Origin of the sequence: Rathayibacter sp. AY2B3 (genome assembly GCF_002931755.1) — a bacterium.
Taxonomy (GTDB): domain Bacteria; phylum Actinomycetota; class Actinomycetes; order Actinomycetales; family Microbacteriaceae; genus Rathayibacter.
Genome location: NZ_PSUG01000024.1, coordinates 1 through 55,828, shown reverse-complemented (window position 1 = coordinate 55,828; position 55,828 = coordinate 1). Strand labels below are relative to the sequence as shown.

The window sequence follows — 55,828 nt, the reverse complement described above, 5'->3', positions numbered from 1 at the left end:
CGACCTCCTCCGCTCGCTCGGCGCGGAGCCGCACGACTACCGCGCGCTCGATCTGGGCGTGCTGGGCGGCCGCTTCGACGTGGTCGTCGACGTCTCCGGCCACCTGCCGGTCGACGACGCGGCGATCCTCCTGGCCGACGGCGGGCGCATCGCGACGCTGGTGCCGAGCGGTCCGGCGCTGGTCTCGCAGGCGTCGGGGCTCGTCCGCCGGGACCGCCCGCGGGTGCGCAACCTGATCGTGGTGGCGACGGCGGAGCGGATCGGGCGCGCGGTCTCGCTGGCCGCCTCCGGCGAGCTGCGGCCCCGGCCGGGTGCCGTGCATCCGCTGGGCGACGTCGTCGACGTCCTGTCGCGCCGTGCGACGGGCGCCGACCGCACGATCGGCAAGATCGTCTTCACCGCCGACGACTCGGCTCCGCTGAGCTGACCGCGGCCGACTCCTCCTCGGCGGGGCGGCCGAGCGAGAGCGTGGCCAGGAAGCCGACGGCGAGGAACCCGGCGGCGGCGAAGGCCGCGTAGCGGGTGCCGTCCGAGAACGCCTCCCCCGCCGCCCGGGCCGCGTCGGCGGTGGCCGGCGAGGCGGCCAGACCCGCGATCGCGGCGCCGGAGGAGTCGACCACCGCGTCGACGGTGCTCGCCACCTGCTCCGCGGGGAGGCCCTGATGCTCGAGCGAGGTCGTCAGGACTCCCGCGGTCGAGGTGTAGAGGATCGTCCCGAGCACGGCGATGCCGAGGGCCGAGCCGATCTGCCGGGCGGTCGACTGCGTGCCCGAGCCCTGCCCGCTGAGCTCGACGGGCACGTCCCGGAGCACGACCCCGGTCAGCTGCGCCGTCGCGAGACCGACGCCGAAGCCGTAGACGGCGAGGAACGGCACGAGAGCCCACCACGGAGTGGAGTCGGAGACGACCAGGCCGATGCCCGCGACTCCGACGATCTCGGCCGCGAGGCCCACCCGCACGATGAGGACCGGCGCGACCCGGTTGCCGAAGGCGCCGGCGAAGCCCGAGGCGACGAAGGAGCCGAGCGCGAGCGCGAGGAGCACCAGGCCGGTCTGCACGGCCGTGTAGCCGAGGACGCTCTGGAGCCAGATCGGCAGCGCCAGGATGATCCCGAACTCGCCGAGCGAGACGATCATCGCGGCGAGGTTGCCGTTGCGGAACGAGGCGAGGCGGAAGAGCCCGATCGCGAGCATCGCCGAGCGCCCGGCGCGCTCGCGGGCCCGCGCCCAGAGGACGAAGGCGACCCCGGCGAGCACCGCGACGGCGAACGCGATCGGGACCGGCGAGAGGCCCAGCGGCCAGCTCCAGCCGCCGATGCTCAGCCGTTCGTCGACCCCCCACCAGCCGAGCGTGCGCCCCTCGATCAGCGCGAACACCAGGGAGGCGGAGGCGATGATCGAGAGCGCGGCGCCGACGAGGTCGACCCGCCGCCCGTCGGGCTGCCGCGACTCGTCGACGAACAGCAGCGCTCCGACCACGATGATCACGCCCAGCGGGATGTTGATGCCGAACGCCCAGCGCCAGGAGAAGTCGGTGGTGAGCCAGCCGCCGAGCAGCGGGCCGACCGCGGTCATGCCGCCGATGGTCGAGCCCCAGACGGCGAAGGCGATGGCGCGCTCGCGACCGCGGAAGGTGGCGTTGATCAGCGAGAGGGTCGTCGGCAGCACCATCGCTCCTCCGACGCCCTGCACGACCCGGGAGAGGATCAGCAGGTCGCCGGTCGGAGCGAGCGCGGCCGCGACGGAGGAGAGCGCGAAGAGCGAGACGCCGACGATCAGCATCCGGCGCCGGCCCCAGCGGTCGGCGAGGGTCCCGAAGACCAGCAGGAGCGCGGCGAACACGAGCGTGTACGACTCCTGCACCCACTGCACCTGGGTCGAGGTGATCCCGAGATCGGCGACGATCGACGGGATGGCGACGTTGACGATGGTCGAGTCGACGATGATCGTCGCCACTCCGAGGCTGATGACGACCAGCCCGATCCACTTGCGGTTGCGCACGACGCTCTCCTCCGACGATTTAGTAAGCCAGCTGACTATATGCCCGCGGAGGGCGCCGTGTCGAAGGGAGGGCCTGGAAGATTAGCGGGAGGCGGGCGCGGCGACAAGGGCGCGAAGCTCCCGGAGGCGCCCGGTCAGGATGGACGCATGCCCGCATCCCCCCGTTCCTTCCCGTATCCCCTCGGCGTCTCCCTCCGCGGCGACGCCGGCGCCAACGTCGCCGTCTACTCCGAGACCGCGGACAGCGTCGAGGTCTGCCTCTTCGACGAGTCCGGAGCAGAGACCCGCGTCGCCCTCGCCGAGCGGACCGGCCACGTCTTCCACGGCCTCGTCCCCGAGATGGGCATCGGCACCCGCTACGGCCTCCGCGTCGACGGCCCCTGGGACCCCGCCAACGGCCTCCGCCACAACGCCGCCAAGCTCCTCCTCGACCCGCACGCCACCGCGATCGAGGGCTCCTACACCTGGTCCGAGGACGTCTTCGGCCAGTTCTACGAGGACGCCGACTCCCGCAACGACGCCGACTCCGCTCACGCGGTCCCGCGCTGCGTGGTCACCGACCCCGACTCCTTCGACTGGAGCGGCGACACCGCGCCGCGCATCCCGCTCGAGGAGACCGTCGTCTACGAGGTGCACGTGAAGGGCTTCACGAAGCTGCACCCCGACGTGCCCGAGGACATCCGCGGCACCTACCGCGGCCTCGCGCACCCCGCCGCGATCAAGCACTTCACCGACCTGGGCGTGACCTCGGTCGAGCTGCTCCCCGTCCACCAGTTCGTGCAGGACTCGCACCTCGAGGAGAAGGGCTTGCGCAACTACTGGGGCTACAACTCCCTCGGCTTCTTCGCGCCGCACAACGAGTACTCGCACGCCGGCGACGACGGCTCGCAGGTCGACGAGTTCAAGGCCATGGTCAAGGCGTTCCACGAGGCCGGCCTCGAGGTCATCCTCGACGTGGTCTACAACCACACCGCCGAGGGCAACGACAAGGGCCCGACCCTCTCGTTCAAGGGCATCGACAACGGCTCCTACTACCGCCTGGTGGAGGAGGACCGCGCGAACTACTTCGACACCACCGGCACCGGCAACAGCCTCAACGTCGCGCACCCCGCCGCGCTGGGCCTGATCATGGACTCGCTGCGCTACTGGGTGACCGAGATGCACATCGACGGCTTCCGCTTCGACCTCGCCACCACCCTCACGCGCCAGACCGGCGAAGCCGAGGTGCACAGCGCCTTCCTCGACCTGATCGCGCAGGACCCGGTGCTCGCGCCCGTCAAGATGATCGCCGAGCCGTGGGACACCGCCGGCTACCAGGTCGGCGGCTTCCCCGCGGACTGGTCGGAGTGGAACGGGAAGTTCCGCGACGACGTGCGCGACTTCTGGAACGGCGCCGACTCGGTGCTCGGCACGACCGCGCAGCGCGTCCTCGGCTCCCCCGACGTGTACGAGGCCGACCGCCGCTCGCCGGTCTCCAGCATCAACTTCGTCACCGCGCACGACGGCTTCACCCTCGCCGACCTCACCGCCTACTCGCGCAAGCACAACGCGGCGAACGGCGAGGACAACAACGACGGCGAGAGCGACAACCGCTCCTCCAACAACGGCGCCGAGGGCCCGACGGAGAGCGAGGCGGTGAACGAGCGCCGCGGCCGCATGCGCCGCAACTTCCTCGCGACGCTGCTGCTCTCGGCCGGCGTGCCGATGATCCTGGGTGGCGACGAGATCGCCCGCACCCAGGGCGGCAACAACAACGCCTACTGCCAGGACGACGAGATCTCGTGGTTCGACTGGGAGAACGCGGACCGCGAGCTGCTCGCCTTCACCCGCGAGCTGATCGCCCTCCGCGCCGCGGAGCCGGCGCTGCGCCCCAAGTGGTTCCGCCGCGCTCCCGGCGACGGCGGCCCCGACACGGTCGACATCCTCCGCTCCGACGCGCAGGGCTTCGCCGACGAGGACTGGGACAACCCCGACGCCCGCTCGATCACGTTCGTGTTCGAGCACGAGGGCAGCGCGAGCTTCGCCCTGCTGCTGAACGCGGCGGAGAACGGCGTCGAGTTCACCGTCCCCGAGGCGCCCGGCGCCGAGTGGACGCTGGCCGCCTCGAGCGACCCGGAGCAGGTCGTCGAGGGCGAGGTCACCACGCTGATCGTCCGCGACGGCTCGTTCACGCTCCTGCGCTCGGCCTCCTGATGACCGGCCGGACCCCGCGGCTCCTCCGCTTCGGCGGGCGCATCGCGGGGTTCGGCACGGCCTCGGGGACGAGGATCGTGCTGGGCCTCTGGGAGGACACTCCCTTCGGGCCGTTCGCCGACGCGATGATCGAGGACGGCGACGGCCACCGCCTCCTGATCGCACCGACCCGGGAGGTCGCGGACTTCATCGGATCGACGTACGCGTTCGACGAGGTGCGGATCGCGCCGGTGTCGTGGCGGAGGATCGCGGGCGGCCTGTCCGTCTCGTCCGGACCGCTCGCGGTGCGCCTGGAGCTCGGCGGTCTCACTCCGCTCGGCCGGCTGCTGCGGATCGTGCCGCGGCCGCTCGCCGAGCACCCTGCGTGGCTGACCGCGATCTCGCCGGTCGCCTCCCTCCTCGTGCGCGGTGTCAGCACGGCCGGGTCGGCCGGGCACGGACGCCGCGAGTACTACGGCGTTCGGGCGATCCGCCGCGTCGTGGGCGTCCACGCCGTGCTGGCGGAGGAGGACCTCGGCCCGCTGCGCCCGCTCTCGCCGCCCGTGCGGTTCGGCTTCTCGTCGGCGCCCGCCGCTCCGGCGATCGTCGACGTCACCACCACCATCGCGCTCCCGCGCGAGGGGACCACCGCGCTCCGGCGCGACCGAGAGAGAGGAGCCGCCTCGTGAAGAAGGGCGACAAGATCAGCTGGAACACCTCGCAGGGCGAGACCCACGGCGAGCTGGTCGAGAAGAAGACGAAGGAGTTCCAGTTCGAGGGGCAGAAGTTCAACGCCTCGGACGACGAGCCCTACTGGATCGTGCAGAGCGACAAGACCGACGCGAAGGCCGCGCACAAGGAGTCGTCGCTGACGAAGAAGTGAGCGGGGAACGGCGGAGCGCCGGCAGGACCGGCACTCCGCCGTACTACGCGATGCGGATGAGCTTCTTGTTCACGAACTCCTCGAGGGCGGGGCGGCCCATCTCGCGGCCGGTGCCCGAGCGCTTCACGCCGCCGAAGGGCAGCTCGGCAGCATCGCCGAGGACGAGGTTGACCCACACCATCCCCGCGTCGATCCGGTCCGCCAGGCGCAGTGCCTGCTCCTGGTCGGTCGTGTAGAGGTAGGAGCCGAGGCCGTAGGGGGTGTCGTTCGCGAGGGCGATCGCCTCGTCCTCGTCGCGGACGCGGTAGAGCGCGGCGACGGGGCCGAAGAACTCCTCGCGGTAGGCGTCCATCTCGGGGGTGACCCCCTCGAGCACGGCGGGCGGGAAGAAGTTGCCGGTCACCTCGCCGCTGGCGCGGACGACGGCCCCCTGCTCGCGCGCGGCGGCCAGCTGCGCCTCGAGGCGCTCGGTCGCGGCGGCGGAGGAGAGCGGGCCGAGGAGGGTGCCCTCCGCGAACGGGTCGGCCGGCTGGGCGCGGGTGAACGCCTCCGTGAACTTCTCGGCGAACGCGTCGTACAGCTCGTCGATCACGATGAAGCGCTTGGCGGCGTTGCAGGACTGGCCGTTGTTGTCCAGGCGCGCGGCGACCGCGTCCTCGACGGCCTTGTCGAGGTCGTCGGTCGACAGGAGCACGAACGGGTCGGACCCGCCGAGCTCGAGCACGACCTTCTTGAGGTGGCGGCCCGCGAGCTCCGCGACGGCCGCGCCGGCCCGCTCGGAGCCGGTGACGGAGACGCCCTGGACCCGGGGATCGGCGATGACGGTCGCGGCCTGCTCGTTCGTGGCGTAGAGGTTGACGTAGACGCCGGCGGGGGCGCCCAGCTCCTCGGCAGCGGTGCGGAACACGTCGGCGATGGCGGCGGCCGACTCCGGGCACTGCGGCGCGTGCTTGAGCAGGATCGTGTTGCCCGCGACCACGTTCGGGCCGGCGAAGCGGGCCACCTGGTAGTAGGGGAAGTTCCACGGCATGATGCCCAGCAGCACGCCCAGCCCGGCGCGGCGGATCAGCGCGGAGCCGGTGCCCGCGGCGAGCTCGATCGGCTCGTCGGCCAGGAAGGCCTCGCCGTTCTCGGCGTAGTAGCGGTAGATGTCGGCGGCGAAGCCGACCTCGCCCTGCGCCTGGTCGAGCGGCTTGCCCATCTCGCGGACGATGATCGCCGCGAGCTCGTCGGCGCGCTCGACGTGTAGGTCGGCCACGCGGGCGATCAGCGCCGCGCGGGTCGCGACGGGCACGGTCCGCGACCAGGAGGAGTACGCGTCCTGCGCCGAGCCGATCGCCGCGGTCAGCTCGGCGTCACCGAGGGTCGGGTACTCGCGGAGGGTCTCCCCCGTGGCCGGGTCGATCACGGCGTAGTGGGTGCTCATGCGGGCTGTGCTCCTTCGCGCTGGGGGGCCGGTGCGGTCGCGCCGTCCTCGTCGATGATCTCCTGTGCCAGGCGCCTGCCGACGCGGATGGCGCCGTCGACGTGCTGGTAGCCCTCGGCGGCGAGGTCGCTCGTGCCGAAGCGGAGCGGACCCACCGGCTCCAGCTGCAGCGCGCCGTACCGGGTCAGCCCGCCCAGGTCGAAGCTCGCGGCGTACGCGCCCTGCGTCCACTCCTCGGACGCCCAGTCGCTCTCGTAGTAGACGACCGGATCGAGCGCAGCGGGCCCGAAGTAGGCGGCGAGCGAATCGAGGATCGCGGCCTTCCGCTCCGCCTCGTCGAGCGCGAGCACGCGGTCGGCCTTCTCGTCCGAGACGAAGCCGACCAGGGTGCCGCGCTCCTCCCCGTGGTTCGAGTTGTCGTAGGCCTCGTGCACGAGCGAGTGCGGGCTGAACGCGGTGCCGGAGAGGCCGTCGGCCCGCCAGAAGGGCGCGGCGTAGGTGGCGTGCACCTTGATCACGAGGCCGAGCGACTGGTGCTGCAGGGCCTGCTGCCGCAGGCGCGGGAGCGGAGGGTCGAACGAGATGCGGCCGACGAGGTTCGGCGGGACCGCGACGATCGCGCGGCGGGCGCGGAGGACGACGCCGTCGGCGCGCACCTCGACCCCGTCGTCGCCGTAGTGGACGGAGCGGACCGGGTGCCCGAGCAGGACGCGCTCGGCGCCGAGGCGCTCGGCGAGCCGCTCCGGGACCTGCTGGAGGCCGCCGATCACGCGCTTGTCGAGGATGAAGTCGGCGTCGACCAGGTTGCTGAAGCTCCCCGCGCTCGCGGCCATCAGGAGCGCCTGGAGGAGGGAGAAGGAGTGCGCGGGCTTGGTGAGCATGGCGTCGGCGAGGAAGAGGGCGATGTTCGCCCGCGCCTCCTCGTCGTCGCTCTGCTGCTCCAGCCAGGCGGCGAAGGTGATGCGGTCGTAGTCGCGGGCGAGCGGATGCGTCCACGGCGCCGCCGGGTCCGTCTCGGCGACGAGGCGGTCGAGCACCTCGATCAGGCGGGAGATCTCGGACTCGGTGCGCTCGCTCCCGGGGAAGATGTCGCCGGTGAAGCGGCGGGCGGAGCCGTCGGCGCCGATGTAGACGCTCTCGCCCTCGCGGTGGCGGGAGTAGGTGCCGAGACCGAGCTCGTCGAGCGTCTCGAGGAGCGCGGTCTGGTCCGGCGAGACCCACTGGCCGCCGAGCTCGAGGAGCTGCCCGTCGACCACCCGGGTCTCGAGCCGGCCGCCCACGCGCTCGCGCGCCTCGACGACGACGACGTCGAGTCCGTGCTGCCGCAGCCGGAGCGCCGCGGTGAGTCCGGTGGCGCCGGCTCCGATCACGACGACGTCGTGCTCGCTGGGGGACATGACTTCTCTTTCCGTCGGTGATCGCGGGAGTGGACGCGCGGATACGGACGATCCTGTCACAGAAGCGGAGGAGAACGTCAGTGCGTGCGCCCGACGGAGGGCCGACTCGGAGGCCCCTCCACTCAACTACATAGGCGTGCTATATTGTTCCCCGTGCCCGATTCCAGTGCCCCCGTGCGCCTCGCCTCCGCCGCCACCGCCCTCACGCGGTTCGCCGGCCGGGCGAGCGGCGCGACCGGGCTCGGCGCGCAGTCCGGAGCCGTCTGGTCGACGCTCGCCGAGCTGCGCACCGCCTCCCCCTCCCGCCTCGGCGAGCTCGCCGCGCGGGTCCGCGTCACCCAGCCGACGATGACCGGCATCATCGCCCGCCTCGACGAGGCCGGCTGGATCCGCCGCGTCCACGACGCCGGCGACGGCCGCGCCTGGCTGATCGAGGCCACTGCCGCCGGCGTCGACGCCCTCGCCGAGCACCGGCTCCGCCTCGAGGCCGCCCTGGCCCCGCTGTTCGAGGACCTCGACGAGGACGACCGCCTCGCCCTCGAGCGCGCCGCGGCCCTCGTCGAGGCCCGCGTCGCCCGGATCGCCGGCACCCCCGTCCCCTCCTCCCCCGAGAAAGGCTCCACGCCGTGACCACCTCCCCCCACTCGCCCGCCCAGGGCTCGATCCTGAAGCAGCCGCTGGCCGTCTGGGCCGTCGCCTTCGCCGCGGTGATCGCCTTCATGGGGATCGGCCTGGTCGACCCGATCCTCCCGGCCATCGCCGAGAGCCTGCAGGCGACTCCGACCGAGACCTCCCTGCTCTTCACGAGCTACCTCGTCATCACCGGCGTCGTGATGTTCTTCACCAGCTGGCTCTCCAGCCGCATCGGCGCCAAGAAGACCCTGATGATCGGCCTGGTGCTGATCGTGGTGTTCGCCGCGCTCGCCGGCACGGCGGGCAGCGTCGAGGGCGTCATCGGCTTCCGCGCGGGCTGGGGCTTCGGCAACGCGCTGTTCATCTCGACCGCGCTGTCGACCATCGTCGGCGCGGCGAGCGGAGGCTCCTCCGCGGCGATCGTGCTCTACGAGGCCGCGCTGGGCATCGGCATCGCCATCGGCCCGCTGCTCGGCGGGCTCCTCGGCAGCGTCTCGTGGCGCGGTCCCTTCTTCGGGACCGCCGTGCTGATGGCCGTCGGCTTCATCGCCATCGCGACACTCCTGCGCGAGGACGGCCCGAAGCCCGCCCCGACTCCGCTCTCGGCGCCGTTCGCGGCCCTCAAGGTCCCGGCCATCCGCACCCTGGCGGGCGCCGCCCTGTTCTACAACATCGGCTTCTTCGTGCTGCTCGCCTACACGCCCTACCCGCTGGGGCTGGACGAGATGGGCCTCGGCTTCACGTTCTTCGGCTGGGGCCTGGGCGTGGCGATCACCTCCGTGTTCGTCGCCCCGCTGCTCACCCGGCGCCTCCCGCGCACCGTGGTGCTGCGCTCGGTGCTGGTGCTGCTCGCGCTCGACCTGATCGCCGGCGGCCTCGTGATCTCGTCCCGCGTCGGCCTGATCGTCTGCATCATCGTCGGCGGTCTCCTGCTCGGAGTCGTCAACACGGTGCTCACCGAGTGCGTGATGGAGGCGACCGACCTTCCCCGCTCCGTCGCCTCGTCCGCCTACTCCGGCGTCCGCTTCCTCGGCGGCGCGATCGCCCCGCCCGCCGCCTCCGCCCTGGCCGCCGCGATCTCGCCGGCCTTCCCGATGTACGCCGCGGCCGGAGCCGTCGCCGTCGCCGCGCTGATCGTGCTGCTCGGACGCCGCACCCTGGCCCGCGCCGACGCCCACGAGCCCGAGCCCGAGCTCGTCGAGGCGCAGGCGATCACGCTCGGCGAGTGACGCGCCCGGCGGGCTTCAGGGGCCCGCCGAGGCGTCGCGAACGGTCGTCATCCGGGCAGGGTGACGGCCGTTCGTGACGCCTGGACGCGGTCGAGCGGGAAGGGCGCAGGATCCGACCTGTGGAGAACCGGTTCACGAGTGTCGGGAGGCGGGACAGTGGCCGGATGCACGATCCCTCGCCGGTCCCGATCGGACTCCACCGCCGCGCCTTCACCGTCGCTGAGGCCCGCGCGAAGGGTCTGAGCCGCGGACGGCTCCGCAGCTCCGACCTCCACCGCCCCTTCCACGGGGTCCGCACCGCCGACCCCGACCCGGGCCTGCACCTGCGCGCGGAGGCGCTCCTCGCGCTGGTCGGTCCGGAAGCGCTCCTGAGCCATCTGACGGCGGCGCGGCTCTGGCCGCTCGATCTCCCTCCCGCCGCTGCGGACGAGCCGGTGCACGTCAGCGTCCGCCGGCCGGGACGCGCTCCCCGGCACCGGAACGTCGTCGGCCACTCCCTCGCCGATCGCGACGTCCGCCGGGTCCTGCGCCGCGGACTTCCCCTGACCGATCCGGCCTCGCTCTTCTGCCACCTCTCCGCGCTCCTCGAGCCGGACGACCTCGTCGCGGTGGGCGACGCGCTGGTGCGCACGCCGGTCGTCGGCGATCCGGCCGACCGACGGCCCTGGGTGCCGCTGCCCGACCTGCGGGAGCGCGTGTCGGCCTTCCGCGGGCGAGGCTCTGTGCGGCTCCGCGCGGCGCTCGCTCTGGTGCGCGACGGGGCGGAGTCGCGGCAGGAGTCGCGGTTCCGGCTCGCGTCGCTCCGGGCGGGGCTCCCGGAGCCGGTGCTGCAGGAGCCGCTGTTCGACGCCGACGGGGTCTTCGTCGGGCGGCCCGACGGCTGGTACCCCGCGGAGCGGGTCGCGTGGGAATACGAGGGCGACGAGCACCGCAGCAGCAACAGGCGCTTCGCGCGCGACCTCGGCCGCTACGACGACCTCGCCTCGATCGGCGTCCGCGTCGTCCGCATCGTCGGCGCCGAGTTCGTCCCGCACCCCGAGCGCTCCGTCGAGCGCCTGCGCCGCGCCCTCGCGGAACGGGCTCCGCATCGACGACCGCCGACGCGTCACGAACGGTCGTCATCACGCCGGAGTGGCGACCGTTCGTGACGCATCGCGGGAGGGTGCGCGCTCAGCGCTCAGGGCGCGACCTCGAAGAGGCGCGGGCGCAGCGCGGACGTGCGCGGGTCGGCGGCGCAGGCGGCGAGCGCCGCCGCGAGGACGCCGCGGGCCGGGTGCGGCTCGCGGACGTACACGTCGACGCCGGCGGGCGTGAAGGGCGTCCGGGCGAAGCGGGTGAGCGCCCAGCCCGCCTCCTCGTCGGCGGCGGCGAACGACCAGCGGCTGCGGGCGAGGAGGGTCAGCGGCTCGACGCCGCGCCAGCGGAAGCCGGACGGATCGCGCGGGTCGGGGGTGTCGATCCCCACCACGTAGTGCGAGCGGGTGCGGCCGCGCCAGCTGACGACGTCGCCGATCTCGCCGGTCGGGAGCGGCGCGTACGTGATCGCCACCCCCGACCGCGAGCGCCAGAGCGGCAGCGAGGAGCCCCGGACGAACCAGGTGCCGCTCGCGAGCGCCCGCGCGTCGATCATCGGAGGGCGTGCTTGATGTTGGTGCGGGCCAGCGCGACGGCCTCGCCCGCTCCTCCGTTCATCACGATCTTCGACACCGCCAGCGCGAAGCCCTTGACCTGCGCGCCCGTGATCGTGGGCGGCAGCGAGAGGGCGAGCGGATCCGTCACCACGTCGACGAGGACCGGGCCGCCGTCGGCGAGCGCCGAGCGGAGGGCCTCCTCCACGTCGCGCGGGTCCTCGACGCGGATCCCGCGGATGCCGATCGCCTCCGCCACCTTCGCGTAGTCGACCATCGGCACGTCGACGGCGAAGTCCGGGAAGCCGTCGACCAGCATCTCGACCTTCACCAGTCCGAGCGTGGAGTTGTTGAACACGACGATCGTCACGGGCAGCCGGTAGGCGGCGACCGTGACCAGCTCGCCCATCAGCATCGAGAGCCCGCCGTCGCCGCTCAGCGACACGACCTGGCGCCCCGGGTGCGAGAGCTGCGCGCCGACCGCCTGCGGGAGCGCGTTCGCCATCGAGCCGTGCATGTAGGAGCCGAGCAGGCGCCGCTTCCCGTTGGGCGTGATGTAGCGGGCCTGCCAGACGTTGCCCATGCCGGTGTCGGCGGTGACGATCGCGTCCTCGGAGAGCAGGCCGTCGAGCGTGGAGGCGACGAGCTCGGGGTGGATCGGACTGCGCGTGCCGACCTCGGTGTACTTCCCGACGACTCCGGTGACCAGCTTCTCGTGCTTCTTCAGCGTCTTGTCGAGGAAGCGGTGGTCCTTCCGCTGCACGAGCGGGGTCAGTGCGGTGAGGGTCGCCGCCACGTCGCCGTGGACGGGGTGCGCGACGCTGACGCGGCGCCCGAGCTTCGAGGCGTCGCTGTCGACCTGCGCGATGACCACCTTCGAGGCGTCGGGGAGGAACTGCTCGTAGGGGAAGTCGGTGCCGAGGAGGAGGAGCAGGTCGGCGTCGTGCATGCCGGCGTGCGCCGCTCCGTAGCCGAGGAGGCCCGTCATGCCGACGTCGTAGGGGTTGTCGTACTGGATCCACTCCTTGCCGCGCAGGCTGTGCCCGACGGGCGCTCCTACCAGCTCGGCGAAGGCGACGACCTCGTCGTGCGCGTTCTGCACTCCGGCGCCCGCGAAGATCGCGACGGTCCGCGCCTGGTCGATCGCGGCCGCGAGGGCGCGGACGTCGGCCTCGGCCGGGACCAGGACGGGCGTCGACGGCAGCACGAACGCGGGGAAGCCGTCCACCGCCTCCAGCTCGGCGATGTCGCCGGGGAGGGTGACCACGGCGACTCCGCGGAGGGCCACCGCACTGCGCATCGCGGCGTTCACGACGCGCGGGGCCTGGGCGGCGGTCGAGATCAGCTCGCGGTAGTTCGAGCACTCGACGAAGAGCCGGTCGGGGTGCGTCTCCTGGAAGTAGGACGAGCCGATCTCGTTGCTGGGGATGTGGCTCGCGATGGCGAGCACCGGGGCGGAGGAGCGGTGCGCGTCGTAGAGGCCGTTGATGAGGTGCAGGTTGCCGGGGCCGCAGCTGCCGGCGCAGACGGCGAGGCGCCCGGTGAGCTGCGCCTCCGCCCCGGCGGCGAAGGCGGCCGCCTCCTCGTTGCGCACGTGGATCCAGTCGATGCCTCCCTTCTCGGAGCCGCCGCTGCGGCGCACCGCGTCGACGATCGGATTCAGCGAGTCGCCGACGATCCCGTAGATGCGGGAGACGCCGGCGTCGATGAGCTGGGCGATGAGCTGGTCTGCGATCGTCTTCTGAGCCATGACCCCATTCGACCGGACCGGGCCGAGCGTCCGCTACTCCGGAAAGTGGAGATCCGGGTCGAGTGCATCCCCCTCGGGACGGATGCCTTGCACCCCTAGCCTGGGAGTCGTCACAGGAACACCTCCGTGCCGCTGATCCCGGGAGTCGCCATGAACCGCCGCAGAACCGCCCTCGTCCTGGCCGCCGGCGCAGCCCTCGCCCTCGGCCTGACCGGCTGCTCGGGCCTGAACGGCCTGATGGGAGGCGAGACCCGCGACGACGAGACCGGGGAGATCACGGAGGGCGGGACGACCGACGTCTTCCAGCTGCGCGTGGGCGACTGCCTGAACGGCGAGCTCAGCGAGGAGGCGACCGAGGTCACCGACGTGCCGACCGTGCCCTGCACCGAGCCGCACGTCTACGAGGTGTTCCAGAACCTGACGATGGCCGACGCCGACGAGTACCCGGGCGAGTCCGTCGCGACGGAGCAGGCCGAGACCGACTGCGTCACGGCGTTCGAGTCGTTCACCGGGATCGGCTACCAGGACTCGGCGTACGACTTCAGCTACTACTACCCGACCGCCGAGAGCTGGGGCACGGGCGACCGGACGATCAACTGCATGATCACCGACCCGAACGGGCCGAGCACGGGCACGCTGGCGGGCGTCGCGGCCTGATCGGCGTCCCCGCGCGCGGCCGGGTCAGCCCCGGTCGCGCGCGGGGAACAGGCGCAGCAGCAGGCCCGAGCCGATCCAGACCACGGCGATCCCCGCGACGAGCCACGAGGCTCCGAGGCCGGACGCCGCTCCCGCCAGCACGGCGCCGACGGCCGCGGCGGCGGAGCGCAGCCCCGCGCCGATCGTGAACACCTGCGAGCGGACGGCGGCGGGGCTCTCCTGGTCGCGCAGGAGCAGCATCGCGGCGTTCGAGGGGGCCGTGAAGACGCCCGCGACCGCGAAGGCGGCGATCGCCACGACGATCCCCAGGTCGGGGACGGCGACCAGGAGGACGGCGCCGGTCGCGATGTAGGCGGCACCCATGGTCCACGCCGGCGGACGGCGGGTCCAGCGGCGGGCCGCCACCGCGAGGGCGCCGAGCAGGCCGCCCACGGCGAAGGCGGTCAGGATCCACGCGGCGGCGTCGGTGCTGCCCAGCCTCTCCACCGAGAGGCTGATCGCCGCGACCCCCGCCGCTCCGCCCGCGACCTGGCTGAGCGTGCCCGCCGAGGTGACCACCGCGATCGGCCGGTGCCGCACGAGGTGGGTGACGCCCGCGACGATCGTCCGCAGCACGCCGACCGTCGGCGCCGGACGCGCCTCCATCGCCAGGCCGAGCGATCCGACGACGCCGATGAGGGCGAGGACCGCCATGGCGAGCATCGCGGTCCGCGCTCCCCCGACTCCGACCGCGAGGCCCACGATCGCGGGCCCGCTGATCGAGGCGACCGTGTACGAGAGCGAGTCCTGCGCGTAGGCGCGGCGCGGCTCCGGGATGGCGCTGGTGACGAAGCTCGACATGCCGCCCATGTAGACGGGCGTCGCGAGCCCCGCGAGGAGCAGCAGCACCACGATGAGCGGAGTCGGCACCTCGCCGAGGAAGGCGGCGACCGCGAAGGCGACGGCGGTCGTGAGCGCGGCGCCGACCAGGAGCCGGCGGGGGCGGCGGACCCGGTCGAGCACCGTGCCGACGAGCGGCGCGGCGATCACGGCGGGGAAGAGCGCCGCGCCGGTCAGGGCGCCGCCGAGCGCGACGTCGCCGAGACGCTCGACGGCGAGGACGGGGAGGGCGACGACCATGCCGGCGCTGGCCAGGCGGAGGGGGATCGACGCGGCCTGGTAGCTGACCGCGCTCATGCGGGACCGGGGATCGACATCACCTCCGATGGTGCCACGACTGCGCAGCCGGGTCTGCCGGGGAGGCAGGCCACCGGCGTCCGAGCGGCCTGCGGCGGCGCGCCCTAGGCGATCGGCGTCCGCGCCGCGAGCTCGGCCGCCGCCGCGACGCCCAGCCGCCAGGGCGCGCCGTGGCCGGGCAGGAGGGTCCGCGCCCCGGTCCCGGCGAGCACCCGCAGCGAGTCGAGGGACTTCGCTGTGTCGGCGGTGGCGGCGCGCGCGACCAGGTGCGGGCCGGTGCGCGCGGAGTAGGGGTCGAGCGTGACCAGCGCGTCTCCGCCGATCACCGTGTCGCGCTCGGGCAGGTGCAGCGAGACGTGCCCGTCGGTGTGCCCCGGAGTCGCCAGCACGCGGGGCGACCCGGGCACGTCGAGCACCGCCCCGGCGGTCAGCGGCAGCGTCCCGTGCACGGGCGGCACCGCGAGCGCGCCCGCACGGGCCATCGCGCCGAGCACCGGGATCGCGGAGGGGTGCAGCAGCGGGTACACGAACGGCGTGCGCTGACGGCGGTAGGAGTAGGGCTGCGCGGCGAGCGGCTCGTCGGCTGCGTGCAGGTGCACGGGGACGCCCCGCCGGACGAGGCCGCGGGCGACGCCGAGGTGGTCGAAGTGCGCGTGGGTCAGCACGAGGGCGTCGATGTCGCCGAGCGAGCGGCCGAGCACCTCCAGCGCGCGGATCAGGTGCGGCCACGTCCTCGGGAGCCCGGCGTCGACGACGGTCAGCCGGCCGGCCTCCTCGATCAGGTAGAGGTTCGTCCAGGCGTGCTCGAGCCGGTGCACACCGGGCGCGACGTCCCGGTGCAGGCTCGCTCCGCCCCCTCGCCGCTGCTGCCGGTGCTGCTGCTCGTCCATCGTGCTCCCGCCCCTTCGGGCACGCGCCCGATCGCGACGACGCTACGAGCGTCTGCGACGGATCGGACAGGGCGTTGACGGCGGGGGTCCGCGTCGTGCAGGGGTCAGCGGCGCCGCCCGCGGAGGGCGAGCTGCGCCGCGGCGAGCAGGAGGAGGACCGCGAAGAGGATCCCGGACACGCGCGCCGGCAGGAGGAAGGAGAGCGCCACTCCGGCGAAGGAGAACGCCGTGGCGGTGAGCCCGACGACCAGGCCCGCCCGCACGTCGAGCAGGCCGCGCCGGGCGTTCGCGATCGAGCCGGTGACCGCCGTGGGGATCATCGCGGCGAGCGAGGTGCCCTTGGCCAGGAGGTCCGCGAGCCCGAAGGCGCCGACCAGGACCGGCACGGCGATCGCTCCGCCGCCGATGCCGAAGAGGCCGGAGGCGACGCCCATCCCGATGCCGAGCCCCGCGAATCCGGGCCACACGCCCCAGCCCTCTGCGACGTCGCCGGTGTCGTTCGAGCCGAACACGGCCATCCGCACCGCCGCGGCCACGAGCAGCGCCACGAACATCCAGCGCAGCACGCCGAGGGGCAGCCGCGCGAGCAGCCAGGATCCGGCCACCGCCCCGAGCATCGCCGCGGCCGCGATCACCGCCGCCGGAACCCAGGCGACCTGGCCGGCGAGGGCGTAGCCGAACGCCCCGGCGACCGAGGTCGGGGCGATCGCGAGCAGCGAGGTGGCGGAGGCGCGGCGCTGGTCCATCCCGGCCCAGGCGATCAGCATCGGCACCATCACGATGCCGCCGCCGACGCCGAACGCGCCCGACAGGGTTCCGCCGACGGCGCCGATCAGGGCCAGGACGAGCAGGGTGCGCGGGCGCACGCGTGCGGCCGTCCGATCGGGGAGGGGCGCCTGCGGGGCGGTCGCGTCGGTCACGGCTCCATGCCACCACAGCGCCGAGCCGAGGGCGAATCGCCGCGCGAGGACTTCGTTCCTGAGAGGACCCGCCCGGAGCCGCGCGGCTCTCTGGCAGTTGCCTGGGCGGGCCGAATCCGACCGTGACGTTCGGCGTCGACGGAGCGTCCTACCTGCGTACCCCGCCTGATCGAGCGATCGGGCCCCGAGCGAAAGAGGAGACCATGGCCGAGACCACCGCGTCCACCACCCGTCAGACCAGCACCGGATCCGGACGCACCGTGATCGAGGACGGCGTCATCGCCAAGGTCGCCGGCATCGCCGCGCGCGAGGTCCCGGGCGTCCACGCCCTCGGCGGCGGAGCGGCCCGGGCGATCGGCGCCCTCCGCAGCGCGATCGGCAACGACGACCGCGGCCAGGGCGTCAAGGTCGAGGTCGGCGAGCGCCAGGTCGCGGCCGACGTGACCATCGTCGCCGAGTACCCCGCGCCGCTGCAGAAGGTCGCCGAGGACGTGCGCTCCGCCGTCGCCGACGCGATCCAGCACATCGCCGGCATGGAGGTCGCCGAGATCAACGTGACCGTCCAGGACGTCCACATCCCCGAGGACGACACCCAGGAGTCCGACCCGCGCGTCGTCTGACCGTTCCCCCGCACCGACGCCCCGGGCCGAACGGCACCGGGGCGTCGGTGTGTCGGTGTGTCTGCGACCCTGCGCCGACTCCCGAGACGTCCCCCCGCGCCCGAGCCCCTGAGCCATCCCCCGGCCTCCGACCCGATCCCCCGACCCGAACAGGAGCGATGACATGGAGAAGTCCTGCGTCCGCCCCCTCGACCTGGACGACGCCGTCGCCCTCGTCGGCATCCTCGCCGCCCTCCAGGCCCTCCTCGACAGCGGCGGCCTCCCCCCTGAGGAGATCGAGGCCCTGCGCCACGGCCTCGAGCAGGGCGGTGCTCTCCTCCCCGGAAGTGACGAGAACGAGATCGCGACCGCTCTGGGTGGGCTGAACGCCCGCCTCCGTGGGACCATCGGGTGATCGCGCCGCGCCCGACGTTCCCGTAGCCTTCATCCGCGCTCGTGTCGACCCCGGTAACGCGCTCCCCCACCCGCGGGTAGCGTCCGGTCCGGTCCCGCACTCCCACGGGGTCGCTGAAGCCCGAGAGCCGGAGGAGACCCGATCGTGAACGGTGACCACTTCGTGCTCTCGACCGCGACGCCGTGGGACGACCGCACCGAGATCATCGGCGTGTACGCCTCGGAGGCGTGGGCCCGCGAGGCCGCGGCCGCCTGGCTCGGATCCCCGGACCGTGAGGCGTTCCCCCGGTGCGTCATCGAGGGCTGGAGCGGTGCGCACCTCCTCGGCCGCGAGGTGGTCGAGGGCCTCGGCTTCGACGACGAGGGCGGCGACGAGTCGCTGGGCGGCCCCCGCAGCCTCTGACCCGCGGATCGGCTCAGCCGCCCCAGTGCGTCGGGCGCTCGAAGTGCGAGGGCAGCGTGGTCGCCGCATCCCCTCGGGCGCTGTTCACCTGTGCCTGGGTGAGGTAGACCGCCTCGGCGAGCCGGGCACCGGACACGTCCGCGTCGCGCAGGTCCACCCCGAGCAGATCGCACCGCTGCAGATCCGCTCCCCGCAGATCCGCGGCGAGGAGGAGCGCCCCCCGCAGATCCGCTCCCCGCAGGTCCGCGTTCCGGAGCACCGCGCCCGCCAGATCCGCTCCCGGAGCGAGCCGACGGCCCGTCGACCGGCGCGCAGCCGGCGCCGCTCCTGCGCGAGCGGCCCTGCTCGCGGCGATCAGGAGCGGCCGGGACGCTCCGTACTCCGCGTCGACGTCGACCGCGGCCACCTGCTCCGGCTCGCCGAGGGTGTGCGCGTGCACCGCGTCGAACCTCTCACGGAGCTCGTCGAGGAGCGGCGCGCCGACGCCGGGCAGCGCCAGTGCGGAGTCGAGGTACCAGAGCAGCTCGTGCAGGCGGCGCATCAGCGGGAACACCGCGAACATCCGCTCGCGCACGGCCGGGTCCGACCGCCAGGAGACGCCGCTGAACGTCTGCTGCGAGACCTTCTGGCCGGCGCCGAAGCAGTCGAAGACCGTGCAGCCGACGAACCCCTGCGGCCGGAGCCGGCGGTGGATCGTGCAGGCGTCCTCGCCGTCGAGGTTCACGCACGGGTCCCCGGCCCGCTTGTCGAACGGGAAGTCGGCGGAGCGGGCGAAGGCGAGGGCCACGCAGCACAGGCCGAAGCAGTTCGCGCAGTCGGCGCCGAGGTCCTCGCGGCGGCCGAGCTCGACCCTGGTGCGTGACGTCATCCGTCCGAGCCTACGCGCGGCGGCGCCGGCCGCTCAGTGCGCGAGCGCGAGCACGCCGACGACCAGCACGCCGAGGCCCACGATCCCGAGCAGCGAGACGATGCTCTCCTTCCGGGAGAGGCCCGCGCGCACGACGGCGATGAGGGCGATCCCCGCGAGTGTGACGACGTAGACGCCCGCGCCGATCCGCAACGCGATCGTCGCGTCGATCCAGCCCAGCGCCGCGGCTCCGAGCGCGAGGACCGGCAGCGACGCCGAGGCGAGCGCTCCGCCCGCGATCCGCAGCATGGTCTGCGTCTCGGAGCGCGAGGGCGCCGAGGCGTGCACGACCTGGTGCGCGATCACCTCGGCGACGAAGCCCGCGGCCGAGATCCCGATGATCGAGATCACGAGGCTCTGGAGGGCGTGGACCGCGTCGGGGTGGTCGCCGACGAGGTAGATCATCACCACGGCCAGGCCCGTGAAGGTCGCGTAGACGCGCTCCTTGAGAGCGCGGGCGATCTCGTCGAGGGGGCGGCGGGTCCGCTCCGCCCACCGTCCGGCGCGGCCCGGGCGCAGGCGCACCGGCGTCATCCGGTCGGCGGGTGCGGTGCGGCCCTCGTCGGCCGCTCCGTCAGTAGGAGGCGGAGTCGACACGTGCCGCGGAGGAGTCGCCCGAGTGCCGCGCGGCGAGGTCGCCGAGGATGGTCGCGGAGCCGCTGGTGCCGAAACGGGTGACGCCGAGCTCGCGGTAGGCGAGGAGCGTGTCGAGGTCGCGGACGCCGCCGGACGCCTTCACCTGGACGGCCTCGGAGACGGCGCCGCGCATGAGGCGGAGGTCGTGCTCGTTCGCTCCGCCGCCCGCGAAGCCGGTGGCGGTCTTCACGAAGTCCGCTCCGGCGCGCTCGGCGGCCCGGCTGCCCTCGACGACCTGCTCGTCGTCGAGGAGGCTCGTCTCGAGGATGACCTTGACGACGTGGCCCTCGGCGGCCTCGACCACGGCGCGGACGTCGTCCTCGACGTCCTGGAGCAGGCCGCTGCGGAGGCGGCCGATGTTGACCACCATATCGAGCTCGGACGCGCCGTCGGCGAGCGCCTGACGCGACTCCGCGACCTTCGCCGCGGTGGAGGTGGTGCCGTGGGGGAAGCCGATGACCGTGCCGACCAGGACGCCGGAGCCCTCGAGCCGGGCGACCGAGTGGGCGATGTCGGAGGGGCGGACGCAGACGCTGAACACGCCGGACGCGCGCGCCTCGTCGAGCTGGGCGTCGACGTCGGCGCGGGTGAGCTCGGGCTTCAGGATCGCGTGGTCGATGAGCGCCGCGATCTCGGCGACGGTGGGCAGGCTGGAGTCGGTCATCCGGACATTTTACGTCCGTCGGAGGACGACGAAGGCCCGCGATCCGAGGGATCACGGGCCTTCGTCGGTCGCGCTGCTAGCGGCGCTCGGTCACCAGCTGGACTTGGTGATGCCGGGCAGCTCGCCGCGGTGCGCCATGTCACGGAAGCGGACACGCGAGATGCCGAACTTCGTGAGGTTGCCGCGGGGACGGCCGTCGACGGCGTCGCGCGAGCGGACGCGGACGGGCGAGGCGTTGCGGGGGAGCTTCTGGAGGCCGACGCGGGCGGCCTCGCGGGTCTCGTCGGTCCCGGCCGGGTCGACCAGGGCCTTCTTCAGCTCGAGGCGCTTGGCGGCGTAGCGGTCGACGATCACCTTGCGCTGCTCGTTGCGGGCGATCTTGCTCTTCTTGGCCATACTTAGCGCTCCTCGCGGAAGTCGACGTGCTTGCGCACTACGGGGTCGTACTTCTTGAGCACGAGACGGTCGGGGTCGTTGCGGCGGTTCTTCTTGGTCACGTAGGTGTAACCGGTGCCGGCCGTCGAACGGAGCTTGATGATCGGACGGACGTCCTGCTGCTTGGCCATTAGATCTTCACCCCGCGAGCGAGAACATCCTTGACGACGGACTCGATGCCACGGGCGTCGATGACCTTGATGCCCTTGGCCGAGAGGGTCAGGGTGACGTTACGGCGAAGCGACGGCACGTAGTACGTCTTCTTCTGCACGTTCGGGTCGAAGCGGCGCTTGGTGCGCCGGTGCGAGTGCGAGATGGCGTGCCCGAAGCCGGGGACGGCTCCGGTCACCTGGCAGACTGCTGCCATGGTTTCCTCCATGTGTGGTTACCGTGGACCACGCGCGGCACGAGGCCTCGCCCGACCCACCCAAGGTCACTTGTCGGCGCACCGCCCGCCCGTTCAGCGGGGGCCGGAGCTCCCGCCCGACGGGCAGCACGCAAGCGCGTGCAGATGCACGCAACTTCGCTAGGTTACGCGAGCCGGGCGGAGGCCGCAACAGCGTCCCGGTCTCCGGCGGGGCCCAGCGGTTCCGAGCACCAGGACTTCCTGGGAGGTTCCGGCAGAAGTGGTCGTCGGTACCCCCCGAGCAGGGCGTTCGTGTATATTCCGCTGTCCTCGGCGGTTCCGGGCGCCCTACTCTGAGCCGACCGCGGGCGCCCGCTCCCGGCAGCAGCCGGGAGTAGCAGCACATGCGCCAGTCCTTCCTCCGTTCCCTCGTCGCCGCGGCCGTGCTCGTGGCGGGCGCAGGACTCAGCGTCGTGGCCGCGCCGGCCGCCTCCGCCGCGCCGGTCTTCAGCACCGCGTGCTTCTCCTCTCCGAAGATCTCGGCGGTGTCGGAGTACACCGTCCCCGCGACCGGGGTGTCGACGGTCCGCGCGGTCCTCAGCGGCCAGAACGGCGGGAAGGGGGCGAGCGGCCTCGGGACGGGCAACGCCGGCGGACGCGGCTCCAGCCTCGTCGTGGAAGTGCCCGTCACGCCCGGGCAGGTGCTGAAGATCGGACGCCTCGCCGGCGCCCCGGCCGGAGCGGCCGGCGCCACGCGCTACGTGAACGGCGGCATCTACTCGGGCGATTCCGGCGGCGCCGGCGGCGACGCCCAGTACCTCACCACGGCCGGCTCGGACGGCTGTCAGCACGCCCTCGCCGTGGCTGCGGGCGGCGGAGGCGGCGGCGGCCGGTCCTCGGTCGGAGGCGACGCCGACGCCGGCAGCGGTGCGAGAGGCGGCGGGAACGGCGGCAGGAACGACGCGGCCGACGGCGGCGGCGGCGGGGCGGCCGGCCAGAGCTCGGGCGGCTCCCCCGGCGCCCGCGGGTACAGCACCTTCGGCGAGTGCGCCGACGGCAACAACGGCCAGTGGGGCGTGTTCCTCAACGACGGCAAGGGCGCCGACGCCGGATCCTCCCGCGGCGGCGGCGGCAACTGCTCGTTCCCCGGCCACAGCGGCGGCGGCGGCGGGGCCGGCTGGTGGTACGGCGGCGGTGGCGGATCGCCGTACGTGTTCGGCAGCATGAACGACACCCTCGGCGTCATGTACGACCCCGGCGCGGGCGGCGGCGGCTCGAGCTACGTGCACCCGAGCGTGACGAAGATCTCGCAGACGGCCGGCCCGACGGCGGCCGACCCCGTGGTCGCTCCGGTGTACGACACCGCCGTGACCGTGACGCGGACCCCCGACTTCTCCACGCTCGGGCAGGAGGTCACCGTCACCGCGACGGTGACCATCCCGAGCCTGGGCCGGCCGGTCGCCGCCGGCGGCACGGTCGAGATCCTCACCGGCGCGGGCACCAGCAGGGTGACCCTCGACGCGAACGGCGTCGGCGTGCTGAGCACGAGGGACATCCCGCAGGGCTGGAACGAGATCCGCGCGCACTACCCCGACACCATCACCCCCGCCGAGGCGGGACGCGGGAGCTGGTCGGCGCTTCCCGCCCTGCGCCACGAGGTGCGGGCGTGCGCTGCGACACCCGTCATCACCCGGCAGCCCGCGGACATCGCGGGCGTCACCAACCAGATCTACACGCTGACGATGGGCGTCAGCGTCTCCGCCGTCTACGGCGGCGTCCCCGCCGTGTCCTGGGAGAGATCCACGGACGGCGGCGCCACGTGGAAGCCCGCGCTCGGTCGGGCCGCGGTCCGGGACGACGGGACCGCGTTCCTCGAGGCCGGCCCCGATCTCACCGGCTCGTACCGCTATCGGGCGACCCTGACCACCTGCGGCGGCAGCGTCCGGAGCGAGCCGGCCACCGTGGCGGTGGGCGGTGTGCGGTTCGACCTGTCGACGCTCCCGCAGAAGACGTACGGCGACTCCTTCGACGCGAGCCCCTACGCGCAGGCCGTCGACGTGCCCGGCCGCTCCATCGTCCTGAGCAGCAGGACCGCCGAGACCTGCTCCGTCAGCGGCATGAGGGTGACCGTGCTCCACGCCGGCGTCTGCACGCTCGCCGCGAGGCTCGACTCCCTCGCTCCTCTGGGCTGGGCGGGCGAGCCCCTGCAGAGCTTCACGGCGAAGCCGAAGGCGCTCACGGTGACCGCCCCGACCGTCGACTACCCGCGCGGCGCGCCGGCCCCCGACCTGCGCTGCACGGCCGCCTTCGTCGGCTCCGACACCTTCGGCACCCCGCTCAGTGCGGGCGTCTACCGACCGATCGTCACGGCGGACGACGTCATCTACCGCTTGATCCCGAACTGGGCCACCTCCACCTTCACCACCTTCACGACGCGGTGCAGCGGCGCGAAGGTCAGCAGCGACTACACGGTCGCGGGGTACAAGGACGGCGCGCTGCGCATCGTCGCGGCCGTCCCGATGGTGACCGCCTCCTCACCCTCGTCGACCTACGGATCCACTCCCCCTGCGATCACCGCCTCGGTGACCGGCTCCCCCTCGGGGACCGTCTCCTGCGGCGCCTACGCGGCGTCCGACACCGCCTTCAGGACGCCGCTGGCGCTCTCCGCGACGACCCCCGTCGGCCGCTACCCCACGCGCTGCTCCGGCCTGACGAACCCCTCGGGACAGCTGATCACCATCGACGGCGCGCTCACGATCTCCCCGGCGCCCCTCACGGTGACCGCATCGAGCCCCGGGACGCAGGCGCACGGCACCGCGACCGCCCCGACGCTCACCTGCACGGCCGACGGCTTCGCAGGCACCGACCGGTTCGTCACCGAGCCCACCGGCGCCTACTACACGGCGGACGGCACCGAGAAGGTGACGGTCGGCGCGCGCACGCCCGTCGGCGACTACGTCACGCGGTGCGACGGAGGCGACGCGGGGCCGAACTACACCCTCCGCTCGGTCTCCGGCACCTTCGCACTGGCCGACCGCTCGGCCCCCGTCGTGACCGTGCCCGCCGCCGTGGCGGCCGAGCCGACCGACGTCTCCGGCGCCGTCGTCACCTTCGCCTCCTCCGCGAAGGACGCCGTCGACGGAGCCGTGGGCTCGACCTGCACGCCCGCCTCGGGGAGCGTCTTCCCGATCGGCGAGACGACGGTCGACTGCACCGCGGACGACGAGGCCGGCAACACCGGCACCTCCTCGTTCCGGATCACCGTCCAGAAGTTCTCTCAGACGGTCGCCTTCACCTCCTCGCGGCCGACGGCGCCGACGGCGCTGGGCATCTTCACCCCGACGGCCACCGGCGGCGGCTCCGGGAGCCCCGTCTCGATCGGAGCGACCGGATCCTGCACGATCACCGACGGCGTCGTGACCTTCACCCGCAGCGGCACCTGCACCGTGACCGCGGATCAGGCCGGCGACGACCACTACACCGCAGGGCGCGCCTCCTTCGATCTCGAGGTCGCGAAGGCGTCGCAGACGCTGACGGTCGCCGTGCCGAAGACCGGCGTGCTGGAGTCGACCGGCGTCGCCACGGCGACCTCGAGCTCGGGCCTGCCGGTGCTCGTGAGGACCTTCTTCGGCTGCACCGTCGCCCCTGACGCGACGGGTGCGCAGATCCTGACCTACACCGAGCCCTCGACCTGCGGCGTGCAGTTCGACCAGCCCGGCGACGACGTGTACGCGGCCGCCGAGGGCCTGGTGCGCTTCGTCCCGATCTCGCGCATCCCCCAGACCATCGTCGTCACCTCGACTCCGCCCGACCGGGTGTTCACCGACGACCGGTACACGGTCGAGGCGACCGGCGGCGGCTCGGGCAACCCGCTCGTGATCACGGTGATCGAGAACGGCAACTGCACCATCGCGGACGACGTGGTGACGTTCTTCGGCGACGGCACCTGCACGGTGAAGATCGACCAGGCCGCGGACGATCGGCACGACGCCGCTGCGCAGGTCCGGCAGGTCATCACGGTGGGAACCCCCGAGGGGAACCTCTCCTTCGGGAGCGACTCCCCCTCGCACGCGATGTCGCTCGAGACGTACCGGCCGACGATCGTGCCCGGCCCGTCGAAGGGCGTGCCGGTGCTCTCCGCGAGCCGCGACTGCTCGATCCTGCCCGACGGCGTGACCGTGCGGAACGACGGAGCCGGGCTCTGCGTGCTGTCCCTCGACCAGCCCGGAGACGGCTACTGGCCCGCACGGCACGCGGAGCAGCAGTACTCGATCTACTTCCTCCCGCAGACGGTCCGGATCACGAGCGCGCCTCCGGTCGGCGCCGTCCTCGGAGACACGTACCGCCCGGTGATCGAGGGCGGCGCCTCCGGCATCGCTCCGTTCCTCATCACGACAGCGACCTGCTCGGCGAAGGACGGCGTGGTCACCTTCACCACGAAGGGCGTCTGCGGCGTCTTCGCCTACCAGAACGGCAATCGGCAGTACGACAGCGCCCGGCCCGCCGTGCAGGAGGTCGAGGTCGGCTACGCGCCCGGCTCCGTGGCGTTCACGACCGCCGTTCCGACCGACGCGAAGGTCGGCGGATCCTTCACTCCCGCCTTCACGCGCGGCCCGTCCTCCGGCCCCTCGGTGCTCGGCGTCGCCGGCGCCTGCTCCGACGGCGAGAACGGCGCCGTCCGGTTCGACTCCGCAGGCACCTGCACGCTGACGGCGATCCACTACCGCGACGACACCTACGGCACGGCGCGGGCGGTCCAGACCTTCGAGATCACCGCGATCGCGCAGACGGTCGCCTTCACCTCGACCGCACCGTCGACGGCGACGTCCGGCGACACGCTCACTCCGACCGCGACGGGCGGCGCCTCCGGGCTCCCCGTGACGATCGGAGCGACCGGCGCCTGCACGCTCGCGGACGGCGTCGTCACCTTCGCCGGCAGCGGCACCTGCACCGTCACGGCGGACCAGGCGGGCGACGGGCGCTACGCGGCGGCGGCGCAGGTCTCGCAGACCGTCGCCGTCTCGCAGCTCGCGGGCACCGTCGCGTTCGGCGGCGATGCTCCGACCGCGGCCCGGGTCGGTGGCTCCTCGACCGCCGTCGTCGTCGCCGGCCCCTCCAGCGCTCCTCCGGTGCTGACGGCCTCCGGCGCCTGCTCCGTCGGCCCCTTCCGACTGGTCTCCTACGACTCCGCGGGCACCTGCACGCTGACGCTGGACCAGGCGGGAGACACCCGCCACAGCGCGGCGCCGACGGCCGTGCGCGGCTTCGAGATCACCCGGATCGCGCAGACCGTGGCCTTCACCTCGCAGGCGCCGGACTCGGCGCTCGCGGGCGGCACCTACCGCCCGACCGCGACCGGCGGAGCCTCCGGGCGGCCCGTGGTGCTCGGAGCCTCCGGGCCCTGCGCGCTCACGAACGGGGTCGTCACCTTCACCGGATCGGGCACCTGCACGGTGACCGCGGACCAGACGGGCGACAGCCGCTACGCCCCGGCGGAGCGGATCTCGCAGGTGATCGCGGTCGGACTGCTCGCGGGCACCGTCTCCTTCGGCGGCACCGCGCCGACCGGCGCGACGGTCGGCGGGACGACCACCCCGCGGATCGTCGCCGGGCCCTCCACCGCGCGTCCGGTGCTGACCGCCTCCGGAGCCTGCTCGGCGACCGCGGGAGTCGTGTCCTACGACTCCGTCGGCACCTGCACGCTGACGCTCGACCAGGCGGGCGACTCGCGCTACGGCGCCGCTCCGCAGGCCGTCCGGACCTTCGCGATCGGCGCCCTCGGCCAGACGCTGGCGTTCACGTCGCCGGTCCCCGACGCGGCGGTCGCGGGAGGCTCCTACACGCCCGTCGTGACGGCCGGCGCATCCAGCGCCCCCGTGGTGCTCGGAGCGGCCGGGTCCTGCACGGTCGCGGACGGCGTGGTGACCTTCACCCGCTCCGGCACCTGCACGGTGACCGCGGATCAGGCCGGGGACGAGCGGCACACCGCGGCTCCGCAGATCTCGCAGGCCGTCGAGGTCGGCGCCGCCGAGGGCACCGTCGCGTTCCGCGACGCCGCTCCGACGGACGCCCGGATCGGCGGCTCCTGGACCCCGGCGATCGTCCGGGGCCCGTCGAGCGCCGATCCGGTGCTCGACGCCTCCGACTCCTGCTCGCTCGGCGAGGACGGCACGGTGTCCTACGACTCGGTCGGCACCTGCACGCTGACGCTGGATCAGGCGGGCGACGACGCTCACGCGCCCGCGGAGCAGGTCGTGCGGACCTTCCCCATCGGGAAGGCGCTGCAGACGGTCGCCTTCACCTCCGAGGCTCCGAGCACGGCGATCGCGGGCGGCCGCTACACGCCGACCGCGGCGGGCGGCTCCTCCGGCCTGCCCGTCACGATCGGCGCCACCGGCGCGTGCTCGCTCGCGAGCGGCGTCGTGACCTTCAGCGGCTCCGGCACCTGCACGGTCACCGCCGATCAGGCCGGCGACGCCACGCACGACGCGGCGCCCCGGGCGACCCAGTCGATCGCGGTCTCCGCGGTCGTGCCGGTGAAGAAGAAGGCGCAGAAGGTCTCCTTCTCGACGTCGATGCCGTCCTCGCCGGAGAAGGGCGTCGCGTACCCGGTCGCGGCCTCGGCGACCTCGGGCCTCCCCGTCAAGCTGTACGCGAGCGGCAGCTGCACAGTGTCCGCGACCGGCGCAGGCACGGCGACGGTGCGGCTGACCGGCGCGGCGAGCTGCACAGTCCGGGCCACTCAGGCGGGCGACTCCACGTGGCTCGCCGCGACCTCGGTGACGCAGTCGCTGCAGGTGAAGTCCTCCACCCGCGCCGACCTGACGCTGACGCTGGCGCCGGCGCCGGGCCTCTCGGCGACGGCCCCGCTCTCGGGCACGATCACGGTCCGGAACACCGGCACCCGGGACGCGGCGGCGACGACCACCCGCGTCGTCGTCAGCGGCACGGTGGCGAGCGCGCCCGGCGCCGTGCAGACGAAGGGCTCGGTCGCGGGCACGACGGTCCTCACCTGGACCGCGCCGAGCGTCTCGGTCGGGCGGAGCATCACCTACTCGGTGACGCTGGTCGACCGGCCGGCGGCCACGACGATCGACGCCAGGGTGTCGACCGCCGCCGCCGATCCGACGCCGTCGAACAACGCCGTCAAGCGGACGCTCAAGTAGGGGACCCGTGGACCGGCTGAGACGTCGCGCGCTGCTGCTGGGGATCGCCTCCTCGGCAGTGGCGCTGACGGGCTGCACGCCCGCCCGGTCCGCTCCCGCGGCGCTCCCGCCGAGCACGGCGCTGCCGGCGGTGCTGCCGTCCGCCGCTCCGACGGCCGACCCGACCCCTCCCCGCCCCGTGCCGACCACCACCGCCGCGGCGGCTCCGGTGCGGAGGAGGGTGCCCCTGCCCTCCGGCACGATCTCGGAGCTGCCCGGCGAGGGGAGCCTGCTCGCCTGGACCGTCGACGACGGCGCCGACTCCGACGTGGTCGCCGCCTACGCGCAGTTCGCCCGCGACACCGGCACCCGGCTGACCTTCTTCCTCAACGGGAAGTACGACTCGTGGACCGCGAACGCGCCGCTGCTGGCTCCGCTCGTCGCCTCGGGGCAGGTGCAGCTCGCGAACCACACCTGGTCGCACGCCGACCTGACGAGCCTCTCGAGCGACGGCGTGCAGGAGGAGCTGGGCCGCAACGGCGACTTCATCCGCTCGACCTACGGGGTGGAGGCGGCGCCGTTCTACCGACCGCCGTTCGGCTACACGGACGAGCGGAGCCGGGCCGCCGCGGCGGCGATCGGCTACACGGCGACGGTGCTCTGGTACGGCTCGCTCTCGGACTCGGGGCGGATCACGCCGGAGCAGGTGGTCGGCTTCGCGGACCAGTGGTTCCTCCCCCAGCACATCGTGATCGGGCACGCGAACTTCGACCCGGTGACGCAGGTCTACGCGCGGCTCGTCGACCTCCTCCGCGAGCGCTCGCTCGAGACGGTCACCCTCCGGGACGTGTTCGCGGTCTGAGCCGCGCCTTCAGCGGAGGGACGCGCGCGCCGCGGCGGAGACGGCCGCGGCGACCGCGTCGAGGGCGGGCGTGTGCAGGGCCCACTGCTGCCAGTAGAGGGGGACGTCGACGGGGTCGCCGCCCAGCTCGACCAGGCCCTCGCCGCCGACCGGGGCCTGCAGCTCGGGCAGCATCCCCCACCCCATGCCCAGGCGCACGGCCCGCTCGAAGTCGGTCGAGCCGGGGACACGGTGCCGCGGCGGGCGGCCCTCGACGCCGGCGGCCCGGAGGAAGTCGTCCTGCAGGCGGTCCTTCTCGTCGAAGACGACCAGCGGAGCGACCGCGAAGGCGGCGAAGCCGGCCGTGCCGCCCTCCGGGAACCAGCGCTCGGCGAACGCGGGCGAGGCCATCGCGCGGTACCGCATCACTCCGAGGGGCGCGACGGTGCAGCCGAGCACCGCCTCCGACTCGCCGGTGACGGCCGCCAGCACGGTGCCGTCGCGGAGGAACGCGGTGGTGTGCGCCTGGTCCTCGCGGTGCAGCTCCACCACGACGTCGGCGACGGAGGCGAGTGCGGGCAGCACCCAGGTGGCCAGGGAGTCGGCGTTGACGGCGAGCGGGAGGACGACCGGGCCCGCCCCCGCCGCGTCCTCGCCCCCGAGCGAGCGCACGGCGTCGTCGGCGAGGAGCTCGACCTGGCGGGCGAGGCGGAGGAGCCCCGCACCGGCCTCGGTCGCGACGACGGGGCGCGAGCGCACCAGCAGGACGCGCCCGGCGGCGGTCTCGAGCGCCTTGATCCGCTGGCTGAGGGCGGAGGGGGTGATGTGCAGGGCGCGGGCGGCGGCATCGAAGGAGCCGTACCGGACGGAGGCGGCGAGCGCGCGCAGGCGGGAGAGATCGAGGTCGTCGGTCAGCATCAGTACTGCTCACGGTACTGAAGGAGCATGAGCTGGTCTACAGGAGGGCCCGGCCCTAGCGTCGGAGCGTGTCCCCCCTCCTCGCCGCTCTCTCCGGCCTCGGCTTCGGCCTCTCTCTCATCATCGCGATCGGTGCGCAGAACGCCTTCGTGCTCCGCCAGGGGCTCCGCCGCGAGCACGTGCCGGCCGTCGTCGCGATCTGCGCGCTCTGCGACGCGGCGCTGATCGTGCTCGGCATCGCGGGGATCGGCGCGGTCCTGGAGTCGGCGCCGTGGCTGCTGGTGGTGATCCGCTGGGGCGGCATCGTCTTCCTCCTCGCCTACGCGGTGCTGGCGGCGAGGCGCGCGCTGCGGCCGGGGACGCTCGACGGCGATCCGGCCGGCGCCTCGACGTCGCTGCGCACGGCGATCGGCACCTGCCTGGCGCTCACGCTGCTCAATCCGCACGTCTACCTCGACACGGTCGTGCTGCTCGGGTCGGTGGCGAACACGCACGGCGACGAGCGCTGGTGGTTCGGGGCGGGGGCGGCGGCCGGGAGCGTGCTGTGGTTCACCGCTCTCGGCTTCGGGGCGCGGGCGCTGCGGCCGCTGTTCCGGAGCCGCGGGGCCTGGCGGATCCTCGACGCGGCCGTGGCGGTCGTGATGGTGGTGCTGGCGGTGTCGCTCGCGCTGCACTGAGGGCCTGGTCGTGACCAGTCCGCCCCGCGGCGCTGCTCGAGACCCTGCGCTCGCGGGCCTGAGGCGCCGACCCGTCAGTCGACCACGATCCGGACGAGCGTCGTGACGGCGTCCACCGCGTTCACGTAGGAGTAGTGCCGCGCGGTCGGGAAGGCGAGGTGCCGTCCGGGCTCCAGCCGCACGGGCTCCTCGCCCTCCCGCTCCAGGAGGAGCGCGCCGGCGGTGACGAGCAGGATCTCGTGCCACCCCTCGGGGTCGGGCTGCGCGTCGTAGCGGTCCCCGGGGCCGAGCGTCCAGGTCCAGAGCTGGGCCTCCCGGCGCGCGGGGACGGAGGAGAGCAGGACGGCGACGCTCGCCTCGCCCGCTCCCCGCCAGGCGACCTGGTCGATCGCCGCGGGCGCGGATCCCGGGGCCGAGACGAGTGCCGTGAACGTGGTGCCGAGGGCGGTCGCGAGGCGGTCGACTCCGGTCAGCGAGATGTTCGCCTCGCCGGCCTCGGCGGCGACGATCGTCCTCCGGCTGATGCCCGAGCGCTCCGCCAGTGCGGACTGGCTCAACCCGGCTCCGCGCCGCGCGAGGCGGAGATTGCCGCCGAGATGGGCGAGGACAGGAGCCGACATGCGCACTATTCTGCACCGAGGAGCCCCCGAGGCTCCTAGGATGTGCAGAATGATGCACATCTCGCTCCGGGGCCTCCGCTTCTCGCGTCCGGAGTGGGCCCTCATCGGCATCACCGCGATCTGGGGCGGGACCTTCCTCGCCGTGCACGTGGCGATGCAGCACAGTGGCCCGCTGTTCTTCGTCGGGATGCGGTTCGCGATCGCGGGGCTGATCAGCGCGGTCGTGTTCCACCGGTCGCTCCGGAGGATGCGGCGGATCGACCTCGCGGCCGGCGTCGCGATCGGGGTGATGATCTTCGCGGGCTACGGCCTGCAGAGCTACGGGCTGCAGACGATCACGAGCAGCACCTCCGCGTTCCTCACCGCGCTGTACGTGCCGCTGGTGCCGCTGCTCCAGTGGGTCGTGTTCCGTCGCCGGCCGAACGTGCTGACGCTGGTGGGCGTCGCCCTGGCGTTCGTCGGACTGCTGCTGATCGCGGGCCCGCAGCCGGGCGTCGCGCTCGGAGCGGGCGAGGTGGCGACGATCGTGAGCACGCTGCCGATCGCGGCGGAGATCATCCTGATCGGCCTCGTCGCCGGACGGGTGGACCTCGGGCGGGTGACCGTGGTGCAGCTGCTGGTGGCCGGCGCGCTCGGATTCGCGTCCATGCCGCTCGCGGGCGAGGCGGTCCCGGCGTTCTCGTGGGCCTGGCTGATCCCCGCGCTCGCGCTCGGGGCGAGCAGCTGCCTGATCCAGCTGACGATGAACTGGGCTCAGCGCTCGGTCTCGCCGTCCCGCGCCACGATCATCTACTCCGCGGAACCGGTCTGGGCCGGCCTGATCGGCCGCCTCGCCGGCGACCGCCTCCCCGCGCTCGCCCTGCTCGGCGCGGGGTTCATCGTCGCGGGCACGCTCGTCAGCGAGCTGAAGCCGCGCCGGGAGCCTGCACCGCCGGCTCTCAGGTGACGGCGGGGAGGGCGGCCGAGGCGACGAGCGCTCCGCCGGCGTCGGTGATCTCGACGGCGGCGACGGACTCGCGCAGGACGGCCGCGTTCATCTCGCAGTCGAGCTCCGCGGAGCTGCCGAGGAAGGAGCCGGACCGGAGCCGCTCGCCGGAGCCGGTGACCAGCACGAGGTCGTAGCTCTCGCCGAGCGCGAACCCGGTGCCGCGGAGGATCGTCTCGGTGCCCCAGGTGTGCGCGACCAGCGAGCCGTCGAGCGTCACGCCGGCCGTCCGCTCGTCGAAGGCGATCGCCTCGACGGCGCCGAGCGTCCCGGGCGGTCCCGCGACGGGGCGCTCGCCGGCGGACCGCAGAGCCGCACCGGCGACGCCGCCCACGACGAGGAGCGCGGCCGCCGCGGCGACGGCCAGGACGGCGCGCAGGCGCGGGGCACGGAGGCGCGGGGCACGGAGGCGCGGGGCGCGCACCCGCGCCGTGCGCTCGGGCCGCTCCCCGGCGAGCGCGGCGACGCGCGACCGCAGCTCCGGAGACGGCTCCGCCTCCTCCCAGCGGCCCAGCGCGCCGAGCCGGTCGACCACAGCGCCGAACGATGCGAGCTCGCGGTCGATCGAGGGGTCGGCGGCGCGCAGGAGCTCGAACTCGCGCGCCTCCTCGGCGGAGAGGTCCCCGGCGAGGGCCGCGGCGAGGAGCTCCTCGCGGCGGCCGTCGGGCTGGTCTCGGTCGGTCACGGTCTCTCCTCGTCGGTGGGTCCGGCGCCGGCGAGGTGACCGCGGAGCGCTCGGAGAGCGTAGAAGGCCCGGCTGCGCAGGGTGGCGATCGGCACGCTCGTCGCCGCCGACAGCTCGGCGTAGGTCTCGCCGTGCAGGTGGACGGCGACGACGACCTGCCGGTGCTCGGCGGAGAGCCGCGCCAGCGCCTCGGCCATCGCGAGCGGCTCGAGAGGGTCGCGGTCCTCCGCGGGCACCTCCTCCAGCACCTCGGCCTCGACCAGGCGCGGCAGGCGCTGGCGCGAGCGGTGCACGTCGACGACGACGTTGCGGGCGATGGCGAAGAGCCACGTGCGGGCACTGGCGCGCTCGGCGGAGTAGCTCGCCCGCGAGCGCCAGGCGCGCAGGAACGTCTCCTGCACGCAGTCCTCGGCGAGGCCGCGGTCGCGCAGGGCGTTGAGCGCGAAGCCGAGCAGGGCGGACCCGTGCTCGTCGAAGGCGGCGGCCGGATCGAACTCCGCCGTCCTGGGCTCGAGGCGCACCACCGGAGGCGGGACCTCCGAGTGCTCGCGCGGCATCGCGGGCCCTTCGTCTCGTCGTGCCGTCGCCGTCCGCGCCACACCGCCTCCTCGTCCGGACCGGTGGTCCGCCGGAAGGGGGTACGGCCGCGACGGCGGCGGCGTTCATCGGAGGCGAGGACCGTCTCCGTGAAGATCCTCTCAGATGGAGTGAACGCAGCGCCGGTTCCGGCCGTACTCCCTGCATCGGGCCCGCTCGGCGCTCGCGATCGAAAGGCTCCACCATGACGAAGACGTCCCCCGCGCGGAACCGCGCCGGCCGCCGCCTGCTCTCCCTCGGCGGCGTCACCGCCGTCGCGGCCGCCTCCTTCTTCGCCGCCGCACCGGCCCAGGCCGAGACCGAGGTCGCCGAGCCGTCCTCCTTCACCAGCGCCTTCACGGTGATGGCGACGCCCGACCAGGTCGTGAACGCCGACTCCGCCGCGACTCCCGGCCAGCCCGGCGCCACGGGCGAGATGACCTTCCGGGTCAACAGCGACCTGGACGTCATCTGCTACGACATCACCCTCACCGGCGTGACCGGCGACTACCAGAGCCCGGCGAAGACCGCGACGCACATCCACCAGGCGGCGCTGGGCAAGGCGGGCCCGCCGCGCATCGCGTTCCCGAACCCGGCGCCGGTCGGCGACGGCCCCCGCACCAGCAGCGGCTGCCTGCAGGGCCCCTTCACCACGGGCATCCAGGCGAACGGGGCCGACACCGGTGCCGGATTCACACTGAAGGCCCTCGAGGCCGATCCCGCCGCCTTCGCGGGCGACTCCCACACGGCCTCGTACGCGGCGGGCGTCGTCCGCGGCCAGCTCTCGCAGGTGCCGGTCGGCGGCCTCCAGACCGGTGGCGGCGCGACCGCCGCCGGGAGCGACGCCACGGGCCCGTCCGGTCTCGCCGCGCTGGCCGGCCTCGGAGCCGTCGCCGCCCTCGGCGCGGCCGGAGTGGTCGTCGCCCGCCGGCGCACCGCCTCCTGATCGTGGGCACCCGGTCGAGGAGAGGCGCGGCGGCACTGTGCGCCGCGCTGCTCCTCGGGGGGTGCGCCGCCGCGGACGGGAGCGGAGGAGCGGCGACGCCCGCGAGCGCGCCCGCGCCTCCGGTCCTCGCTTCTGCTCCCCCGGTCGCTTCGTCGCCGGTGACCGCGCCCGACCCCGCCGCCGCCGCGCCCGCGCGCACCGTCGGCGTCGAGCCCGCCCGGCTGAGCGTGCCCGCGATGGGCCTGGACGAGCCGCTGATCGCCCTGGGCATCCAGTCGGACGGGGCGATGGAGGTGCCGGCGGACTACGACGACGTCGGCTGGTTCTCGGGAGGCGGGCGCCCGGGCGGCAGCGGCCGCACCGTGATCGCGGCGCACGTCGACTCGCGGTCCGGTCCCGCGGTCTTCTTCCGCCTCGGCGAGCTCGCCCCGGGCGACGAGATCGCGGTGAGCGGAGTCGACGGCTCCGACCACCGCTACCGGGTCACGGCGGTCGAGTCGCACGCCAAGGCCGCGTTCCCCACCGCCCGCGTCTTCGGCGCGACCCTCGAGGAGGAGCTGATCCTCGTGACCTGTGGCGGCGAGTACGACGCGGCGATCGGCCGCTACCGGGACAACCTGGTGGTGTTCGCCTCCCCGCTCTGACTCCCGCGGCGGCGAGGAGGGAGCGCGGTTGCACGAGACGGCCGTCGGCGCAAGGGTCGGGCCGCGCGGGCGCGCTGTGGTCGGATGAGGAGGGCCGCCCCCGCCGCCGCTCCCCTCCCGCTCCCCACCGATCCGACAGGACGCCCGTGTCCACCAGCCCCCGCCCCGCCCTCTTCGCTCTGCCCGGACTCGGGCTCGACGACCGCGCCTTCGACGCGCTCGCCCGTGAGCTCGCCGACGTCGCGGACCTCGTCGCGCTCGACCTGCCCGGTGGATCCGGGACCTCGCTCGAGGAGATGACCGCCGCCACGATCCGCCGGATCCGCGCGCACGGCTCCTCCCGCTGGCTGCTCCTCGGGCACAGCATGGGTGGGAAGATCGCCTCGCTCGTGGCCTCGCGCACGGTCACCGGCCGCTCGGGGCTGTTCGGGCTCGCCGGCGTCGTGCTCCTCGCGGGGTCGCCGCTCTCGCCCGAGCCGATGGAGGAGGAGCGCCGTTCGACCATGCTCGGCTGGGTCGAGGACGGGCCCCTCGACGAGGCGCAGGCGCGCGAGTTCGTCGACCAGAACGTCGGTTCACCGCTGCCCGCCGACGCCGACGCCGAGGTGCTGGCCGAGCTGCGCCGCTACTCCCCCGAGGGCTGGCGCGACTGGCTCGAGCACGGCAGCCGCGAGGACCGCACCGGCGAGGCCGAGCTCGAGGCCGTCCCCGCGCTCCTGATCGCGGGCGGTGAGGACGGCGACCTCGGAGCCGACGCGCAGCGCCGCCTCAACGGCTCCCTCTACTCCCGCGCTCGGCTGCTCACGCTCGCCGGGGCGGGCCACCTGCTGCCGTTCGAGCGCCCGGTCGAGGTGGCGGCGGCGATCCGCCGGTTCTGGGAGGAGGAGGCCGGCACGGCACCGTCGGTCCCCGCCGACGCCGGCGCGGCCATCGCCTCCGCCCGGACCTCCACGCGGGTGCGCGGGCTGCTGGCCGTGCGCGCGCTCGCCGACGACCCGGAGTACGCGCCGCGCGCCCTGACCGTCGCCCAGCTCGCGGAGCTGCGTGCGATCGCCGACCGGGTCGTCCCGCAGGAGGGCGGCCGGATCGACCTGGCCGCCCGCGTGGACACGCAGCTCGCGAACGGCGAGGGCGACGGCTGGCGCAACGCCGACCTGCCGGCCGACCCGATCGCCTACGGTCTGGCGCTCGACGCCCTCCGGGGATTCGCCGACCTCGGCCCCGCCGAGCAGGACGCCCGCCTCACCGCGATCGCCGACGGCTCCGCGGAGCTCGGCGACCCCTCGGCCGGCGGGCTCGGCGCCGAGCAGCTGACCGCCTGGTTCGAGGACTGCCGCGTCGACCTCGTGAAGCAGTGGCTGGCCCACCCCGCGTCGATGGCGCGGATCGGCTACGACGGCTACGCCAGCGGCGGCGACACCCTGCCGCTCGTGACGGGCTTCCGCCTGCTCGGCGCCGACGACCGCGAGACCTGGGAACCGACGACGAGGAGTCACCGATGAACACGACCGGCATGCGCCGCTTCCCGCTCGACGAGGCGGTCGACGCCGTCGTGATCGGCACCGGAGCCGGCGGAGCGCCCCTGCTCTCGGTGCTCGCCGCTCGCGGACTCCGGGTCGTGGCCCTCGAGGCCGGGCCGTATTTCGACCCGCTCGGCCACACCGCCGACGAGACGGCGGCCGTCGAGATCAACTGGATGGAGGAGCGCCTCAGTGGAGGCGAGACCCCCACCGCCTTCGGGCAGAACAACAGCGGCCGCGGCGTCGGCGGCTCGACGCTGCACTGGGGCGCGTTCACGCCCCGCCCCGACCCGCGCGACCTGCGGCTGCGGAGCGACTCCGGTGTCGGCCGCGACTGGCCGATCGAGCACGCCGAGCTCACCGCGTACATCGAGACGGTGGAGGCGACGATCGGAGTGGCGGGCCCGGCCGAGTACCCGTGGGACCCGTCGCGTCGCTACCTGCAGGGCCCGCTCGCGCGGAACGCCTCGGCCGACATGATGCTGCGCGGCTGCGCGGCGATCGGGATGCGCGCGACCGACGCGCCCGCCGCCGTGCTCAGCGGCCCGCGGGACGACGGCCGCCCCTCCTGCGTCAACTGCGGCCAGTGCCATCAGGGCTGCCGGACCGGCGCGAAGACGAGCATGGACGTGACCTATCTGCCGGTGGCGGTGCGGGCCGGTGCCGAGATCCGGGCCGACTCGTTCGTGCACGGGATCGAGCTGGACGCCGCGGGCCGCGTGTGCGCCGTGGTCTACACGAGCGGCGGAGTGGAGCACCGGCAGCGCTGCTCCGCCCTGTTCCTCTGCGCGGGCGGCGTCGAGACGCCCCGGCTCCTCCTGCACACGGGCATCGCGAACAGCAGCGGGCAGGTGGGCCGGAACTTCCTCGCGCACGGGGCGACCCAGGTCTGGGGCACGTTCGAGAGCGAGATGCGCGGGTACCGCGGCTACCCCTCCTCGGTGATCACCGAGGACACCGTCCGCCCGGCCGACGCCGACTTCGCGGGCGGCTACCTGATCCAGAGTCTCGGAGTGATGCCGCTGACCTACGCGACGACTCTCGCCCGCGGCGCGGGACTCTGGGGTCCCGAGCTGATGGACGCGCTCGACGGCTACCGCTTCGCGGCGGGCGTCGGGATCAACGCCGAGTGCCTGCCCGCCGACGGCAACCGGCTGGAGCTGACCGACGAGCTGGACGAGCACGGGGTGCCGAAGGCGCGCATCACGTTCTCGGCGGGCGCCAACGAGGAGGCGATCGACCGGCACGCGATCCGGACGATGACCGCGATCGTGGAGGCGGCCGGCGCGACGAGCACGCGGGTGATGGCGCGCACGGCGCACACTCTCGGCACCGTGCGGATGGGCACCGACGCGGGCGACGCCGTGATCGACGCGGACGGCCGCAGTTTCGACGTGCCGAACCTCTGGGTGTGCGACAACTCGGTGTTCCCGAGCGCGCTGATCGCGAACCCGGCGCTCGCGACGATGGCGCTCTCGCTGCGGACGGCGGACCGCTTCCTGGCGGCGTAGCGGGGAGCGGCGGAGTCGCTGGGCCGGACTTCCCGCGGGGGTCACTGCAGGGCAGGGGGGTGTCGGATCGTCGCTCGATCGCGCCGCCCTCGGCGAGACCTGCTCAGGCGCTCGGCGCCATGTGCTCCGGTGCTCGGCGCCACGTGCTCGTGCGTTCGTCGCCACGGCGTCTCGGGGGCACGTCGATGCACGCGGTTCCTCGGATCCGCGGCAGCGTGCAGCGGTCAGAACGGCGGCGGGTGGTCGAACCTCGGGAGCGCAACCGATTCGGGCGGTCGTGCGGGGAGACCCGGCGGCCGTGTCGTGATGCGGCGCCCGGTGGGAGTGGTCCAGTCGGCGGTGCCGTCGGGATGGAGGACGTAGGTCCAGCGGTCGCCGTGGCGGACGTGGTGGTGGGCGACGCAGAGGCTGGCGAGGTTGTCCGGGTCGGTGCCGCCGCCGTTGCGCCACTCGACGACGTGGTCGGCCTCGGCGGTCGTGGCCGAGCGCGTGCAGCCGGGGAACCGGCAGGTCACGTCGCGCAGCTGGAGGAGGAGCCGCAGCTCGCGGTGCGGGAGGCGGCGGGTGCGGCCGACCGACAGGACAGCGCCCGTGACCGGCTCGGTCAGGACCCTCGTGACGGTCGCGGGCAGCAGGCTCCGAGCGGCCTCGGCCGGAACGGGCCCGTAGCCCTCGAGCTCGACCGGGTCGTCGTCCTGGCCGGAGGCGGTGCTCGCGGCCAGGGTGACGCGCACGTCGGCACGGACGCCCGGCACGACGGTCGGCGCGGGACGTTCGGCGCGGGCGTCCTCGGGGACGGTGCCGACGATGTCGCCGTCGCAGAGGATGTCGGCCAGAGCGTCGGCGCGCAGCTGGGAGAGGGTGCGCTCGTCGCCCTCGCCGACAGTCGGCACGGACGGGCCCGATCTGTCCGACTCCGTTCCCTCCGCGCCGTCGCGGAGCATCCGGGCGATCCTGTCGAGGCGGCCGTACGCGCCCAGCGCCACCGGAGCCGGGAGCAGCGCGCAGAGCGTCGCCATGCCGTCCACCTCGGGGCTCAGCCAGACCGCCCGGTCCTCGCGGGCACGGCGGTGGCGCTCGGCGAGGGGCTGCTCGTGGAGCTCCTCGCGCATACGCGCCAGGGCCCGCCGCAGCTGCGTCGGCGTGGACCGGGCGGCGAGCTCGGCCGCCCGCTCGTCGAACGCGGCCCGTGACCCCGGAGGCAGCGTGGCCGCGATCGCAGACCGCCTGCCCCGCCTCCCACCGCAGCCGCGCTTTGGCGAGCGCGGACCGGGTGCACGGCAGGTCCTCGACCAGGAGGCGGGCGTGGTCGAGCTCGCGGGAGGCGACCTGCTCGGACACTCCGAGGGCGACCGCGAACTCCGCGCGGACCGACCGCTCGACGAGATCGCTCGACGCGAAAGGCGCCGCACCTCGGGCGAACGACTCCGGGTGCTCCAGAGCCGCCCTGTGCCCGGCATGCAGCTCCTCGGCGGCCGCCAGGAGCAGCGGGGACGCCGAGCGGGCGAGCTCGGCGGCGCGGTCGCCGCGCTCGCGCACCTCGCCGAGCACCGCCTCCGCTGCTGCCGTCCCGCTGATCGTCGTCACACCCGTATTGAACCAGCGACCACCGACATCGAACCGACGAATCGTCACGGAAGCGGCGATCGGGTGCCGAGCAGACCCTGTGGAGGGACGTCGGCGCGCTCCGGCACCTCGCCCGCCGCGCTCGGAGCCCGTCTCAGCCCTCCGACCCTCGGAGCCCGCCGGGCACCCGCCCAGCCCCCGCTACTCCCCGTCCGGGTAGTCCGTCCCGCGGCTCAGCTCCTCCCACGCGTCGGCGTCGGCGCGCAGCGCGTCGAGAGCCGCGCGGAAGGCGTCGGACGCGTCGGAGCCGAGCAGGAGCAGGGACGGCGTCGTCTCGGACTCGACGACCCGGATCAGCGCCTCGGCGGCCCGCGCCGGATCGCCCTTCTGCGTGCCGTGCGCCGTGTCGTTCTCCTTGCGGCGCCGGCCGGCGGTCTCGGCGTAGTCGGCGATCGGAGTCGCGGACTGCGTCAGCGAGCGGCCCGCGAAGTCGGTGCGGAACCCGCCGGGCTCCACCGAGAACGCGCGGATCCCCAGCGGCGCGACCTCCTTGCGCAGAGACTCGGTCGCCGCCTCGATCGCGGCCTTCACCGCGGCGTAGTAGCCGGATCCCTCGGGAGAGATCCGCGCCCCGATCGACGACAGGTTCACGATCGTGCCGGAGCGGCGCTCGCGCATCCCGGGCAGCACGGCCGTGACCGTGCGGACGGTGCCGAAGAAGTGGGTGTCGAACAGCCGTCGGACGGCCTCCTCCTCCCCTTCCTCGAGGGCGGCGCGGTAGCCGTAGCCGGCGTTGTTCACGAGGACGTCGACCCCGCCGAAGCGCTCCTCGGCGGCGGCCACCGCGGCGACCACCTGCGCGTCGTCCGTGACGTCGAGCGGGAGCGCCAGCGCCGTCTCCGGGTGCGGCTCCGCGATGTCGCGGACGGAGTCGACGTCGCGCGCGGTGACGACGGCCCGGTGCCCGTGGGCGAGGACCGCGGTCGCGAGAGCGCGGCCGAGCCCGGTCGAGCAGCCGGTGATGAGCCAGGTGGTCATGATTCCTTCTTCCTGTGCGGGCCGTGCGGACCGCATCCGGTCGTCCTCCGTGGTCCGCCGTGACGGTCCCCCGTGCGGGCCGCATCCAGTCCAGCGCTCCTCGCGGATCGCCGACAGGGGTGGACGGCTCAGGCGTACCGCCCCGCCACCTCCGCCAGGCACTCCCGGAACACCCGCACCGCCGGCGACGCCAGCTGCGCCTCCCGCTGCGCCGTGAAGATGGTCCGGCGCGGCGCGCCGGGCAGCTCGAGGAGACGGCAGTCCGGCGCCTCGCCCGCCCAGACCAGGTCGGGCATCAGGGCGACGGCGTGGCCGGAGGAGGCGAGGCGGATCTGCGCCTGCAGGTCGGCGGTCTCGAAGCGGACGTCCGGCTCGAAGCCCGCCACCCGGCAGGTCTGCTCGGCGAAGTGGCGGCTCGCGGTGCCGCGCGGCTCCATCACCCAGGCGGAGTCGCGGGCCGAGGCGAGGTCGACGACGGCGGAGTCGCGGCTCACGGCGAGGCGGATCGCGTCGGTCGTCAGGTCGCTGCGCACCAGTCCGGGCAGCCAGGAGGTCGAGTGGCCGGGGTACTGCTCGGCGACGACGAGGTCGAACTCCCGCGCCCACGACGTCTCGTGCAGCGCGCCCTCCGGCTCGCGCTGCACCATCTCGACCCGCACCTCCGGGAAGCGGTCGGCGACGGCCCGGAGCGCGCCCGGCATGAGCGCGAGCGCGGCCGACTGGAACACCGCGACGCGCACCCGCCCGGTCACCGACTCCCCCGACGCCGCGAGCGCCGCCTCCGCCCGCTCCAGCAGGGCCATCACTTCGCCGGCCGCCTCGACCAGGATCTCGGCCTGGGGCGTCAGCTGCACGCGCCGTCCCGCCTTCCGCAGCAGCTCGACGCCGGCCTCGCGCTCGAGCACCGCGAGCTGCTGCGAGACGGCGGAGGGACTGTAGGCGAGCGCCTCGGCCGCGGCGGCGAGAGTGCCGCGGATGGCCACCTCGCGGAGCAGGACCAGGCGGCGGACATCGAGCACGGCGTCTCTCCGATCAGTCAGCTGAGCTGACCGGTACCGGTAAGGAACGGTCGCTTCTGCTCAACGGTAGTCGGTCGAATACTGAAGGCACCGCCCCTCAGCGCAGATCGCCCCTCAGAGCAGAAGGACCGCACCATGACGGATCTCGCCAGCCCCGCTCTCGCCACCGGCCCCGCCGCCGACGGCCCGTCCGCCGATTCGATCGATCCCCGCCTGGTCGACGAGAGCGTCGCCCTGGTGCGGCGCTGGCTGCGCGAGGCGTCCGCGATCCCGATCGACGCCTCCGGGGCGCAGCTCGCCGGCGTGCTGAAGGACCCGTCGGGCCTCGACTTCACGGTCGGCTTCGTCGACGGCGTCGTCCGCCCCGAGGACACCCGCGTCGCCGCCGCCGCGCTGAAGGCGATCGCCGGCGGTGTGCCGTCGTTCCTCCCGGCCCCGATGCGCGGCGCCGTCGCCCTCGGCGGCGTGATGGCGCCGCTCCTCCCGGACGTCGTGGTGCCGATCGCGCGCCGGGTGCTGCGGCGGATGGTCGGCCACCTGATCATCGACGCGACCGACTCGCGGCTGGGCCCGGCCATCGCCGCGATCCGCCGCGACGGCGTCCGGCTCAACATGAACCTGCTCGGCGAGGCCGTCCTCGGCCGCGAGGAGGCCCACCGCCGCCTGGAGGGGACGCACCGGCTCCTCGCCCGCGACGACGTCGACTACGTCTCGATCAAGGTCTCCTCGAGCACCGCCCCGCACAACCCGTGGGCCTTCGACGCCGCGGTCGACGACATCGTCGAGGAGCTGGCGCCGCTGTTCGCCCGGGCCGCCGCGTCCTCCCCGCAGAAGTTCATCAACCTCGACATGGAGGAGTACAAGGACCTCGACCTCACGATCGCGGTCTTCACCCGCATCCTCGACCGGCCGGAGTTCCTCGGCCTCGAGGCCGGCATCGTGCTGCAGGCCTACCTGCCCGACGCGCTCTCGGCGATGATCCGCCTGCAGGAGTGGAGCGCCGCCCGCCGGGCCCGCGGCGGCGCCGGCATCAAGGTGCGCCTGGTCAAGGGCGCGAACCTGCCGATGGAGCAGGTCGAGGCCTCGGTCCACGGCTGGCCGCTGGCGACCTGGAGCAGCAAGCAGGACTCCGACACGAACTACAAGCGGGTCGTCGACTACGCGCTGCACCCGGAGCGGATCCGCAACGTGCGGGTCGGCGTCGCCGGGCACAACCTCTTCGACGTCGCGTACTCGTGGCTGCTCGCGGGCACCCGCGGCGTCCGCGAGGGCATCGAGTACGAGATGCTCCTCGGCATGGCCCAGGGCCAGGCGGAGGCGGTGCGCCGCACGGTCGGCTCGCTCCTTCTCTACACGCCGGTCGTCGCGCCGGCCGAGTTCGACGTGGCGATCGCCTACCTGATCCGCCGGCTGGAGGAGGGCGCGTCGAGCCAGAACTTCATGTCGGCCGTCTTCGAGCTCGAGGCCGACCCGGCGCTCTTCGCGCGGGAGGAGGAGCGGTTCCGCGCCTCCGTCGCCGCCCTCGACGGGGCCGTCCCCCCGGCGCACCGCGTGCCCGACCGGTTCGCCGCGAGCGGCCGCCCGGGACCGGGCGACTTCCGCAGCACCCCCGACACCGACCCGTCCGTCGCCGCGAACCGCGAGTGGGCGCAGGCGATCCTCGCGCGCGTCCCCGCTTCCCGGGCCGGCGCCGACGCGATCGAGGCCGCCACGATCGGCACCCTCGACGAGCTGGAGTCGGTGCTCTCCGGAGCCCGCGGCAGCGGCTGGGGCGACGTCCCGGCCGAGGAGCGCGCCCGCATCCTGCACCGCGCCGGCGACGAGCTGGAGGCGCGCCGCGCCGAGCTGCTCGAGGTCATGGCGGCCGAGGGCGGCAAGACCCTCGACCAGGGCGACCCCGAGGTCTCGGAGGCCGTGGACTTCGCCCACTACTACGCCGAGCGCGCCCTCGAGCTCGACGCGGTCGACGGCGCCCGCTTCCACCCGGCCGCGCTAACCCTGGTCGCTCCGCCGTGGAACTTCCCGGTCGCGATCCCGGCCGGCGGCGTCCTCGCGGCGCTCGCGGCCGGCTCCGCCGTGGTGCTCAAGCCCGCCGGGCCGACCGCGCGCTGCGGCGCTGTGGTGGCCGAGGCGCTGTGGGCGGCGGGCGTGCCCCGCGAGGCCCTGCGCCTGCTCCGTCTGCCGGAGGAGGAGCTGGGGCGCGACCTGATCGCCTCCCCGCAGGTCGACCGCGTGATCCTCACCGGCGCCTACGAGACGGCGGAGCTGTTCCGCTCCTTCCGCGACGACCTCCCGCTGCTCGCCGAGACGAGCGGCAAGAACGCGATCATCGTCACCCCCTCGGCCGACCTCGACCTGGCGGTGAAGGACGTGGTCGCGAGCGCCTTCGGGCACGCGGGCCAGAAGTGCTCCGCCGCCTCGCTCGTGGTGCTGGTCGGCTCCGTCGCGCGCTCGAAGCGGTTCCGCGCGCAGCTGCTCGACGCGGTCTCCTCCCTCACGGTCGGCTACCCGACCGACCCCGCGACGCGGATGGGGCCGGTGATCGAACCCGCCGAGGGCAAGCTGCTGCGCGGTCTCACCGAGCTCGGCGCCGGCGAGACCTGGCTGCTGCAGCCGCGGAGCCTCGACGACTCCGGACGCCTGTGGAGCCCGGGCGTCCGCGACGGGGTGCGCCGCGGGTCCGAGTTCCACCGCACCGAGTACTTCGGGCCGATCCTCGGGATCATGACGGCGGCGACCCTCGACGAGGCGATCGCGATCGTCAACGAGGTCGACTACGGGCTCACCTCGGGCCTGCACGCGCTCGACCCGGCGGAGATCGGCGCCTGGCTCGACGGGATCGAGGCGGGCAACCTCTACGTGAACCGCGGGATCACCGGGGCGATCGTGCAGCGCCAGCCGTTCGGCGGCTGGAAGAAGTCGGCGGTCGGCCCGGGCACCAAGGCGGGCGGGCCGGACTACCTGCTCGGCCTGGGTTCCTGGACCGCGGCGCCGTCGGAGGCGACGGCTCCGGTCGTCGGGCCGGTCGCCCGACTGCTCGCCGCGGCGCGCGCGGAGCTCTCCGCCGAGGAGCTCGCCGGCGTCGAGCGCACGGCGCGCAGCTGCGCGGCGGCGTGGGCGGCCGGCGCACCCCGCGACGTGACGGGGCTGGAGGCGGAGCGCAACGTGTTCCGCCACGTGCGCTACGACTCCGCCGTGCTGGTGCGCCTGGCCCCCGGGGAGCCGCTGGGGTCGCTCGTGCGGGTGGCCGTCGCGGCGGCGACCGCGCAGGCGCGGGTGGTCGTCTCGAGTGCCGTGGCGCTGCCTCCGCAGCTCGCCGCCGGTCTCGACGCGGCGGCCGGCGCCGTCGTGGTCGAGGACGACGCGGCGTGGGAGGCGCGGGTGCGCGCTCACGGCGCCGGACGGGTGCGCCTGCTGGGCGCCTCCGCCGCGACGGTGACGGCCGTGACAGGCGGGCGCCCCGACCTCGCGGTCTACGCCGGCGAGGCGACCGAGGCGGGCCGGCTGGAGCTGCTGCCGTTCCTCCGCGAGCAGGCCGTGTCGATCACGGCCCACCGCTTCGGCACGCCGGACCACCTCACGGACGGGCTGCTCTGACCGCCCTGCTCTGACCGGCCTGCTCTGACCGGCCTGCCGCGGTCCGTCACTCCGCGATCCCCCTCCCGCGAGATGCCGCGCGGAAGAGGGCGCGGGAGCGCGCCGCCGTGTACCGGGAGCGCGAGGAGAAGCTCGAGACCGACTGCGTCGCCGCCACCGATCGAGAGGGCGCGCTCCTCGCGGAGCTCGAGGAGGACATCTTGAAGCTGCGCGCGGCATCGGAGGAGCAGGCCGCGGCCGCTCGGCTCGATGCGGCGAGGGCGATCGAGGGCAGGGACGCCTCCGTCTCCGTGGACGCCGGTCGGTCCATGGGGCGGTGGTCGACGTCGCGGGCTTCGCTGCTGCGCTGATCTCCTCGGCCATGGTCTCGCGGGACCGACCGGACATCGTTGCGATTCGGCCGCGGAGGATCGCTTCGGGGAGTACGACACACGCGCCAACGTCGGAGGCGGCGGTCACGATGGTCTTCTTGCAGTGCTCACCTCGGGTCATGCCGACGGAGGCGCTGGCCCCCGTGGTGAACACCGTCGACGTGATGGCGCGTCAGCCTTGCGTCGAATCCGAGACCACTCGATTCGATGATCGAGAGTGTGTCATCTCGTCGAGAGCGGTCTGAAGGGGAGCGAGTGCGCACCGCTCAGGACTACCCGATCGTCAGGTCAGAGTGGTGGGCTGGGGCGTCACCGGGTACGACAGTGGCGGGACGTCGTCCGCGGTCGGGCAGAACGTCGTCGAGCCGAGTTCGACTCGCGTGGTGTTCGGAGCACCGGATACCGCGATGAGCATGGTGGCGGCGCCCGTGGGCACGCAGGAGCCGGTGGTATCCAAGAGGAAGGTGAGATAGGCGTGTCCGCCCGGGTCGACCTCGACTGGTGTTCCCGGGAACTGCTCGCCTGAACTCGCCTGGACAGCGATCGCCGCCTGGGTGCCCTCGGCGTCGAGGAACGTCACCTGCGGAGTGCCCTGCAGCTCGCAGGATCCGCCGCCGGCGTCGGTCAGCTCGACGATCACTGTCACTTCGTCCTGAGTCGTCAGCGTCGAGGTCTCGCTGAGCTCGCAGCTCTCGCCGGTCGGTGGTGTCGTCGTGACCGCACTCGAGCCGCGGACCGGGGTGGAAGCGTCCGGAGCGGAGCTGTGTGAGCTCGACGGGGTGCAGCCCGCGACTCCGAACGCGAGGAGAACAGCGGCGCCGCCGAGGATGAGCGCATTTCTCGTCACTGCGGGCCTCGATTGTCCACGCGGCACTCCTTCGATCATCCGGCGCGACGTGCGGCTCGTGGCCCTCAGGACGCTCTCGTCGCGACTCTTCGAGCGCCTCGTCACAGTGTGCGCGCGGAGAGGGCGGCAGGGGAAGAGAGACGCCGGTACCGACAGGCTGCGTGGGGGCTGGGACTTCATGTGGTTGAGGATCGGCGTCGGCGACGTCACTGCCCTTCGAGCCGGGAGCACTGAGGTGACCACCGACTTCACGCACCACGACGCCCTGGCGATGTTCTGGATGGTGGGCACCGCGAGTCCAATTCATGATGGGTCATCTCAACCCACCCGGGATGCTCCGTCAGACCCTCCCCTGGCTTTGCACGCGTCTCCCATAATCCGCGTTATGTCAGTTTGTTCGCACACACTCCGCTCGACGGGCTCCGAGGTGTGGTTGCACACGAGCTTCGGAACCCGTCGGAGTCCCGCCGGCTAGGCGCCGGGTGCGAGGCCGAGCTGCGTGAGGATGCCGAGCTCGTCGCTGCTTCCCCAGCGCTCGGCGAGTTTGCCGTCGACGAAGGTGCTGATCTGCATGCCGCGGATCTTCACGGACTTGCCCGTCGGCGCGTGGCCCTGGAACACACCGGTCTGCGTGCCGGTCAGCGTGTAGGCGAACGCGACGCTGTCGTCGTCCGCGACGAGCTTCTCGACCTCGAGTGCCATGTCGGGGAACGCGGTCCGCAGGTCGCCGAAGAACGCGGCGTATCCCTCTGGACCGGGTGCCTGGCCGGGCGCCGGGTCGTGATCGACCGAGTCGGGCGCGACGAGTGCGTCGAACGCGGCGAAGTCGCCGGCGTTGACCGCCTCACCGAAGGCCTGCTGGGAGGCGATGTTCTGCTCGCGAGTCATGTGCTGTCACCTGTTCTGCACCGGTCCGGTGCCTCGAGGAGTGGTGCGGGTCGTCAGCGACGGTACGCAAGCCCGTCGAAGGCGGTATAGGGCTTGCGCGCTCCCCCGGGCGCTTCCCACTGCCGCTTCTCATAAGCGAGATTATGTCAGCTTGCTGAGGTTCAGCTAGTCATAGCCGGCCCTCCAACCGGCCGCCCGAAGAGGGAGGCGCGGCCATGGCAGCACCGGCACCTCTACGCCACACATGATCAAACCTCGCAGCCACCACTGCACGCGCACCAGCCGCTGCTCATTTGGACAGGCTCTCGCCCAAACCACCCCTTCACATCACGTACATCGGTTTGTGGATACTCACGTCTAAGTGAAGTACATCCCACCTCACAGGTCGCACCCTAATTGGCGAACTGGCTAGCGACTAAAGCGCGGGCTGGTCCTCCGAGATCAGCCGCGCAATAGGCGCTTGCCGGGCTTTGACCTCTCTTATTGTTTTTGTGTCTCCTCGCGACGGTCGCGACGGCGCGAATCTCCCCAAGCAACAAGACTGGCCGCAAAACCTCCCGCAAGACCGAGCAGCACACCGAACATCAGCGTGCGAGTGTTCTGATTTGCGCGCTCCGGCATTGAATCTTCGTACTCAATCACGTACGGAACAAAGTCCGAGGAATGGCCGGACGGTGAGGGGTTGCGTGTTTCACACTCTTGACCTGCGAACTCTGTCGCTTCAGGAAAGTCCAATTTGCGGTACCCATTATCGGATGTTGAACTGAAGCACGTCTCTGTGGGGTAAGGGCCAGCTAAACGATAATTAACCCAAACGTTTGGTGAAGTGAATGCGGTCGTAGCGCCGTCCGTGTTCGATAGGAGTGATACGTCAAGATCACACCGGAAGGTTTGATAATCTTCGACAACCCATGAAGCAGTTTCGGTCCAGCCATTTTCTGTTCGGCGTTCGTCAATAATTTCGTAGTCTGGTTTGCCCGGTAATTCCTCATAACAAGATTGAAGTAATCCACCCTTCTCGGTGGTGGCTTCTATTTTCACTTGCAACCACTTTCCTGGAGCGGCGTGCACGTAGATCATTGCGTTACTGACTCGCTTTTGGTTGGCTCCAAGATGGTTCAAGTCGGCACCCCATGAGTATGACGTCAAAATACTATTCGTGCTGCCGGAAATGGTGACATTTATGGTGTCAAAAATTGATAGCTGCGGAACGGGCCTGTTAGAACTCGGGATAAGGTTTACTGCTACCGCACAGCTAACAAGAAGACCGGTGAGAGTAATGATAGGGAAATCTGAATTTCGAAAAGAGCAAACTATTCTAGCAAAGGATCGGAGAGCTTTACTGAGGGCCCGGCACAACCGGAAGAACCATCTACGCAAATGTGAAACGCGATACGGCATCGCATCCGCCTTCCGTGTGCTCGCCATCCGTGCCTTCTCGTGGCTCGATAACCTCATTGAGAAGTAGTCAAAAAAGCCGCTGCACTATACTTTAGTCGGAGTTCAACGAGGTATGGTTGTTCGTCGGCTTTCGGCCAGCCCTGGCGCCGGTCGCAGTGACAGCTGGAGGCGTGATGGTTGCCGCCTTCGCGATCGGGGCGACCGTTCTTCTCGCTCGACGCAAGGAAAGTCCTCCTACCTCATCAAGCAGATGATGCACGCGTCGTCTAGCTGAGTTACTCCCCAACGCAACACGTCCGCGATGGCGCGGCTCGCGTTGCAATCGGGCCGGTTCGTCCGCTGCGCAACGCATCTGCGCCGAGGTTCAGACACGACGCAACACCTTCGCACCGCTCGACTGACGTCTACAGCTGATCGTGCTCAGCGCCAGAGTTGGAGGATCCGCTCGCGGAGTTGTGCCGAGATGCTCCGGTCGCCGCGTAGGAATCGGCTGAGTAGCGCGGAGGCGTACTCGTCGTTGAGGCACTGCTCGAGCAGCCGGCGCACCTCGGGTGAGGTATCGCCGTGGCCGCCGATATCGTAACTGGTGAGCATCCACCGCATCGCCTAGGCATCGCTGACCCGCCCACCCTCGGGTACGCACCCGTGAGGGCAGGGCATCGCCGCGGACGACCCCCACAATCTGCAGATTGTGGGCCGAATCGCATGCACGCTGCAGCGCCCTCTGCCGAAGGTTCGAATCAGCGCTGGGCAGGCGCCATCAGCGGTCGGTGCGTCGAGGTCGACGCCATGTTCAAGCAGTCGGCGCCGCTCGGCTCCAGAGGCATCGATGTGCTGGTGGCAAGACTGCTCACAGAGCCCGAGGCACGACAGCGCGGGCATCTCGGCGTACAGCTGCTCCAGGCGCGCCAGAGCTCTCTCGCCCGCCATCCGGCAAGCGTCCGAGCTCACAGAGACTCGTCCGCCGGTGGGAGAGCCAGCGCGACCTCCACGGTCCGCGCGTCCTTCAACTGCGCACGCTGCACCGCCCGATACACGGTCGATCGAGCGACCTTGAACTCGGTCGCAAGCTCCGCGACGGTGTAGTTGCCGGCGTGATGCTCAGCGACCAGATGCGCTTCGATCTTCGGCGAGAGCTTCGGCGCCCGCCCGCGCAGCCGACCCTTCGCCTTCGCGATCTTCATGCCCTCCTTCGTGCGAGAGCGAATGAGGTCGCCCTCGAACTCGGCGACCATCGCAAGGACGTTGAACAGCAGCCGGCCAATCGGGTCCTCCGGATCATGGACCGATCCCCCGATGCTGAGCTTCACCCCTCGGCGCGTCAGCTCGTCGACGATGTCGCGCGCGTCGGTGATCGAGCGCGCGAGCCGGTCGAGTTTTGTCACGAGCAACGTCGATCCGGTGTCGCACGCTGCCAGCGCTTCGCGCAGCGCAGGACGATCACGATTGCGACCCGTGAGGCCGGAATCGACATAGATCCGGTCCGACGGAACGCCGACCGCCTCGAGCGCATCGCGCTGTGCGGTCGCGTCCTGCTTGTCCGTCGAGACGCGGGCGTATCCCACGAGAGCTGCCATCCGAACAGTGTGTCATTTGACACCCCGTCATCGGGCATTTCATCGGGCGGGTCTAACGGGACAATGAGAGCCGCGAGTTCTCGGCACGTCGAGACGTGATCTTCGGCGGCCGGACGACGACCCCCATACGGGACGCCGCCTGCCGACGAGAGATCCGGCTCCACGGTCTCGACGACGCACTCTCGACACGCGTACAGGGATTCCAACTCCGGGCTTCGCTGGCATGTACCCGTAGTTGTCCGCCCACAGCTCCGGCTCGCTCGCGCGGTCGATCCAACGCAGCGAGTACACCCGACCCCGGACGTCGACCGAACCTCCGAGTAGTTCATCGAAGACCGACTCATCACCCAGCTCGAAACCGTCCTCGTACGGCGGGCCCACGCGCGGATGGGATTCATCGAAAGCAGGCTCATAGAAAAACGTCCACGCGATCCCCCATCGCGGATCACTCAGCTCCCGCCTCCACCACGGGCCGCTGGCCGCGAGGTGAGCACCGACCTGCACCGAGAAGTAGCCCGCTAGCTCACCCTCGAATGACGCCTCAGCGACAGCCTCGCGAAACCGCTCGAGCTCAGGACGCAACTGCGGCGAATCGCGCTTACTCGAGTGGAAGAACATTCGCTGACGGTACTGCGCCGAATACGCCACAGCCACCGGGCTGCTCAGTGGGTGACCGGCCACCCATCCCCTTTCGGGACGCGCGTGGTGGGTAGCGTCCGCCCTACTCTGACGGGATGGAACTGCGGACCGCGAAGACCCTCGGCATCCTCGCGATGGTGATCGGCACCCCAGTCGCCCTCCTCACCCACACGATCGGCTGGATCCAGACCGGCTGGGACCCGGCCGCCGTGCAGTGCCAGCACAGCGAGTACCCCGACGGGATCGACCTCTACTCCAGCCGCGTGTCGGGCGAGAAGATCCTCTACCCGCTCGGCCTGTCCTGCACCTACGCAGCCAGCGAGACCTCACCAGGCATCACCATCCGTCACTACAGGTGGGACGCCACCGCCCTCTTCACCGCAGCCGCCGCACTCGCTCTCGCGGGAACCGTCGTCGCGCTCAGAGCCGAACGCAAGCAGGAGCTCATCACCGAGTCGAAGGAAGAACGAGCGACGACATAGCGCAGCGCCCCCTCTGCCGGTCAACGATCCCGTAACGGGACGTTCCTGGCTCCAGGAGCGACAGTGACGTCACCCTCGATCTAGCGCCGGTTGCACGACGCTGATGAGAGCCAGCACGATCACCACGGCGGCGGTGACTGTTGCTGCCATGAGTGCTTGGCGAGCGGGCGAGTCGAAAAGCCCCGGCGCTTCGTCCGGCTCTAGGTCAGCGGAGTGAGCGCCCTTGGACGCAGCGGCGCGGATGGAACGGCCCTCCTGTTGCCCTTCGCGCACGCTCCTCTCAGGAGGAAGCTGGTGACGCAAGCTCGGGTAAGCCGTTGCCATGATCATGAGTGGAACGAGGACGACGAGAACGAGTGGTTCGTCCCACAAGTCGGGCCACGTGTTCAGCAACACGATCGCGACGACGACGAGCAGTAGCGCATAGGCGGATGCGTAACGCAACACCCGCGAACTGATGGACACGTGCTCAGTATGACGGCACGGCACGACCACCAGCCGACCCTATTACTGGTTAACAACCGCGGCCGAGAGGAGGGTCGCCAGACAGCAGGTGAGAAGCCTAACGATTCGATGTGGACCTGGCGCGCTCAGGAAGCAGATTCTCGGCGCAAGAGAATCTCCTGCAGGTCATGGATGCTTTGTAAGTCCGGGGCACGCCTCACCGTGTTCATGTAGGTAGCGATTACCGCGAGCGGCGCCGTAATGACGAGCAAGCCGACGGAAATCGGGGTAAGAGCCTGCGTGGAGGGGCCCCCGAAGAAAAGATTGCCCAGCAGCAGGCCTCCCGCGAGACCGGCCGCCAGACCGAAGTCAAAACTGGCCCGCGCTCGTCGACGCACTCGACGGCACACTGCCGTGATCATCTCTTCCAACTCCGCGCTCGATCGGTCATTCAGGTCCACGCGCGGAGAATACCCGCCTGAGACCTAGCGCGCTTGCCACTCGCCAGCCAGATCCTGGCATCGCTGAGCTGACGCCGCACGCGACAGCCCGGCGGGGGGCGGTGTCGCCCTGCTCTCGGCCGCGACGCACAGCGCGACTGAGATCAACACCCGCCGGCAGCGGCCCATTGAACGATCTCCATAAGGGTCGAGGCGGTGTCGGGTGGGAGACTCTGCGGTAGTTTCACGACCGAGGGTGGTCATGGTGGAAGTGCTCAAGGGCTCGAGCCTGCTCGCGTCGGGTGTTGTGATCGCCGTGATCTGCTCGCTGTTGCAGTTTCAGGCCGGCGTTCGTGCAGATTTGAATCAGACAGGGGGCCAGCTCAGCCCAGTCCTGCTCATGGGAATTCTGATCGGATTTGTCGTCTCAGCCGTCGGCGCGATTCAGCTGTTCCAGTGCTACGAACGGTGGGTCACCGCTTCCGCTAGCCGCCGTGCGAAGCCTGCGGACCTGGTTCCTCGGCGTAGGTGAGGTAGCACCGCACGACCGCGTGTCCCCCGCCACATGCGCACCGCTGGGTGCTACGTGAGACGCTGGGTGCTATGTGAGACGCTGACTGCTATGGGAATTCTTGCGAGTGTGTTTGGTGCTGGTTCCGATGAAGAGGCGGGCGCGGCGCTGTCGGGATCGGACGGTCTCGTCTGCGACATAGATCCGACCGGACTCTGGGAGCTCGAAGGCATCCTGACCTCGACACCAGCGCTCGAGGTTCCCGCGGCCCAGTACCAGCCGGTTGCGGCGACCGATGACTACGAGAGCTTCGTCATCGCAGTCAGCACCGGCCTGGGTGGCGCGCTAGACGCCGCAGGTGAGACGGGTCGTGCCGCCGCAGCGCGGCAGTGGGAGGATGCGTCGTACGAGCTCGAGGGATGGTCACCCGAGCAGGTGCACCGCCTCGTCGAGGATCTCGCTTCGACACTCGCCTCAATCGCCGCGGCCGGTCAGCGCCCCTACCTGCGGGTGAGTGTCTGATCTGTGAACTGAGCTGAGTCAAGAAGTTACTCCGCTGGGACATCAACTAGATGAGGTGGAAGGTGCGGCGTCGGCTCAGTGCCCAGACGAGTGCGCCGGCGAGGAGCACCGCGCAGGTCAGCCCGGCGACGTGCAGGACGAGCGACGGCATTCCGTTCTCGGGGAGCAGGAAACCGTACGGCACCCACCCGTCGGTCGCTCCGCGGACGAGCACGACGACGACCCAGACGATCGGGTAGGGCAGGACCACCCACAGCCGGCGCCAGGAGAGCGGTCCGCGGTCGGCGAGGACGATCCAGTCGAGGAGGACGAGCGCGGGGAGCACCACGTGCAGGACGGCGCTGACCCAGGGCGGAGCCGTTCCGGTACCGGGAACGAGGGTGTTGTAGATCACGGCGACGACGATCGAGTAGGCCGTCGCCGCGCCGCGGACGTAGCTCAGCCACACCGGCGTCGGACGGCGGGCGAGCGCGACCGATCCGGCGACGATGAGCACCGCGCTCGCGAGGAGGCTGGTCTGGTTCGTGAAGTAGCCGAAGTAGTCGAACGGATTCGGATCGCCGGCCGCGATGCTCAAGGCGTAGGTGTGGAGGATCACCGCGATCGCCGCTGCACCGACGGCGACGCGAGCAGCGCCCACGAACGGGCGGGTCGGTGCCGGGGAACTCATCGGGTCAGCCTAAGAGCCGGTGGGCTTCTTGATGACCCGCGACAGACACTCCCCTTTCGGAACGGCGCTGCGCATTTCAGGCCGAGACGCGACCATGAGGCAACGCTAGGGCAGGCAGGGACCGCAGCGTGCACATTCAAGGCCGCGACAATGCTCAGGTGGCAGCGTGAACCAGGAGCTGGGCAGCCATGCCAGTGAGGACGATGAGCCCGACGCCCGTCCACGGGATCCACGCGCTGACCCCGCGCGGCCCGACTTTGAAGAGGAACGCCGCGATCACAGCCACGGAGACGCCGAGGGCGCCGAAGAAGCCGACCGCCATGCCCGCATCAGCCAGTCCGCGGTCGCAGGGCCTCGCGCTTGCGCACGAGTCCGTCGCGAAGCCCATTAGGACGCTGCTCACCATCGTCCACAAAGCGGCAGGTAGGAGCACGACGACACCGAGGCCGACCGCCCACCGGTTCGCTCGGTCGCTGGAGTCGTCCACGCCCGTCACCGTACGCCCTCCGAACCGACGTCGTCATAGCCCGTTCATCGGGGCGACGACGCTGTCCCTCCTCGGGTAGTCACACCGTGGTGTATAGGCTCGCAGCAGCCGGTCATCGGCTTCCCGTGAGGAGAGAGCTGTGCGCCCTGCCAGAGTGCTTGTCCTAGCCCTGAGCGCTGTGTGCGTCGCGGGAGCCGGCGCAGCGGTGATCGCCGGCCTCGCATCCTCGTCGTCGCAGAACGAGGCTATCTCGACGGCACTGATCTCAGACCTCGAGCACCGGAACGCTCAGAGCCTGGTCGAAGGATCGCCGCAGCTCACCGGCCTCGGCGTCCCGGAATCGACCTCGACGCCGGGGCGGCTTGCGGTGATCGTGGAGGATGACGCCCGGCTGCGCGTTCAGCGAGACCGCTACCTCGAGCTCGGGGAGTCCTTCACGGCGTTCGAGACCGACGTGTCGCTGGACTCGGTGCAGATCACGGGCGACTCGGCCACGGTGACGTTCACCGAGAGCACGACCCTTCAGCGGAGCCCGTACGAGACCGGCGAAGCGGCTCCGGAGTACGCCTACTCGTTCCCGCAGGAGGCGACGCTGCGCCTACACGCGGGCACCTGGTCAGTCGACACCCTCACGCACGAGACGGCGCACACCCCGGCAGACTTCCCGGAAACCGTCGCACCGGACGTCTCCCCCACCAGCTGACACGGCATCACTCCCCAGGAGCATCGCCCGGACCTGACCGGTGAACGCTCGAGACGCGGAGTGGCGGTGAACTGCGCAGCAGCATCCAGCTCGGATGACGCTCGGGCAGTGCGCAGGTGGCTCCACTGTGGCGGTGCGGTCGAGAAGTGGGGACTTTGCTGACGCCGCACGCGCCAGACCGGCGGGGAGCCGCCGGTGTCGCCCTGCTCTCGGCCGCGACCCGTAACGCGTCCGAGAGCAACACCTGCCGGCTCAGCGGCCCGCTGAACGATCCCCATATGGGACGCGACGCTGGGAACGTCGAGGAGGATGGCTGTTATGCCAGTCGTCTTCGATGGAACCGTGTGGACGCACTACTCCCAGCTGCAACTCACAACCGGCGCTGCGTCGGTT

55 protein-coding genes (1 of these 55 cut by a window edge) are annotated in these 55,828 nt (G+C 72.4%); 25 read left to right on the top strand and 30 right to left on the bottom strand.

Annotated elements, in window-relative coordinates; genetic code table 11:
• Positions 1-427, top strand: partial view of an NADP-dependent oxidoreductase gene (locus tag C5C24_RS09785; protein ID WP_104276292.1) — the 3' end only. Its footprint begins 536 nt before the window's first position; the window shows 427 of its 963 coding nt (coding positions 537-963); the start codon falls outside the window, past its left edge; it ends in the stop codon at positions 425-427.
• Here the strand turns inward: C5C24_RS09785 and C5C24_RS09780 are convergent.
• Complete coding sequence (locus C5C24_RS09780) at positions 396-2,000, bottom strand: DHA2 family efflux MFS transporter permease subunit (protein ID WP_104304843.1); 1,605 nt, start codon at positions 1,998-2,000, stop codon at positions 396-398. The genes C5C24_RS09785 and C5C24_RS09780 overlap by 32 nt on opposite strands.
• A gap of 147 nt (positions 2,001-2,147) precedes the next feature.
• Between C5C24_RS09780 and glgX the strand changes: the two genes are divergently transcribed.
• Genes glgX through C5C24_RS09765 form a run of 3 tightly spaced genes read left to right on the top strand, consistent with a single transcriptional unit; the run spans position 2,148 to position 5,055 of the window.
• Entirely contained in the window at positions 2,148-4,193 is a 2,046-nt protein-coding gene (gene glgX, locus C5C24_RS09775) for a glycogen debranching protein GlgX (protein WP_104304842.1), read from the top strand.
• Positions 4,193-4,861 (top strand): hypothetical protein, encoded by a 669-nt coding sequence (locus C5C24_RS09770; protein ID WP_104304841.1) that lies wholly within the window; start codon positions 4,193-4,195, stop codon positions 4,859-4,861. The genes glgX and C5C24_RS09770 overlap by 1 nt, the downstream gene beginning before the upstream one ends.
• Complete coding sequence (locus C5C24_RS09765) at positions 4,858-5,055, top strand: DUF2945 domain-containing protein (protein ID WP_056866275.1); 198 nt, start codon at positions 4,858-4,860, stop codon at positions 5,053-5,055. The genes C5C24_RS09770 and C5C24_RS09765 overlap by 4 nt, the downstream gene beginning before the upstream one ends.
• Before the next feature lie 43 nt (positions 5,056-5,098).
• Here C5C24_RS09765 and C5C24_RS09760 read toward each other — a convergent pair whose 3' ends face one another.
• Both C5C24_RS09760 and C5C24_RS09755 read right to left on the bottom strand, forming a co-directional pair.
• Positions 5,099-6,481, bottom strand: a complete 1,383-nt coding sequence (locus C5C24_RS09760; RefSeq protein WP_104304840.1) for an NAD-dependent succinate-semialdehyde dehydrogenase — start codon at positions 6,479-6,481, stop codon at positions 5,099-5,101.
• Positions 6,478-7,878 (bottom strand): NAD(P)/FAD-dependent oxidoreductase, encoded by a 1,401-nt coding sequence (locus C5C24_RS09755; RefSeq protein ID WP_104304839.1) that lies wholly within the window; start codon positions 7,876-7,878, stop codon positions 6,478-6,480. The genes C5C24_RS09760 and C5C24_RS09755 overlap by 4 nt, the downstream gene beginning before the upstream one ends.
• A 153-nt stretch (positions 7,879-8,031) precedes the next feature.
• On the opposite strand from C5C24_RS09755, the gene C5C24_RS09750 reads away from it, so the two are divergent.
• The 3 genes from C5C24_RS09750 (at position 8,032) to C5C24_RS09740 (ending at position 10,888) form a co-directional block, all read left to right on the top strand.
• Positions 8,032-8,508, top strand: a complete 477-nt coding sequence (locus C5C24_RS09750; RefSeq protein WP_181110321.1) for a MarR family winged helix-turn-helix transcriptional regulator — start codon at positions 8,032-8,034, stop codon at positions 8,506-8,508.
• Positions 8,505-9,740, top strand: coding sequence for an MFS transporter (locus C5C24_RS09745; protein WP_104304838.1), 1,236 nt, complete (start codon positions 8,505-8,507; stop codon positions 9,738-9,740). The genes C5C24_RS09750 and C5C24_RS09745 overlap by 4 nt, the downstream gene beginning before the upstream one ends.
• Positions 9,741-9,904: 164 nt before the next feature.
• Positions 9,905-10,888 carry a hypothetical protein gene (locus C5C24_RS09740; protein WP_104304837.1) on the top strand — a complete coding sequence of 328 codons (984 nt, stop codon included), beginning with the start codon at positions 9,905-9,907 and terminating at the stop codon, positions 10,886-10,888.
• Positions 10,889-10,917: 29 nt separating this feature from the next.
• On the opposite strand, the gene C5C24_RS09735 is transcribed toward C5C24_RS09740, so the two are convergent.
• Both C5C24_RS09735 and C5C24_RS09730 read right to left on the bottom strand, forming a co-directional pair.
• Entirely contained in the window at positions 10,918-11,370 is a 453-nt protein-coding gene (locus C5C24_RS09735; protein ID WP_104304836.1) for a hypothetical protein, read from the bottom strand.
• The gene (locus C5C24_RS09730) at positions 11,367-13,118 is read right to left on the bottom strand and encodes a pyruvate dehydrogenase (RefSeq protein WP_104276303.1); all 1,752 of its coding nucleotides are present in this window, start codon (positions 13,116-13,118) and stop codon (positions 11,367-11,369) included. Before C5C24_RS09730 ends, C5C24_RS09735 begins: the two co-directional genes overlap by 4 nt.
• A 150-nt stretch (positions 13,119-13,268) precedes the next feature.
• Between C5C24_RS09730 and C5C24_RS09725 the strand changes: the two genes are divergently transcribed.
• Positions 13,269-13,775 carry a septum formation family protein gene (locus C5C24_RS09725; RefSeq protein WP_146082575.1) on the top strand — a complete coding sequence of 169 codons (507 nt, stop codon included), beginning with the start codon at positions 13,269-13,271 and terminating at the stop codon, positions 13,773-13,775.
• A 24-nt stretch (positions 13,776-13,799) separates the two neighbouring features.
• Here the strand turns inward: C5C24_RS09725 and C5C24_RS09720 are convergent, their stop codons facing one another.
• From C5C24_RS09720 to C5C24_RS09710, 3 genes are all read right to left on the bottom strand, one after another.
• Positions 13,800-14,951, bottom strand: coding sequence for an MFS transporter (locus tag C5C24_RS09720; RefSeq protein WP_104276305.1), 1,152 nt, complete (start codon positions 14,949-14,951; stop codon positions 13,800-13,802).
• A gap of 104 nt (positions 14,952-15,055) precedes the next feature.
• Positions 15,056-15,841 (bottom strand): MBL fold metallo-hydrolase, encoded by a 786-nt coding sequence (locus C5C24_RS09715; protein ID WP_104304835.1) that lies wholly within the window; start codon positions 15,839-15,841, stop codon positions 15,056-15,058.
• 104 nt (positions 15,842-15,945) lie between these two features.
• Positions 15,946-16,761: a sulfite exporter TauE/SafE family protein gene (locus tag C5C24_RS09710; protein ID WP_104276307.1), complete on the bottom strand. Its 816-nt coding sequence runs from the start codon at positions 16,759-16,761 to the stop codon at positions 15,946-15,948.
• A 203-nt stretch (positions 16,762-16,964) separates the two neighbouring features.
• Here C5C24_RS09710 and C5C24_RS09705 point away from each other — a divergent pair, with 203 nt between their 5' ends.
• The 3 genes from C5C24_RS09705 to C5C24_RS09695 all read left to right on the top strand — a co-directional run bounded on the left by C5C24_RS09705 (position 16,965) and on the right by C5C24_RS09695 (position 18,177).
• Positions 16,965-17,381 (top strand): Asp23/Gls24 family envelope stress response protein, encoded by a 417-nt coding sequence (locus C5C24_RS09705; RefSeq protein ID WP_104276308.1) that lies wholly within the window; start codon positions 16,965-16,967, stop codon positions 17,379-17,381.
• Positions 17,382-17,544: 163 nt separating this feature from the next.
• Positions 17,545-17,775: a hypothetical protein gene (locus C5C24_RS09700; protein WP_104277771.1), complete on the top strand. Its 231-nt coding sequence runs from the start codon at positions 17,545-17,547 to the stop codon at positions 17,773-17,775.
• Positions 17,776-17,919: 144 nt separating this feature from the next.
• Positions 17,920-18,177 (top strand): hypothetical protein, encoded by a 258-nt coding sequence (locus C5C24_RS09695; RefSeq protein ID WP_104277770.1) that lies wholly within the window; start codon positions 17,920-17,922, stop codon positions 18,175-18,177.
• A 13-nt stretch (positions 18,178-18,190) separates the two neighbouring features.
• On the opposite strand, the gene C5C24_RS09690 is transcribed toward C5C24_RS09695, so the two are convergent.
• The 6 genes from C5C24_RS09690 to rpmB all read right to left on the bottom strand — a co-directional run bounded on the left by C5C24_RS09690 (position 18,191) and on the right by rpmB (position 21,186).
• Complete coding sequence (locus tag C5C24_RS09690; protein ID WP_104304833.1) at positions 18,191-19,045, bottom strand: pentapeptide repeat-containing protein; 855 nt, start codon at positions 19,043-19,045, stop codon at positions 18,191-18,193.
• 33 nt (positions 19,046-19,078) lie between these two features.
• Positions 19,079-19,681 carry a hypothetical protein gene (locus C5C24_RS09685; protein WP_146082574.1) on the bottom strand — a complete coding sequence of 201 codons (603 nt, stop codon included), beginning with the start codon at positions 19,679-19,681 and terminating at the stop codon, positions 19,079-19,081.
• Complete coding sequence (gene deoC / locus C5C24_RS09680) at positions 19,659-20,384, bottom strand: deoxyribose-phosphate aldolase (protein ID WP_181110246.1); 726 nt, start codon at positions 20,382-20,384, stop codon at positions 19,659-19,661. Before deoC ends, C5C24_RS09685 begins: the two co-directional genes overlap by 23 nt.
• Before the next feature lie 90 nt (positions 20,385-20,474).
• Entirely contained in the window at positions 20,475-20,780 is a 306-nt protein-coding gene (rpsN, locus tag C5C24_RS09675; RefSeq protein ID WP_104225107.1) for a 30S ribosomal protein S14, read from the bottom strand.
• A 2-nt stretch (positions 20,781-20,782) separates the two neighbouring features.
• Positions 20,783-20,950: a 50S ribosomal protein L33 gene (gene rpmG, locus C5C24_RS09670; protein WP_027692168.1), complete on the bottom strand. Its 168-nt coding sequence runs from the start codon at positions 20,948-20,950 to the stop codon at positions 20,783-20,785.
• Positions 20,950-21,186 carry a 50S ribosomal protein L28 gene (gene rpmB / locus C5C24_RS09665; protein ID WP_056038148.1) on the bottom strand — a complete coding sequence of 79 codons (237 nt, stop codon included), beginning with the start codon at positions 21,184-21,186 and terminating at the stop codon, positions 20,950-20,952. Before rpmB ends, rpmG begins: the two co-directional genes overlap by 1 nt.
• A 383-nt stretch (positions 21,187-21,569) precedes the next feature.
• Between rpmB and C5C24_RS09660 the strand changes: the two genes are divergently transcribed.
• Together C5C24_RS09660 and C5C24_RS09655 are read left to right on the top strand one after the other, a co-directional pair.
• On the top strand, positions 21,570-28,331 hold the full coding sequence (locus C5C24_RS09660; RefSeq protein ID WP_104304832.1) for an HYR domain-containing protein: 6,762 nt from the start codon (positions 21,570-21,572) through the stop codon (positions 28,329-28,331).
• Positions 28,332-28,338: 7 nt separating this feature from the next.
• A complete protein-coding gene (locus C5C24_RS09655; RefSeq protein WP_219812854.1) occupies positions 28,339-29,172 on the top strand; it encodes a polysaccharide deacetylase family protein in 834 nt (277 codons plus the stop codon).
• A 9-nt stretch (positions 29,173-29,181) separates the two neighbouring features.
• Here C5C24_RS09655 and C5C24_RS09650 read toward each other — a convergent pair whose 3' ends face one another.
• The gene (locus C5C24_RS09650; protein WP_104304831.1) at positions 29,182-30,069 is read right to left on the bottom strand and encodes a LysR family transcriptional regulator ArgP; all 888 of its coding nucleotides are present in this window, start codon (positions 30,067-30,069) and stop codon (positions 29,182-29,184) included.
• Between the two features lie 68 nt (positions 30,070-30,137).
• Here C5C24_RS09650 and C5C24_RS09645 point away from each other — a divergent pair, with 68 nt between their 5' ends.
• The gene (locus tag C5C24_RS09645; protein WP_104277765.1) at positions 30,138-30,746 is read left to right on the top strand and encodes a LysE/ArgO family amino acid transporter; all 609 of its coding nucleotides are present in this window, start codon (positions 30,138-30,140) and stop codon (positions 30,744-30,746) included.
• 74 nt (positions 30,747-30,820) lie between these two features.
• Here C5C24_RS09645 and C5C24_RS09640 read toward each other — a convergent pair whose 3' ends face one another.
• Positions 30,821-31,366, bottom strand: coding sequence for a helix-turn-helix domain-containing protein (locus tag C5C24_RS09640; protein ID WP_104304830.1), 546 nt, complete (start codon positions 31,364-31,366; stop codon positions 30,821-30,823).
• 49 nt (positions 31,367-31,415) lie between these two features.
• Between C5C24_RS09640 and C5C24_RS09635 the strand changes: the two genes are divergently transcribed.
• Complete coding sequence (locus C5C24_RS09635; RefSeq protein ID WP_104304829.1) at positions 31,416-32,312, top strand: DMT family transporter; 897 nt, start codon at positions 31,416-31,418, stop codon at positions 32,310-32,312.
• On the opposite strand, the gene C5C24_RS09630 is transcribed toward C5C24_RS09635, so the two are convergent.
• Together C5C24_RS09630 and C5C24_RS09625 are read right to left on the bottom strand one after the other, a co-directional pair.
• Complete coding sequence (locus C5C24_RS09630; RefSeq protein ID WP_104304828.1) at positions 32,305-33,036, bottom strand: hypothetical protein; 732 nt, start codon at positions 33,034-33,036, stop codon at positions 32,305-32,307. The two genes, C5C24_RS09635 and C5C24_RS09630, sit on opposite strands and share 8 nt — an antisense overlap.
• A complete protein-coding gene (locus C5C24_RS09625; protein ID WP_104304827.1) occupies positions 33,033-33,593 on the bottom strand; it encodes a sigma-70 family RNA polymerase sigma factor in 561 nt (186 codons plus the stop codon). The genes C5C24_RS09630 and C5C24_RS09625 overlap by 4 nt, the downstream gene beginning before the upstream one ends.
• Positions 33,594-33,817: 224 nt before the next feature.
• Here C5C24_RS09625 and C5C24_RS09620 point away from each other — a divergent pair, with 224 nt between their 5' ends.
• The 4 genes from C5C24_RS09620 (at position 33,818) to C5C24_RS09605 (ending at position 38,233) form a co-directional block, all read left to right on the top strand.
• Entirely contained in the window at positions 33,818-34,558 is a 741-nt protein-coding gene (locus C5C24_RS09620; protein WP_104304826.1) for a CHRD domain-containing protein, read from the top strand.
• 158 nt (positions 34,559-34,716) lie between these two features.
• Positions 34,717-35,202, top strand: a complete 486-nt coding sequence (locus tag C5C24_RS09615; RefSeq protein ID WP_258065130.1) for a class F sortase — start codon at positions 34,717-34,719, stop codon at positions 35,200-35,202.
• A 146-nt stretch (positions 35,203-35,348) separates the two neighbouring features.
• Entirely contained in the window at positions 35,349-36,704 is a 1,356-nt protein-coding gene (locus C5C24_RS09610; protein WP_104277758.1) for an alpha/beta hydrolase, read from the top strand.
• Positions 36,701-38,233 carry a GMC family oxidoreductase gene (locus tag C5C24_RS09605; RefSeq protein WP_104304824.1) on the top strand — a complete coding sequence of 511 codons (1,533 nt, stop codon included), beginning with the start codon at positions 36,701-36,703 and terminating at the stop codon, positions 38,231-38,233. Before C5C24_RS09610 ends, C5C24_RS09605 begins: the two co-directional genes overlap by 4 nt.
• 224 nt (positions 38,234-38,457) lie before the next feature.
• Here C5C24_RS09605 and C5C24_RS09600 read toward each other — a convergent pair whose 3' ends face one another.
• The 3 genes from C5C24_RS09600 to C5C24_RS09590 form a co-directional block, all read right to left on the bottom strand.
• Positions 38,458-39,693, bottom strand: coding sequence for an HNH endonuclease signature motif containing protein (locus C5C24_RS09600; RefSeq protein ID WP_104304823.1), 1,236 nt, complete (start codon positions 39,691-39,693; stop codon positions 38,458-38,460).
• A 307-nt stretch (positions 39,694-40,000) separates the two neighbouring features.
• Positions 40,001-40,837 (bottom strand): oxidoreductase, encoded by an 837-nt coding sequence (locus tag C5C24_RS09595; protein WP_104277755.1) that lies wholly within the window; start codon positions 40,835-40,837, stop codon positions 40,001-40,003.
• Between the two features lie 128 nt (positions 40,838-40,965).
• Positions 40,966-41,856: a LysR family transcriptional regulator gene (locus C5C24_RS09590; RefSeq protein WP_104304822.1), complete on the bottom strand. Its 891-nt coding sequence runs from the start codon at positions 41,854-41,856 to the stop codon at positions 40,966-40,968.
• A gap of 135 nt (positions 41,857-41,991) precedes the next feature.
• Here C5C24_RS09590 and C5C24_RS09585 point away from each other — a divergent pair, with 135 nt between their 5' ends.
• Together C5C24_RS09585 and C5C24_RS09580 are read left to right on the top strand one after the other, a co-directional pair.
• Complete coding sequence (locus C5C24_RS09585) at positions 41,992-45,453, top strand: bifunctional proline dehydrogenase/L-glutamate gamma-semialdehyde dehydrogenase (protein WP_104304821.1); 3,462 nt, start codon at positions 41,992-41,994, stop codon at positions 45,451-45,453.
• A 107-nt stretch (positions 45,454-45,560) separates the two neighbouring features.
• The gene (locus tag C5C24_RS09580; protein ID WP_104282277.1) at positions 45,561-45,803 is read left to right on the top strand and encodes a hypothetical protein; all 243 of its coding nucleotides are present in this window, start codon (positions 45,561-45,563) and stop codon (positions 45,801-45,803) included.
• 304 nt (positions 45,804-46,107) lie between these two features.
• Here the strand turns inward: C5C24_RS09580 and C5C24_RS09570 are convergent, their stop codons facing one another.
• The 5 genes from C5C24_RS09570 to C5C24_RS09555 form a co-directional block, all read right to left on the bottom strand.
• Complete coding sequence (locus C5C24_RS09570) at positions 46,108-46,671, bottom strand: DUF4232 domain-containing protein (RefSeq protein ID WP_181110250.1); 564 nt, start codon at positions 46,669-46,671, stop codon at positions 46,108-46,110.
• Between the two features lie 471 nt (positions 46,672-47,142).
• Positions 47,143-47,559 carry an ester cyclase gene (locus C5C24_RS09565; protein ID WP_056045707.1) on the bottom strand — a complete coding sequence of 139 codons (417 nt, stop codon included), beginning with the start codon at positions 47,557-47,559 and terminating at the stop codon, positions 47,143-47,145.
• A gap of 480 nt (positions 47,560-48,039) precedes the next feature.
• Complete coding sequence (locus C5C24_RS17655) at positions 48,040-48,639, bottom strand: hypothetical protein (RefSeq protein WP_146082572.1); 600 nt, start codon at positions 48,637-48,639, stop codon at positions 48,040-48,042.
• Positions 48,640-49,380: 741 nt separating this feature from the next.
• Positions 49,381-49,554, bottom strand: a complete 174-nt coding sequence (locus tag C5C24_RS17945; protein ID WP_181110252.1) for a hypothetical protein — start codon at positions 49,552-49,554, stop codon at positions 49,381-49,383.
• Between the two features lie 353 nt (positions 49,555-49,907).
• Positions 49,908-50,537 (bottom strand): recombinase family protein, encoded by a 630-nt coding sequence (locus tag C5C24_RS09555; protein WP_104277749.1) that lies wholly within the window; start codon positions 50,535-50,537, stop codon positions 49,908-49,910.
• A gap of 734 nt (positions 50,538-51,271) precedes the next feature.
• On the opposite strand from C5C24_RS09555, the gene C5C24_RS09550 reads away from it, so the two are divergent.
• Complete coding sequence (locus tag C5C24_RS09550) at positions 51,272-51,658, top strand: hypothetical protein (RefSeq protein WP_104250056.1); 387 nt, start codon at positions 51,272-51,274, stop codon at positions 51,656-51,658.
• Positions 51,659-51,727: 69 nt separating this feature from the next.
• Here C5C24_RS09550 and C5C24_RS09545 read toward each other — a convergent pair whose 3' ends face one another.
• Both C5C24_RS09545 and C5C24_RS09540 read right to left on the bottom strand, forming a co-directional pair.
• Positions 51,728-52,123: a hypothetical protein gene (locus tag C5C24_RS09545; protein WP_104250057.1), complete on the bottom strand. Its 396-nt coding sequence runs from the start codon at positions 52,121-52,123 to the stop codon at positions 51,728-51,730.
• Between the two features lie 125 nt (positions 52,124-52,248).
• Complete coding sequence (locus tag C5C24_RS09540) at positions 52,249-52,563, bottom strand: hypothetical protein (RefSeq protein WP_146076581.1); 315 nt, start codon at positions 52,561-52,563, stop codon at positions 52,249-52,251.
• 241 nt (positions 52,564-52,804) lie between these two features.
• Here C5C24_RS09540 and C5C24_RS09535 point away from each other — a divergent pair, with 241 nt between their 5' ends.
• Together C5C24_RS09535 and C5C24_RS09530 are read left to right on the top strand one after the other, a co-directional pair.
• Complete coding sequence (locus C5C24_RS09535; RefSeq protein WP_104250058.1) at positions 52,805-53,074, top strand: hypothetical protein; 270 nt, start codon at positions 52,805-52,807, stop codon at positions 53,072-53,074.
• Between the two features lie 90 nt (positions 53,075-53,164).
• On the top strand, positions 53,165-53,575 hold the full coding sequence (locus tag C5C24_RS09530) for a hypothetical protein (RefSeq protein ID WP_146082571.1): 411 nt from the start codon (positions 53,165-53,167) through the stop codon (positions 53,573-53,575).
• Positions 53,576-53,621: 46 nt separating this feature from the next.
• Here C5C24_RS09530 and C5C24_RS09525 read toward each other — a convergent pair whose 3' ends face one another.
• Both C5C24_RS09525 and C5C24_RS09520 read right to left on the bottom strand, forming a co-directional pair.
• Positions 53,622-54,245, bottom strand: a complete 624-nt coding sequence (locus C5C24_RS09525; protein WP_104250060.1) for a Pr6Pr family membrane protein — start codon at positions 54,243-54,245, stop codon at positions 53,622-53,624.
• Between the two features lie 154 nt (positions 54,246-54,399).
• Entirely contained in the window at positions 54,400-54,732 is a 333-nt protein-coding gene (locus C5C24_RS09520; RefSeq protein ID WP_146076580.1) for a hypothetical protein, read from the bottom strand.
• A 205-nt stretch (positions 54,733-54,937) separates the two neighbouring features.
• On the opposite strand from C5C24_RS09520, the gene C5C24_RS09515 reads away from it, so the two are divergent.
• The gene (locus tag C5C24_RS09515; protein ID WP_146082570.1) at positions 54,938-55,435 is read left to right on the top strand and encodes a hypothetical protein; all 498 of its coding nucleotides are present in this window, start codon (positions 54,938-54,940) and stop codon (positions 55,433-55,435) included.
• Positions 55,436-55,828 lie beyond the last annotated feature (393 nt).

Bases quoted from the DNA above. Each gene is read 5' to 3' on its own strand.
- glgX (WP_104304842.1), top strand. From the start codon at position 2,148: ATGCCCGCATCCCCCCGTTCCTTCCCGTATCCCCTCGGCGTCTCCCTC.
- C5C24_RS09770 (WP_104304841.1), top strand. From the start codon at position 4,193: ATGACCGGCCGGACCCCGCGGCTCCTCCGCTTCGGCGGGCGCATCGCG.
- C5C24_RS09760 (WP_104304840.1), bottom strand. From the start codon at position 6,481: ATGAGCACCCACTACGCCGTGATCGACCCGGCCACGGGGGAGACCCTC.
- C5C24_RS09755 (WP_104304839.1), bottom strand. From the start codon at position 7,878: ATGTCCCCCAGCGAGCACGACGTCGTCGTGATCGGAGCCGGCGCCACC.
- C5C24_RS09740 (WP_104304837.1), top strand. From the start codon at position 9,905: ATGCACGATCCCTCGCCGGTCCCGATCGGACTCCACCGCCGCGCCTTC.
- C5C24_RS09735 (WP_104304836.1), bottom strand. From the start codon at position 11,370: ATGATCGACGCGCGGGCGCTCGCGAGCGGCACCTGGTTCGTCCGGGGC.
- C5C24_RS09730 (WP_104276303.1), bottom strand. From the start codon at position 13,118: ATGGCTCAGAAGACGATCGCAGACCAGCTCATCGCCCAGCTCATCGAC.
- C5C24_RS09725 (WP_146082575.1), top strand. From the start codon at position 13,269: ATGAACCGCCGCAGAACCGCCCTCGTCCTGGCCGCCGGCGCAGCCCTC.
- C5C24_RS09720 (WP_104276305.1), bottom strand. From the start codon at position 14,951: ATGAGCGCGGTCAGCTACCAGGCCGCGTCGATCCCCCTCCGCCTGGCC.
- C5C24_RS09715 (WP_104304835.1), bottom strand. From the start codon at position 15,841: ATGGACGAGCAGCAGCACCGGCAGCAGCGGCGAGGGGGCGGAGCGAGC.
- C5C24_RS09705 (WP_104276308.1), top strand. From the start codon at position 16,965: ATGGCCGAGACCACCGCGTCCACCACCCGTCAGACCAGCACCGGATCC.
- C5C24_RS09700 (WP_104277771.1), top strand. From the start codon at position 17,545: ATGGAGAAGTCCTGCGTCCGCCCCCTCGACCTGGACGACGCCGTCGCC.
- C5C24_RS09690 (WP_104304833.1), bottom strand. From the start codon at position 19,045: ATGACGTCACGCACCAGGGTCGAGCTCGGCCGCCGCGAGGACCTCGGC.
- deoC (WP_181110246.1), bottom strand. From the start codon at position 20,384: ATGACCGACTCCAGCCTGCCCACCGTCGCCGAGATCGCGGCGCTCATC.
- rpsN (WP_104225107.1), bottom strand. From the start codon at position 20,780: ATGGCCAAGAAGAGCAAGATCGCCCGCAACGAGCAGCGCAAGGTGATC.
- rpmG (WP_027692168.1), bottom strand. From the start codon at position 20,950: ATGGCCAAGCAGCAGGACGTCCGTCCGATCATCAAGCTCCGTTCGACG.
- rpmB (WP_056038148.1), bottom strand. From the start codon at position 21,186: ATGGCAGCAGTCTGCCAGGTGACCGGAGCCGTCCCCGGCTTCGGGCAC.
- C5C24_RS09660 (WP_104304832.1), top strand. From the start codon at position 21,570: ATGCGCCAGTCCTTCCTCCGTTCCCTCGTCGCCGCGGCCGTGCTCGTG.
- C5C24_RS09650 (WP_104304831.1), bottom strand. From the start codon at position 30,069: ATGCTGACCGACGACCTCGATCTCTCCCGCCTGCGCGCGCTCGCCGCC.
- C5C24_RS09640 (WP_104304830.1), bottom strand. From the start codon at position 31,366: ATGTCGGCTCCTGTCCTCGCCCATCTCGGCGGCAATCTCCGCCTCGCG.
- C5C24_RS09635 (WP_104304829.1), top strand. From the start codon at position 31,416: ATGATGCACATCTCGCTCCGGGGCCTCCGCTTCTCGCGTCCGGAGTGG.
- C5C24_RS09625 (WP_104304827.1), bottom strand. From the start codon at position 33,593: ATGCCGCGCGAGCACTCGGAGGTCCCGCCTCCGGTGGTGCGCCTCGAG.
- C5C24_RS09620 (WP_104304826.1), top strand. From the start codon at position 33,818: ATGACGAAGACGTCCCCCGCGCGGAACCGCGCCGGCCGCCGCCTGCTC.
- C5C24_RS09605 (WP_104304824.1), top strand. From the start codon at position 36,701: ATGAACACGACCGGCATGCGCCGCTTCCCGCTCGACGAGGCGGTCGAC.
- C5C24_RS09600 (WP_104304823.1), bottom strand. From the start codon at position 39,693: ATGCCGGGCACAGGGCGGCTCTGGAGCACCCGGAGTCGTTCGCCCGAG.
- C5C24_RS09595 (WP_104277755.1), bottom strand. From the start codon at position 40,837: ATGACCACCTGGCTCATCACCGGCTGCTCGACCGGGCTCGGCCGCGCT.
- C5C24_RS09585 (WP_104304821.1), top strand. From the start codon at position 41,992: ATGACGGATCTCGCCAGCCCCGCTCTCGCCACCGGCCCCGCCGCCGAC.
- C5C24_RS09565 (WP_056045707.1), bottom strand. From the start codon at position 47,559: ATGACTCGCGAGCAGAACATCGCCTCCCAGCAGGCCTTCGGTGAGGCG.
- C5C24_RS17655 (WP_146082572.1), bottom strand. From the start codon at position 48,639: ATGATCTACGTGCACGCCGCTCCAGGAAAGTGGTTGCAAGTGAAAATA.
- C5C24_RS17945 (WP_181110252.1), bottom strand. From the start codon at position 49,554: ATGCTCACCAGTTACGATATCGGCGGCCACGGCGATACCTCACCCGAG.
- C5C24_RS09555 (WP_104277749.1), bottom strand. From the start codon at position 50,537: ATGGCAGCTCTCGTGGGATACGCCCGCGTCTCGACGGACAAGCAGGAC.
- C5C24_RS09550 (WP_104250056.1), top strand. From the start codon at position 51,272: ATGGAACTGCGGACCGCGAAGACCCTCGGCATCCTCGCGATGGTGATC.
- C5C24_RS09535 (WP_104250058.1), top strand. From the start codon at position 52,805: ATGGTGGAAGTGCTCAAGGGCTCGAGCCTGCTCGCGTCGGGTGTTGTG.
- C5C24_RS09530 (WP_146082571.1), top strand. From the start codon at position 53,165: ATGGGAATTCTTGCGAGTGTGTTTGGTGCTGGTTCCGATGAAGAGGCG.
- C5C24_RS09525 (WP_104250060.1), bottom strand. From the start codon at position 54,245: ATGAGTTCCCCGGCACCGACCCGCCCGTTCGTGGGCGCTGCTCGCGTC.